Source organism: Streptomyces blastmyceticus (genome assembly GCF_039521185.1).
Taxonomy (GTDB): Bacteria; Actinomycetota; Actinomycetes; order Streptomycetales; family Streptomycetaceae; genus Streptomyces; species Streptomyces blastmyceticus.
This window is the reverse complement of record NZ_BAAABW010000008.1, coordinates 56,412-113,306: the sequence shown is the minus strand read 5'-3', so window position 1 is coordinate 113,306 and position 56,895 is coordinate 56,412. Positions and strand designations below refer to the sequence as shown.

51 protein-coding genes, 1 tRNA gene and 1 riboswitch (1 of these 53 cut by a window edge) are annotated in these 56,895 nt (G+C 71.2%); of the genes, 36 read left to right on the top strand and 16 right to left on the bottom strand.

Features of this window, described 5'->3' with window-relative positions; genetic code table 11:
* From ABD269_RS06780 to ABD269_RS06740, 9 genes are all read left to right on the top strand, one after another.
* Window positions 1-1,156 carry the 3' portion of a cytochrome P450 family protein gene (locus tag ABD269_RS06780; protein ID WP_344116945.1) on the top strand. It extends 98 nt beyond the left edge of the window, so 1,156 of the gene's 1,254 nt are visible here — the last part of the coding sequence; the start codon falls outside the window, past its left edge; the stop codon is at window positions 1,154-1,156.
* A gap of 164 nt (window positions 1,157-1,320) precedes the next feature.
* A complete protein-coding gene (locus ABD269_RS06775; protein WP_344116944.1) occupies window positions 1,321-2,346 on the top strand; it encodes a transglycosylase family protein in 1,026 nt (341 codons plus the stop codon).
* A 260-nt stretch (window positions 2,347-2,606) separates the two neighbouring features.
* Window positions 2,607-2,773: riboswitch (cyclic di-AMP (ydaO/yuaA leader) on the top strand.
* A gap of 3 nt (window positions 2,774-2,776) precedes the next feature.
* A complete protein-coding gene (locus ABD269_RS06770; protein WP_344116943.1) occupies window positions 2,777-3,526 on the top strand; it encodes a transglycosylase family protein in 750 nt (249 codons plus the stop codon).
* A 298-nt stretch (window positions 3,527-3,824) separates the two neighbouring features.
* The gene (gene eno / locus ABD269_RS06765; protein WP_301886967.1) at window positions 3,825-5,105 is read left to right on the top strand and encodes a phosphopyruvate hydratase; all 1,281 of its coding nucleotides are present in this window, start codon (window positions 3,825-3,827) and stop codon (window positions 5,103-5,105) included.
* Between the two features lie 142 nt (window positions 5,106-5,247).
* Entirely contained in the window at window positions 5,248-5,721 is a 474-nt protein-coding gene (locus tag ABD269_RS06760; RefSeq protein WP_301886968.1) for an FtsB family cell division protein, read from the top strand.
* A gap of 52 nt (window positions 5,722-5,773) precedes the next feature.
* On the top strand, window positions 5,774-6,304 hold the full coding sequence (locus ABD269_RS06755) for a DUF501 domain-containing protein (RefSeq protein ID WP_301886969.1): 531 nt from the start codon (window positions 5,774-5,776) through the stop codon (window positions 6,302-6,304).
* Complete coding sequence (locus tag ABD269_RS06750) at window positions 6,301-7,254, top strand: Ppx/GppA phosphatase family protein (RefSeq protein WP_344116942.1); 954 nt, start codon at window positions 6,301-6,303, stop codon at window positions 7,252-7,254. Before ABD269_RS06755 ends, ABD269_RS06750 begins: the two co-directional genes overlap by 4 nt.
* A gap of 410 nt (window positions 7,255-7,664) precedes the next feature.
* Window positions 7,665-9,053 (top strand): NAD(P)/FAD-dependent oxidoreductase, encoded by a 1,389-nt coding sequence (locus ABD269_RS06745; protein ID WP_301886971.1) that lies wholly within the window; start codon window positions 7,665-7,667, stop codon window positions 9,051-9,053.
* A 196-nt stretch (window positions 9,054-9,249) separates the two neighbouring features.
* On the top strand, window positions 9,250-10,572 hold the full coding sequence (locus tag ABD269_RS06740) for a class I SAM-dependent methyltransferase (RefSeq protein WP_344116941.1): 1,323 nt from the start codon (window positions 9,250-9,252) through the stop codon (window positions 10,570-10,572).
* A gap of 66 nt (window positions 10,573-10,638) precedes the next feature.
* On the opposite strand, the gene ABD269_RS06735 is transcribed toward ABD269_RS06740, so the two are convergent.
* Both ABD269_RS06735 and ABD269_RS06730 read right to left on the bottom strand, forming a co-directional pair.
* Window positions 10,639-13,170: an ABC transporter permease gene (locus ABD269_RS06735; protein ID WP_344116940.1), complete on the bottom strand. Its 2,532-nt coding sequence runs from the start codon at window positions 13,168-13,170 to the stop codon at window positions 10,639-10,641.
* 56 nt (window positions 13,171-13,226) lie between these two features.
* Window positions 13,227-14,015: an ABC transporter ATP-binding protein gene (locus ABD269_RS06730; RefSeq protein ID WP_301886974.1), complete on the bottom strand. Its 789-nt coding sequence runs from the start codon at window positions 14,013-14,015 to the stop codon at window positions 13,227-13,229.
* A 411-nt stretch (window positions 14,016-14,426) separates the two neighbouring features.
* On the opposite strand from ABD269_RS06730, the gene ABD269_RS06725 reads away from it, so the two are divergent.
* Both ABD269_RS06725 and ABD269_RS06720 read left to right on the top strand, forming a co-directional pair.
* A tRNA-Leu gene (locus ABD269_RS06725) sits at window positions 14,427-14,509 on the top strand.
* Between the two features lie 167 nt (window positions 14,510-14,676).
* A complete protein-coding gene (locus tag ABD269_RS06720; protein WP_301886975.1) occupies window positions 14,677-15,522 on the top strand; it encodes a Bax inhibitor-1/YccA family protein in 846 nt (281 codons plus the stop codon).
* A gap of 136 nt (window positions 15,523-15,658) precedes the next feature.
* On the opposite strand, the gene ABD269_RS06715 is transcribed toward ABD269_RS06720, so the two are convergent.
* On the bottom strand, window positions 15,659-15,889 hold the full coding sequence (locus ABD269_RS06715) for a DUF4287 domain-containing protein (protein WP_116212146.1): 231 nt from the start codon (window positions 15,887-15,889) through the stop codon (window positions 15,659-15,661).
* 98 nt (window positions 15,890-15,987) lie between these two features.
* Here ABD269_RS06715 and ABD269_RS06710 point away from each other — a divergent pair, with 98 nt between their 5' ends.
* Window positions 15,988-16,326: a hypothetical protein gene (locus ABD269_RS06710; protein WP_301886976.1), complete on the top strand. Its 339-nt coding sequence runs from the start codon at window positions 15,988-15,990 to the stop codon at window positions 16,324-16,326.
* Window positions 16,327-16,339: 13 nt separating this feature from the next.
* Here ABD269_RS06710 and ABD269_RS06705 read toward each other — a convergent pair whose 3' ends face one another.
* From ABD269_RS06705 to ABD269_RS06695, 3 genes are all read right to left on the bottom strand, one after another.
* Window positions 16,340-17,167: a hypothetical protein gene (locus tag ABD269_RS06705; protein ID WP_344116939.1), complete on the bottom strand. Its 828-nt coding sequence runs from the start codon at window positions 17,165-17,167 to the stop codon at window positions 16,340-16,342.
* Between the two features lie 329 nt (window positions 17,168-17,496).
* Window positions 17,497-18,744 carry an acetyl-CoA C-acetyltransferase gene (locus ABD269_RS06700; RefSeq protein ID WP_344116938.1) on the bottom strand — a complete coding sequence of 416 codons (1,248 nt, stop codon included), beginning with the start codon at window positions 18,742-18,744 and terminating at the stop codon, window positions 17,497-17,499.
* A gap of 208 nt (window positions 18,745-18,952) precedes the next feature.
* Window positions 18,953-19,972, bottom strand: a complete 1,020-nt coding sequence (locus tag ABD269_RS06695) for an SGNH/GDSL hydrolase family protein (protein WP_344116937.1) — start codon at window positions 19,970-19,972, stop codon at window positions 18,953-18,955.
* 256 nt (window positions 19,973-20,228) lie between these two features.
* Between ABD269_RS06695 and ABD269_RS06690 the strand changes: the two genes are divergently transcribed.
* Complete coding sequence (locus tag ABD269_RS06690) at window positions 20,229-21,629, top strand: cystathionine beta-synthase (RefSeq protein WP_301886980.1); 1,401 nt, start codon at window positions 20,229-20,231, stop codon at window positions 21,627-21,629.
* A 311-nt stretch (window positions 21,630-21,940) separates the two neighbouring features.
* On the opposite strand, the gene ABD269_RS06685 is transcribed toward ABD269_RS06690, so the two are convergent.
* Window positions 21,941-22,378, bottom strand: a complete 438-nt coding sequence (locus tag ABD269_RS06685; protein WP_344116935.1) for a hypothetical protein — start codon at window positions 22,376-22,378, stop codon at window positions 21,941-21,943.
* 112 nt (window positions 22,379-22,490) lie between these two features.
* Here ABD269_RS06685 and ABD269_RS06680 point away from each other — a divergent pair, with 112 nt between their 5' ends.
* The 3 genes from ABD269_RS06680 to ABD269_RS06670 all read left to right on the top strand — a co-directional run bounded on the left by ABD269_RS06680 (window position 22,491) and on the right by ABD269_RS06670 (window position 25,710).
* Window positions 22,491-23,855 carry an acyl-CoA synthetase gene (locus ABD269_RS06680; RefSeq protein WP_301886982.1) on the top strand — a complete coding sequence of 455 codons (1,365 nt, stop codon included), beginning with the start codon at window positions 22,491-22,493 and terminating at the stop codon, window positions 23,853-23,855.
* Window positions 23,856-24,000: 145 nt separating this feature from the next.
* Entirely contained in the window at window positions 24,001-24,852 is an 852-nt protein-coding gene (locus tag ABD269_RS06675; RefSeq protein ID WP_344116934.1) for a MurR/RpiR family transcriptional regulator, read from the top strand.
* Window positions 24,853-25,095: 243 nt separating this feature from the next.
* Window positions 25,096-25,710, top strand: a complete 615-nt coding sequence (locus ABD269_RS06670; protein ID WP_344116933.1) for a hypothetical protein — start codon at window positions 25,096-25,098, stop codon at window positions 25,708-25,710.
* On the opposite strand, the gene ABD269_RS06665 is transcribed toward ABD269_RS06670, so the two are convergent.
* Window positions 25,694-26,998, bottom strand: coding sequence for a type III PLP-dependent enzyme domain-containing protein (locus tag ABD269_RS06665; RefSeq protein ID WP_344116932.1), 1,305 nt, complete (start codon window positions 26,996-26,998; stop codon window positions 25,694-25,696). The genes ABD269_RS06670 and ABD269_RS06665 overlap by 17 nt on opposite strands.
* A gap of 195 nt (window positions 26,999-27,193) precedes the next feature.
* Here ABD269_RS06665 and hutU point away from each other — a divergent pair, with 195 nt between their 5' ends.
* From hutU to hutI, 4 genes are all read left to right on the top strand, one after another.
* Window positions 27,194-28,858, top strand: coding sequence for a urocanate hydratase (gene hutU / locus ABD269_RS06660; RefSeq protein ID WP_344116931.1), 1,665 nt, complete (start codon window positions 27,194-27,196; stop codon window positions 28,856-28,858).
* An 89-nt stretch (window positions 28,859-28,947) separates the two neighbouring features.
* Window positions 28,948-30,150, top strand: coding sequence for an allantoate amidohydrolase (locus tag ABD269_RS06655; protein ID WP_344117259.1), 1,203 nt, complete (start codon window positions 28,948-28,950; stop codon window positions 30,148-30,150).
* A complete protein-coding gene (locus ABD269_RS06650; RefSeq protein ID WP_301894453.1) occupies window positions 30,147-31,553 on the top strand; it encodes a formimidoylglutamate deiminase in 1,407 nt (468 codons plus the stop codon). The genes ABD269_RS06655 and ABD269_RS06650 overlap by 4 nt, the downstream gene beginning before the upstream one ends.
* An 80-nt stretch (window positions 31,554-31,633) precedes the next feature.
* Window positions 31,634-32,803, top strand: a complete 1,170-nt coding sequence (hutI, locus tag ABD269_RS06645; protein WP_344116930.1) for an imidazolonepropionase — start codon at window positions 31,634-31,636, stop codon at window positions 32,801-32,803.
* Here hutI and ABD269_RS06640 read toward each other — a convergent pair.
* Window positions 32,743-33,717 carry an aldo/keto reductase gene (locus tag ABD269_RS06640; protein WP_344116929.1) on the bottom strand — a complete coding sequence of 325 codons (975 nt, stop codon included), beginning with the start codon at window positions 33,715-33,717 and terminating at the stop codon, window positions 32,743-32,745. The genes hutI and ABD269_RS06640 overlap by 61 nt on opposite strands.
* Before the next feature lie 59 nt (window positions 33,718-33,776).
* On the opposite strand from ABD269_RS06640, the gene ABD269_RS06635 reads away from it, so the two are divergent.
* Together ABD269_RS06635 and ABD269_RS06630 are read left to right on the top strand one after the other, a co-directional pair.
* Window positions 33,777-34,157: a MerR family transcriptional regulator gene (locus ABD269_RS06635; protein WP_344116928.1), complete on the top strand. Its 381-nt coding sequence runs from the start codon at window positions 33,777-33,779 to the stop codon at window positions 34,155-34,157.
* Window positions 34,158-34,316: 159 nt separating this feature from the next.
* Complete coding sequence (locus tag ABD269_RS06630) at window positions 34,317-35,468, top strand: serine hydrolase domain-containing protein (RefSeq protein ID WP_344116927.1); 1,152 nt, start codon at window positions 34,317-34,319, stop codon at window positions 35,466-35,468.
* A 486-nt stretch (window positions 35,469-35,954) separates the two neighbouring features.
* On the opposite strand, the gene ABD269_RS06625 is transcribed toward ABD269_RS06630, so the two are convergent.
* The 4 genes from ABD269_RS06625 to ABD269_RS06610 form a co-directional block, all read right to left on the bottom strand.
* Complete coding sequence (locus ABD269_RS06625; RefSeq protein WP_344116926.1) at window positions 35,955-36,188, bottom strand: hypothetical protein; 234 nt, start codon at window positions 36,186-36,188, stop codon at window positions 35,955-35,957.
* A gap of 79 nt (window positions 36,189-36,267) precedes the next feature.
* The gene (locus ABD269_RS06620; protein WP_344116925.1) at window positions 36,268-37,446 is read right to left on the bottom strand and encodes a helix-turn-helix domain-containing protein; all 1,179 of its coding nucleotides are present in this window, start codon (window positions 37,444-37,446) and stop codon (window positions 36,268-36,270) included.
* 89 nt (window positions 37,447-37,535) lie between these two features.
* A complete protein-coding gene (locus ABD269_RS06615; protein ID WP_344116923.1) occupies window positions 37,536-38,654 on the bottom strand; it encodes a DUF5937 family protein in 1,119 nt (372 codons plus the stop codon).
* Window positions 38,655-39,096: 442 nt separating this feature from the next.
* Window positions 39,097-39,990, bottom strand: coding sequence for an RNA polymerase sigma factor SigF (locus ABD269_RS06610; RefSeq protein ID WP_425572847.1), 894 nt, complete (start codon window positions 39,988-39,990; stop codon window positions 39,097-39,099).
* A 240-nt stretch (window positions 39,991-40,230) separates the two neighbouring features.
* Here ABD269_RS06610 and ABD269_RS06605 point away from each other — a divergent pair, with 240 nt between their 5' ends.
* The 5 genes from ABD269_RS06605 to ABD269_RS06585 all read left to right on the top strand — a co-directional run bounded on the left by ABD269_RS06605 (window position 40,231) and on the right by ABD269_RS06585 (window position 44,108).
* Complete coding sequence (locus tag ABD269_RS06605) at window positions 40,231-40,599, top strand: STAS domain-containing protein (RefSeq protein ID WP_301886991.1); 369 nt, start codon at window positions 40,231-40,233, stop codon at window positions 40,597-40,599.
* Between the two features lie 177 nt (window positions 40,600-40,776).
* A complete protein-coding gene (locus tag ABD269_RS06600; protein WP_301886992.1) occupies window positions 40,777-41,271 on the top strand; it encodes an ATP-binding protein in 495 nt (164 codons plus the stop codon).
* 131 nt (window positions 41,272-41,402) lie between these two features.
* A complete protein-coding gene (locus ABD269_RS06595) occupies window positions 41,403-42,182 on the top strand; it encodes an LPXTG cell wall anchor domain-containing protein (protein ID WP_344116922.1) in 780 nt (259 codons plus the stop codon).
* Between the two features lie 127 nt (window positions 42,183-42,309).
* Window positions 42,310-43,170, top strand: coding sequence for a COG1470 family protein (locus ABD269_RS06590; protein ID WP_344116921.1), 861 nt, complete (start codon window positions 42,310-42,312; stop codon window positions 43,168-43,170).
* Entirely contained in the window at window positions 43,167-44,108 is a 942-nt protein-coding gene (locus ABD269_RS06585; protein WP_425572846.1) for a hypothetical protein, read from the top strand. Before ABD269_RS06590 ends, ABD269_RS06585 begins: the two co-directional genes overlap by 4 nt.
* 496 nt (window positions 44,109-44,604) lie before the next feature.
* Here ABD269_RS06585 and ABD269_RS06580 read toward each other — a convergent pair whose 3' ends face one another.
* A complete protein-coding gene (locus ABD269_RS06580) occupies window positions 44,605-45,960 on the bottom strand; it encodes a helix-turn-helix domain-containing protein (RefSeq protein ID WP_486387797.1) in 1,356 nt (451 codons plus the stop codon).
* A 315-nt stretch (window positions 45,961-46,275) separates the two neighbouring features.
* On the opposite strand from ABD269_RS06580, the gene ABD269_RS06575 reads away from it, so the two are divergent.
* The 4 genes from ABD269_RS06575 (at window position 46,276) to ABD269_RS06560 (ending at window position 48,972) form a co-directional block, all read left to right on the top strand.
* On the top strand, window positions 46,276-46,515 hold the full coding sequence (locus tag ABD269_RS06575) for a hypothetical protein (protein WP_344117257.1): 240 nt from the start codon (window positions 46,276-46,278) through the stop codon (window positions 46,513-46,515).
* Window positions 46,490-47,014 (top strand): DUF6879 family protein, encoded by a 525-nt coding sequence (locus ABD269_RS06570; RefSeq protein WP_344116919.1) that lies wholly within the window; start codon window positions 46,490-46,492, stop codon window positions 47,012-47,014. Before ABD269_RS06575 ends, ABD269_RS06570 begins: the two co-directional genes overlap by 26 nt.
* Window positions 47,015-47,041: 27 nt before the next feature.
* Entirely contained in the window at window positions 47,042-47,890 is an 849-nt protein-coding gene (locus tag ABD269_RS06565; RefSeq protein ID WP_344116918.1) for a helix-turn-helix domain-containing protein, read from the top strand.
* Window positions 47,891-48,207: 317 nt separating this feature from the next.
* Window positions 48,208-48,972 carry a helix-turn-helix domain-containing protein gene (locus ABD269_RS06560; protein ID WP_344116917.1) on the top strand — a complete coding sequence of 255 codons (765 nt, stop codon included), beginning with the start codon at window positions 48,208-48,210 and terminating at the stop codon, window positions 48,970-48,972.
* A 117-nt stretch (window positions 48,973-49,089) separates the two neighbouring features.
* On the opposite strand, the gene ABD269_RS06555 is transcribed toward ABD269_RS06560, so the two are convergent.
* Window positions 49,090-50,622: a peptide MFS transporter gene (locus ABD269_RS06555; protein ID WP_344116916.1), complete on the bottom strand. Its 1,533-nt coding sequence runs from the start codon at window positions 50,620-50,622 to the stop codon at window positions 49,090-49,092.
* A gap of 468 nt (window positions 50,623-51,090) precedes the next feature.
* On the opposite strand from ABD269_RS06555, the gene ABD269_RS06550 reads away from it, so the two are divergent.
* Window positions 51,091-51,771 (top strand): response regulator transcription factor, encoded by a 681-nt coding sequence (locus ABD269_RS06550; protein WP_116212120.1) that lies wholly within the window; start codon window positions 51,091-51,093, stop codon window positions 51,769-51,771.
* A 60-nt stretch (window positions 51,772-51,831) separates the two neighbouring features.
* Window positions 51,832-53,091, top strand: a complete 1,260-nt coding sequence (locus ABD269_RS06545; RefSeq protein ID WP_344116915.1) for an ATP-binding protein — start codon at window positions 51,832-51,834, stop codon at window positions 53,089-53,091.
* A gap of 21 nt (window positions 53,092-53,112) precedes the next feature.
* Here the strand turns inward: ABD269_RS06545 and ABD269_RS06540 are convergent, their stop codons facing one another.
* Window positions 53,113-53,619, bottom strand: a complete 507-nt coding sequence (locus ABD269_RS06540) for a GtrA family protein (RefSeq protein ID WP_344116914.1) — start codon at window positions 53,617-53,619, stop codon at window positions 53,113-53,115.
* A gap of 150 nt (window positions 53,620-53,769) precedes the next feature.
* On the opposite strand from ABD269_RS06540, the gene ABD269_RS06535 reads away from it, so the two are divergent.
* From ABD269_RS06535 to ABD269_RS06525, 3 genes are read left to right on the top strand one after another with little or no spacing between them, the layout of a single operon-like run.
* On the top strand, window positions 53,770-54,975 hold the full coding sequence (locus ABD269_RS06535; protein WP_344116913.1) for a 5-(carboxyamino)imidazole ribonucleotide synthase: 1,206 nt from the start codon (window positions 53,770-53,772) through the stop codon (window positions 54,973-54,975).
* A complete protein-coding gene (gene purE / locus ABD269_RS06530) occupies window positions 54,972-55,502 on the top strand; it encodes a 5-(carboxyamino)imidazole ribonucleotide mutase (protein WP_344116912.1) in 531 nt (176 codons plus the stop codon). The genes ABD269_RS06535 and purE overlap by 4 nt, the downstream gene beginning before the upstream one ends.
* 5 nt (window positions 55,503-55,507) lie before the next feature.
* Window positions 55,508-56,689 (top strand): dipeptidase, encoded by a 1,182-nt coding sequence (locus ABD269_RS06525; RefSeq protein ID WP_425572856.1) that lies wholly within the window; start codon window positions 55,508-55,510, stop codon window positions 56,687-56,689.
* The last annotated feature ends 206 nt before the right edge of the window (window positions 56,690-56,895 follow it).

Genomic DNA, 56,895 nt, shown 5'->3' with positions numbered 1-56,895 from the left:
CCCCGTGCACCGCACCGCCCTCCCCAGCGGCGTGGACGCCTGGCTGGTCACCCGCTACGCCGACGCCCGGCAGGCGCTCGCCGACCAGCGGCTGTCGAAGAACCCCGTGCACCACTCCGAGTCCGCCCACGGCAAGGGCAAGGTCGGCATCCCGGGCGAGCGCAGCGCCAATCTGATGACGCACCTGCTCAACATCGACCCGCCGGACCACACCCGGCTGCGCCGGCTGGTCTCCAAGGCGTTCACGCCGGGGCGCGTCGCCGAGTTCGCCCCGCGGGTCCAGGAGCTGACCGACCGGCTCATCGACGACTTCTGCGAGAAGGGGAGCGCCGACCTCATTCACGAGTTCGCCTTTCCCCTCCCCATCTATGCCATCTGCGACCTGCTCGGCGTGCCGAGCGAAGACCAGGACGACTTCCGAGACTGGGCGGGCATGATGATCCGCCACGGCGGCGGGCCGCGCGGTGGTGTCGCCCGCGCGGTGAAGAAGATGCGCACTTATCTGGCGGAACTGATCCACAGAAAGCGGGAGAACCCCGGCGAGGATCTGATTTCGGGGCTGATCAGGGCAAGCGACCACGGTGAGCACCTCACCGAGAACGAGGCCGCGGCCATGGCCTTCATTCTGCTCTTTGCTGGTTTTGAAACAACTGTGAACCTGATCGGTAACGGTCTCCACGCCCTGCTGCGCAATCCGGAGCAGCGCGAACGGCTCCAACTCGCCCTGGCCGAGGGGGACGAGAGCCTGCTCGCCACGGGGGTGGAGGAACTGCTGCGGTTCGACGGCCCGGTGGAGCTCGCGACCTGGCGGTTCGCCAAGCAGGAGCTGACGATCGGGGGGCAGCGCATCGCCGAGGGAGACCCCGTCCTGGTCGTCCTCGCGGCCGCCGACCGGGACCCCGAGCGGTTCGCGGAACCCGACACCCTGGACCTCTCCCGGGCCGACAATCAGCACCTCGGCTACGGGCACGGGATCCACTACTGCCTGGGCGCTCCGCTGGCCCGGCTGGAGGGCAGGACGGCGCTGGCGACGCTGCTGCGCCGCCTTCCTGACCTGCGGTTGGCCGTGGATCCGGAGGAGTTGCGCTGGCGCGGCGGGCTCATCATGCGCGGACTGCGCACACTGCCGGTCGAGTTCGATCCCCGTACGGGATGACCCTGCGTCAATTGACGTGACCGCCGCGTGACCTCCGCTACACCGGCTTGTGACTACCGTGGCCCGTCGCTATGTTCGACGACCATATTCGCCGCCACACGAGAGGCCATCGCATGCGCTCCGGGAACGGTCGACATCGTCGCCCCCGTCAGGTACCCGCCGTCGTGGTCGCAGCGGGGGTGACGGGGTCGGCCCTCGCCATGCCGCTGCTCGCGGCCACCGGCGCCAACGCCGCCGACGCCCCCACGTGGGACCGCGTCGCCCAGTGCGAGAGCGGCGGCACGTGGAGCACCAACTCCGGCAACGGCGCGTACGGCGGTCTGCAGATGACCCAGGAACTCTGGGAGCAGTACGGCGGCCGGTCGTACGCCCCGCGCCCCGACCTCGCCAGCAGGCAGCAGCAGATCGCCGTCGCCGACAAGGTCCTCAACGCGAACGGCACGGGAAGCTGGCAGGCGTGCGGCACCTCCGCGGGGCTCGCCAAGGACGGCAAGGCGCCGGACGTGAACCCCGGCAGCACCAAGGAACCCTCGTACGACGCTCCCGCGCCGCGCGCGCCGGAACACGCGCCTTCCGCGCCCACGACGGGCGGCTCCGCGCCGTCGGACTCCACCGCCTCCCCGGCTGCCCCGGCCTCGCCGTCCGCAAACCCGGACGCGAAAACCCCGGATGCGAAGAACCCGGACGCGAAGCCTTCCTCCGGGACGCCCTCGCCCTCCACGAGCGGCAAGCCGGACGGCGGCAAGCACCGCAAGGACCCGGGCGGCCCGACGACCGGTCCCTCGACCGGCCCGACGGGCGACCCCACCGAAATCCCCACGCCGGGAACGCCGTCCACGCAGCCGCCGGCCAACCCGCCTTCCGGTACGCGGCCCACGGACCCCGCACAGCCGGATTCGCCGTCCACCGAAGCCCCGGAGTCCGGTTCCGGTGCGGGCTCGGGCAAGCACCGCGCCGAGCCGCCGCGTTCGGACGACGGGGACCGTGCCTCGCGGGGCGGCGATGACGCCCGCGCGGGGAAGCCCGGCGCCGGCGACTACACCGTGCGGCCGGGTGACAATCTGTCAGTCATCGCGGAGGCCCACTCCGTTAATGGCGGATGGCATTCCCTGTATCAGCGCAACGAGAAAGTTGTCGGTTCCGATCCCGATCTGATCCTTCCTGGTCAGCGGCTTGAGGTCGGCAAATAGACCGGCAGTTCGGGGGGAATGTCCGTTCCAGTCGAAAGTGAGACATGGGTCTCGTTGAACTTCCGCGGAACGGACCCCTCCAAAACTTGGCGCACCCGCTTTCACCTGCGGAAATGTCGGGTTTCTCTGGGTAACAAGAGGCAACTGTGGCTGGAAAGAGGGGTTTGAACCCGTCGGCCCAAAGTGCTTACCGTCATGACCGCTCGCCACCGCGAGCACCACGGTCGCCACGCCGAATCCTGCCGGCGACCGGCGGAGTCGTCGCGAAAGCGCCGTAGGCAGGAGCGGGGGAACCAAGGTAGGCGCCGGAACGGCCCGCAAGGACCGGGACGGCTAGGGGTGAAGCCGAGTGTGCTCGCACACGAGGCCGGGCGAACTCACAGCCCGAACCCGACAGCTCACCTCGTAGGCGTCGGTGAGGAAACGACTCATGTCCAAGGGCAAGCACCGTCGTCCGTCCAAGGCCGTCCGCATCGTCACGCTCGCCGGTGTCACCGGCGCCGCGGTCGCGGCCCCGCTGATGATCGCGACCTCCGCGAACGCTGCCTCCGTCTCCACCTGGGACAAGGTCGCCCAGTGCGAGTCCGGTGGCAACTGGTCCATCAACACCGGCAACGGCTACTACGGCGGTCTGCAGTTCTCGCAGTCCTCCTGGAACGCCGCCGGCGGCCAGTCCTACGCCGACCGAGCCGACCATGCCAGCAAGTCCCAGCAGATCGCCGTCGCCGAGAAGCTGCTCGCCATGCAGGGCCCCGGTGCCTGGGGCTGCGCCGGTGCGGGCAACCTGACCTCCGGTGGCGCGAAGGCCGACGTCGACACCTCCGACGACTCGTCCTCCGCCTCCCGTGGCACCTCCACGAAGTCGCACGCCGACCGCAGCGAGCGCCAGGCCGCGCCGAAGAAGACCACCCCGAAGCACGCCGCTCCGCAGGCGCAGACCGCCGACGAGGACGAGTCCGAGGCCGCCCCGGCCCCGAAGCAGACCGCGCCGAAGCACGCTGCCCCGAAGCCCGTGAAGCAGGGTGACGGCGAGTACGAGGTCAAGGCCGGCGACACCCTCTCCAAGATCGCCGACGCCAAGAAGGTCAAGGGCGGCTGGGAGAAGCTGTTCGACCTGAACAAGGACGTCGTGGACAACGCGGACCTGATCTACGAGGGTCAGCACCTGCACCTCAGCTGATCGACAGCTGATCGACGGGTGCGGTGGCTCACGCCGCACCCTCGATGTCCCGCTTGCAGCGGCAGCCCCGCTCCGACGCGTGCCCCGAGCGCGCCGGAGCGGGGTTTCGCCGTTCCCGGGGCCCCGGGAGACGCGGGCCGCGGGCTTCACCGCTGAGCGAACATTGCCGCCGTTCGCCCCGCGATCTGCACGTTTATGCCATTTTTCGCCGCGCACGGCGTCCCGACGGCAGGGTGACCCCCCGCCGCCCGTTAGGCTCGTGCTCGCAGAACTCCAGACACACACGAAGGAGACCCTCGTGCCGTCCATCGACGTCGTCGTAGCTCGCGAGATCCTCGACTCGCGAGGCAACCCCACGGTCGAGGTCGAGGTCGGCCTCGACGACGGCTCCACGGGCCGTGCCGCCGTGCCGTCCGGTGCCTCGACCGGTGCCTTCGAGGCCATCGAGCTCCGTGACGGTGACAAGAACCGTTACCTCGGCAAGGGCGTCGAGAAGGCCGTGCTGGCCGTCATCGAGCAGATCGGCCCGGAGCTCGTCGGCTACGATGCCACCGAGCAGCGCCTGATCGACCAGGCCATGTTCGACCTGGACGCCACCGACAACAAGGGCTCGCTCGGCGCCAACGCCATCCTCGGCGTCTCCCTCGCCGTCGCGCACGCCGCGTCCGAGGCCTCCGACCTGCCGCTGTTCCGCTACCTGGGCGGCCCGAACGCGCACCTGCTGCCCGTTCCGATGATGAACATCCTCAACGGTGGGTCGCACGCCGACTCCAACGTGGACATCCAGGAGTTCATGATCGCCCCGATCGGCGCGGAGTCCTTCTCCGAGGCCCTGCGCTGGGGCGCCGAGGTCTACCACACCCTCAAGTCCGTCCTGAAGACCAAGGGCCTGTCCACCGGCCTCGGCGACGAGGGCGGCTTCGCCCCGAACCTGGGCTCCAACCGCGAGGCCCTCGACCTCATCCTCGAGGCCATCAAGCAGGCCGGCTACACCCCCGGCCAGGACATCGCGCTCGCCCTGGACGTCGCCGCCTCCGAGTTCTACAAGGACGGCTCGTACAACTTCGAGGGCAAGTCCCGCTCGGCCTCCGAGATGACGGACTACTACGCCGAGCTCGTCGCCGCGTACCCGCTGGTCTCCATCGAGGACCCGCTGTTCGAGGACGACTGGGACGGCTGGAAGACCCTCACCGAGCGCCTCGGCGACAAGGTGCAGATCGTCGGCGACGACCTGTTCGTCACCAACCCCGAGCGCCTCGGCCGCGGCATCGAGGAGGGCGCCGCCAACGCCCTGCTGGTCAAGGTCAACCAGATCGGCTCGCTGACCGAGACCCTCGACGCCGTCGAGCTGGCCCAGCGCAACGGCTTCAAGTGCATGATGTCGCACCGCTCCGGCGAGACCGAGGACGTCACCATCGCCGACCTCGCCGTCGCCACCAACTGCGGCCAGATCAAGACCGGCGCCCCGGCCCGCTCCGAGCGCGTCGCGAAGTACAACCAGCTGCTGCGCATCGAGGAGATCCTCGACGACGCCGCGGTGTACGCCGGCCGCAGCGCGTTCCCGCGCTTCAAGGGCTGAGCACCCCGCCTCACGGGCTGACCCCCGCGGGGAAAACCTCCCGGCGACAAACGGCAGCCTCACTACGTCCCCGGCCACGGTCCCGTACCGTGGCCGGGGACGTACGTTCGTAGCGGCTGTCGGGTGACCACGGGGAGGCGAAGTGGCGGGCGACCGGTTCTCGACCGCGGCCAGGCTCAAGGCGCTGGTGCGGGGCCCGCGGGCCCGGGTCTACCGCGCGAGGACCCGCCGCCGCGGCAGGCTCACCGGGCGCGCGGCGCTGCTCGCGCTCGTCGTCTGCTCCCTGGTCGTCGCCCTCGCCTACCCCATGCGCCAATGGGTCACCCAGCGCTCGGACATCGCCGACCAGCGGCACCGCACCGAGCAGGCCCGCAAGCAGGTGCAGCGGCTGCTGGACGAGAAGGCGCGCCTGGAGGACCCGGCGTACGTCGAGCAGCAGGCCCGCGAGCACCTGCACTACCTGCGCCCCGGCGAGACCGGCTACAGCGTGGTCGACGGCAGCGGCGCCGCCCGGCGCCCCAAGGACCAGGGCGCCGCCGACCGGCCCTGGTACAGCAACCTCTGGGACGGCGTGGACCAGGCGGACGCCTCCGGCCCCGCCGCGCCCGGCCGCTGACGGCAGCGCACCCCTACCTCTACTTCCATCGAGATCGAGTACGAGCGAGCACATGGACACCCCTCCTCCGAAGACCGAGCCCACCCAGCCCACCGACGCGGACATCGCGGCGTTCAAGGAGCAGCTGGGCCGCCCGCCGCGGGGCCTGCGCGCCATCGCCCACCGCTGCCCCTGCGGCAACCCGGACGTCGTCGAGACCCAGCCGCGGCTGGAGGACGGCACGCCCTTCCCGACGCTCTTCTACCTGACCTGCCCCCGGGCCGCGTCCGCGATCGGCACGCTGGAGGCGGACGGCGTCATGAAGGAGATGACGGAGCGCCTGAAGACCGACCCGGAGCTCGCCGCCGCGTACGAGAAGGCGCACGAGGACTACATCACGCGCCGTGACGCGATCGAGGTCCTTGAGGGCTTCCCCAGCGCCGGTGGCATGCCGGACCGGGTCAAGTGCCTGCACGTGCTCGTCGGTCACTCGCTGGCCGCGGGCCCGGGCGTCAACCCGCTGGGCGACGAGGCGATCGCCATGCTGCCCGAGTGGTGGGCCAAGGGCCCGTGCGTGAACCCGTGCGGAGGCGAGGAGAAGTGACCCGCGTAGCCGCCGTCGACTGCGGCACGAACTCGATCCGTCTGCTCGTCGCCGATCTCGACCCGGCGACCGGTGACTTCACCGAGCTGGACCGGCGGATGCGGATCGTCCGGCTCGGCCAGGGCGTGGACCGCACCGGCCGGCTGGCGGACGAGGCGCTGGAGCGCACGTTCGCCGCGTGCAGGGAGTACGCGGAGGTGATCCGCGACCTCAAGGCCGAGCGGACCCGCTTCGTGGCGACCTCCGCGTCCCGGGACGCGGAGAACCGCGAGGAGTTCGTGCGCGGGATCGTGGAGATCCTGGGCGTGGAGCCGGAGGTCATCACCGGCGACCAGGAGGCGGAGTTCTCCTTCACCGGCGCGACCAAGGAGCTCACCGGCCGCGACGACATGGCCAGGCCGTATCTGGTCGTGGACATCGGCGGCGGCTCCACGGAGTTCGTCGTCGGCGGCGACCACGTGCAGGCCGCGCGCAGCGTGGACGTCGGCTGTGTCCGCATGACCGAGCGTCACCTCGCGGTGGACGGCGTGGTCGCCGACCCCCCGGCGGCCGGCGGGCTCGCCGGGATGCGGGCCGACATCGAGGCGGCGCTCGACCTGGCGGAGGAGACCGTGCCGATCCGCTCGGCGCACACCCTCGTCGGCCTGGCCGGCTCGGTCACCACGGTCGCGGCGATCGCGCTGGGGCTGCGGGAGTACGACTCCGTGGCGATCCACCACGCGCGGATCTCCCTGGCGCAGGTCCGGGAGATCACCGGGATGCTGCTGACGTCGACGCACGAGCAGCGCGCGGCGATTCCCGCGATACACCCGGGCCGGGTCGACGTGATCGCGGCGGGCGCGCTGGTGCTGCAGTCCGTGATGGAGCGGGCGGGCGCCCAGGAGGTCGTGGTGAGCGAGCACGACATCTTGGACGGCATCGCCTGGAGCGTCGCCCGAGAGGGCCGCTGACGGGCCGCGCAGGGGCTCCTGAGGGCCCCTGCGCGGGCCTTCGGAGGGCCTTGCGGGGCCCTCGCCGAAGAAAGTTCGTGAAATCCTTCACATGAAAAATCGGCGCGTTCGGCAAGCGGAAGCGCCGAACTGCCCCGTTTGGGTCGTTCCAAACCTTCGGCGGCCGGAAAGCGTCTGGTATCGGGCGAGTTAAAGAGACGTTTATGCGAGCTGCCGTACGGCAGTGGTCTACCCGGCGGCGATGCCGCAAGCCCAGTTCAGCAGGGGTGACCAACGCATGCGCCGACGCGGTGGTTCCCTTTCGGGGGTATGGCATCGGTCACGGAGGCGGCGGAGTGTAGCAGACCCCTCCCCACTCCTTGTGAAGGGGCTCACGAGCACCCCCGTCCGGAGTGCTGGATACTCGAAACATGAGCACCACGGAGCGTCCACGGATCCTCGTAGTAGGCGGTGGGTACGTCGGCCTGTACGCGGCGCGCCGCATCCTTAAGAAGATGCGGTACGGCGAGGCGACCGTCACGGTCGTCGACCCGCGCTCGTACATGACGTACCAGCCCTTCCTGCCCGAAGCAGCTGCCGGCAGTATCTCCCCCCGCCACGTCGTGGTGCCGCTGCGACGCGTGCTGCCCAAGGCGGAGGTCCTCACCGGCCGCGTCACGACCATCGACCAGGACCGCAAGGTAGCCACGATCGCGCCGCTCGTCGGCGAGGCCTACGAGCTGCCCTTCGACTACCTGGTCGTCGCGCTCGGCGCCGTCTCCCGTACCTTCCCGATCCCCGGCCTGGCCGAGAACGGCATCGGCATGAAGGGCATCGAGGAGGCCATCGGCCTGCGCAACCACGTCCTCGAGCAGCTCGACAAGGCCGACTCGACCACCGACGAGGAGATCCGCCGCAAGGCGCTCACCTTCGTCTTCATCGGCGGCGGCTTCGCCGGCGCGGAGACGGTCGGCGAGGTCGAGGACATGGCCCGCGACGCCGCGAAGTACTACCCGAACGTCAAGCGCGAGGACATGCGCTTCGTTCTGGTCGACGCCGCCGACAAGATCCTTCCCGAGGTCGGGCCGAAGCTCGGCGCGTACGGCAAGGAGCACCTGGAGAGCCGTGGGGTCGAGATCCACCTCTCCACCTCGATGGACTCCTGCATCGACGGCCACGTCGTGCTGAAGAACGGCCTCGAGGTCGACTCCAACACCATCGTGTGGACCGCGGGCGTCAAGCCCAACCCGGCGCTGGCCCGCTTCGGCCTGCCGCTCGGTCCGCGCGGCCACGTCGACACCTCCGAGACCCTCCAGGTCCAGGGCACCGACTACATCTGGGCCGCGGGCGACAACGCCCAGGTCCCGGACATGGTCGGCCGCAAGGCGGGCAACGAGAACGCCTGGTGCCCGCCGAACGCCCAGCACGCGCTGCGCCAGGCCAAGGTCCTCGGCGACAACGTGGTCTCGGGCATGCGGGGCTTCCCGCAGAAGACGTACGAGCACGCCAACAAGGGTGCGGTGGCCGGCCTCGGCCTCCACAAGGGCGTCGCGATGATCGTCATGGGCAAGATGAAGATCAAGGTCAAGGGCCGGCTCGCCTGGTACATGCACCGCGGCTACCACGGCATGGCCATGCCGACCTGGAACCGCAAGATCCGCGTCTTCGCGGACTGGACCCTGGGCATGTTCCTCAAGCGCGAGGTCGTCTCGCTCGGCGCCATGGAGAACCCCCGCGAGGAGTTCTACGAGGCCGCCAAGCCCGCCCCGCAGATGAAGAAGGACGCCCCCGCCGACAGCACGAAGGCGAAGGCTTCCTGACCTCGGGTCACCGCCGCGGCGTCACCGCGGTCAACTTGCCGGAAGGCGTCCACCAATCCGTGGGGTGGACGCCTTCCGGCGTATCCGGTCACGCACCGCCGATCTAATCTGACGGAACGGGACTACCGGACCCGCTCTTGGTGTTTAGGTGTCAGTTGAACGTTTCTCCTGACCTTGCATCATGGAGGTGTGCGACATGGCCGACGCCGCTCGACGGCTCACCACGCTCGTGGAAGACGTACTGGGAACTCCGCTCCCGGTCCGGATCCGCGCCTGGGACCGCAGCGAGTACGGCCCTCCGGGTACCCCCATCCTCGTCATCCGTCACCGCCGCGCCCTGCGCCGACTGCTGTGGAAGCCCGGTGAGCTGGGCCTCGCCCGCGCCTGGGTCGCGGGCGACATCGACGTCGAGGGCGACCTCTACCACGCGCTCGACCTGCTCGCCGGCACCCTCTGGGAGCGCGGCGAGGACCCCGACCGGCGCAGTGGCCTCGCCGCCCTGCTGGCCGCCGCACGCGACCCGCGCCTGCGGTCCGCGGCCGCCGAACTGGCCCGGCTGGGCGGCCCCGGCCTCCCGCCGCGCCCCCCGCGCGAGGAGGCCCGCAGGACCGGCGGCCGCCTGCACACCCCGCGCCGCGACAAAGAGGCCATCAGCCACCACTACGACGTCGGCAACGCCTTCTACGAGCGGGTCCTCGGCCCCTCCATGGTCTACTCCTGCGCCTACTGGGAGAGCCCCGACGGCACCCTCGAGGACGCCCAGCGCGCCAAGCTCGACCTGGTCTGCCGCAAGCTGGACCTCCGGCCCGGGCAGCGGCTGCTGGACGTGGGCTGCGGCTGGGGCTCCATGGTCCTGCACGCGGCCCGGGAGTACGGCGTCAGTGCGGTCGGCATCACGCTCTCCGAGGAGCAGGCCGCGTACGCCCGGAAGCGCGTCGCCGAGGCCGGTCTGACGGACCGTATCGAGATCCGGGTGCAGGACTACCGCGAGATCTCCGACGGCCCCTTCGACGCCATCTCCTCGATCGGCATGGCCGAGCACGTCGGCTCCGCGCGCTACGCGGAGTACGCCGCCGACCTCTTCGCCCTCCTCGTGCCGGGCGGCAGGCTGCTCAACCACCAGATCGCGCGGCGGCCGCTGATGGACGAAGAGGCGTACGAGACGGACGAGTTCATAGACCGTTACGTCTTCCCGGACGGCGAGCTGGCGCCGGTCGGCCGGACGGTGGCGCAGCTGGAGGAGGCCGGGTTCGAGGTCCGGGACGTGGAGGCGATCCGCGAGCACTACGCGCTGACGCTGCGTCAGTGGGTGGCGAACCTGGAGACCCACTGGGACGAGGCCGTGCGCCTGACGTCCCCCGGCCGGGCGCGGGTCTGGCGCCTGTACATGGCGGCCTCCGCGCTGTCCTTCGAGCGCAACCGCATCGGCGTGAACCAGGTGCTGGCCGTGCGCACACCGGAGTCCGGTGTGTCCGGTGTGCCGTTGCGGGCGCGGGACTGGCGCGGCCGAACGGCGTAGAACGCGGAACGGGCCGGAATCGGCTGAGCTCAGCCGATTCCGGCCCGTCCGGGCGGTGGTGCGGAACTACTCCGCCTTGATCGCCGACAGCATGTTCAGCTTCGCGGCCCGGCGGGCGGGCCACAGGGCGGCCAGGACGCCCACGAGGGCGGCCAGCAGCAGGAACACGGCCATCCGGCCCCACGGGAGGACCAGCTCGTACGTGGCCAGGCTCTTGCCGATCAGCTCACCGGCCGCCCAGCCGAAGAACACGCCGAGGCCGATGCCGAGCACGCCGCCGAAGAGCGCGATGACCAGCGACTCCAGCCGCACCATGCGCTTGATGCCCTTGCGGTCCAGGCCGATGGCGCGCAGCATGCCGATCTCCTGCGACCGCTCGAAGACGGACATCGCCAGGGTGTTGACGACGCCGAGGACGGCGACGATCACGGCCATCGCGAGCAGCCCGTAGAGCATGTTCAGCATCAGGCTGATCGCCTTGGCGATGTCGTTGGAGATGTCCTTCTTGTCCTGGATCTGGATGGCGGGGTTGTCGCCGAGGGCCTTGCGCAGGGAGTCCTTGGCCGACTCGCTCGCGCCCGCCTTCGTCTTGACCATGACCTGCGAGTCGTTGACCAGGCTCTGGTGCGGGGCGATGGTCGTGGTGTCGACCATGATGCCGCGTATCAGCTCGTTGCCCTTGTAGATGCCCGAGACGGTGAGCCTGCCCTGCTTGCCGTCCTCGAACGTGGCGTCGACCGTCGAGCCGAGCTTCCAGCCGTGGGTCTTCGCGGTGCTCTCGTCGACGACCGCCTTGCCGGCGGAGAGATCCGCGAAGGAGCCCGCGGTGAAGTCGAGCTTGGTGAGGTCGCCGATGTTCTTGCCGTTGACGCCGGTCAGGAACTCGTGGTCGCCGTCGATCCGGGACGGGGACTGGCGCAGCGGGCTGCTGGCGGTGACCTCGGGGAGGTTCTCCAGCTTCTTGGCGACGTCCGGGGAGAGCGGGGTGCGTCCCGCCATGGAGACGACGTAGTCGGCCTTGACGGCGTCCGTGGCCATCTTGTCGACGGCCTGCTGCACGCTGCCCGCGATGACCGTCAGGCCGGTGATCAGGGTGAGGCCGATCATCAGCGCGGAGGCGGTCGCGGCGGTGCGGCGCGGGTTGCGGACCGCGTTCTGCCGGGCGAGCTTGCCGGAGATCCCGAAGAGGCGCAGGACGGGCGCCGCGGCCGCGATCAGCGGGCGGGACAGCAGCGGGGTGAGCACGAAGATGCCGATGACCAGCAGGCCGGCGCCGAACGCCATGACGGTCTTGCCGTCGTTCATGCCGGTCGAGGCGAGGACGGCGGCGATGCCGGCGCCGGAGAAGATCGCGCCGATGGTGTTGCGCACGACCAGGGAGCGGGTGGTGGCGACGGCGTGCACGCTGCTCATCGCGGCGACCGGCGGGATCTTCGCGGCACGGCGGCCGGGCAGCCACGCGGCCAGCATGGTCACGACGATGCCGACGACCAGGGAGGTGACGACGGTGCCGGGGGAGATGACGAGCGGGCCGTCGGGGACGGTGGCCCCGGCGCCGTTCATCAGGGAGCGCAGACCGGCTCCGATGCCGATGCCCGCCAGCAGACCGGTGACTGCCGCGACCGCGCCGACGACGAACGCCTCGATGAGCACCGAGCGGGTGACCTGGCCGCGGCTCGCGCCGACCGCGCGCATCAGGGCCAGCTCCTTGGTGCGCTGGGCGACCAGCATGGTGAAGGTGTTGGCGATGATGAAGATGCCGACGAAGAGCGAGATGCCCGCGAAGGCCAGCATGCCGGTCTTCATGCCGTCCATGCCCTGGGCGATCGCCTTGGCCTGCTCGTCGGCGAGCTCCTTGCCGGTGGTGGCCTCGGCGTCGCGCGGCAGGACCTTCTCGATCGCGGCCTTCAGGGCGCTCTGGGAGGTGCCGGGGGCGGCCTTGACGTCGATCTCGCCGAACTCGCCGGGCTTGGCGTAGAGCTTCTGCGCGGTGGCGGTGTCGAAGAGGGCGAGGCTGCCGCCCGCGGAGACATTGCCGTCGTCCGTGGTGAAGACGCCGGTCAGCTTCTTCTCCAGCACCGGGCCGTCGACCGAGAGCCGGACCGTGTCGCCGACCTTGTAGCCGCCGCGGTCCGCGGTCTTGGCGTCGAGGGCGATCTCGCCGGTGGCCCGGGGCGCGCGGCCGTCCTTGAGCGGGTAGCGGGAGTCCTTGCCGTCGGCGCCGGGGTAGTAGTTGGCGCCGGAGGAGTTGAAGCCCTCGCCGACGAGCTTGCCGTGCTTGTCGGCCACCGCGGCGAAGCCGCCGACCGAGCCGGTCGCGGAGGCGGCGCCGGGCACCTTGCCCGCCTGGTCGAGCAGGTGCTGGGTGAGCTTGGGAGCCTCACCCGGCTTGCCCTTGTCGCGGTCCGCCGTGTGCGGCTGTATCGCGACGTCGACGTGGTCGAAGCCCTTCTGGGAGCTCTTCTGATAGGCGTCGGAGATCGTGTTGGTGAAGACCAGGGTGCCGGAGACGAAGGCCACGCCGAGCAGCACGGCGAGTACGGTCATCAGCAGCCTGGCCTTGTGCGCGAGCACATTGCGCAAGGCGGTACGGAACATGGGCGGTCAGTCCTGGGGGAGTGGGCTGGCGTGAGCTGGCGGTGCGGGCTGCGTGATCAGCTCGTACGGCCCTTGGCGTCGAAGCGCTTCATGCGGTCGAGGACGGCGTCGGCGGTGGGGCCGTGCAGCTCGTCGACGATGCGGCCGTCGGCGAGGAAGACGACGCGGTCGGCGTAGGAGGCGGCGACGGGGTCGTGGGTGACCATGACGACGGTCTGGCCCAGCTCGCGGACGGAGTTGCGCAGGAAGCCGAGGACCTCGGCGCCGGAGCGGGAGTCGAGGTTTCCGGTCGGCTCGTCGGCGAACATGATCTCGGGCTTGCCGGCCAGGGCGCGGGCCACGGCCACGCGCTGCTGCTGGCCGCCGGAGAGCTGGTTCGGCCGGTGCTTCAGGCGCCCGGAGAGGCCGACGGTGTCGACGACCATGTCCAGCCACTGCTGGTCGGGCCTGCGGCCGGCGATGTCCATGGGGAGCGTGATGTTCTCCAGGGCGGTCAGGGTCGGCAGCAGGTTGAACGCCTGGAAGATGAAGCCGATCTTGTCGCGCCGGAGGCGGGTGAGCTTCTTGTCGTTGAGTGTGGTCAGCTCGGTGTCACCGATGCGGGCGGATCCGCGGGAGACGGTGTCGAGGCCGGCCATGCAGTGCATCAGCGTGGACTTGCCGGAGCCCGAGGGGCCCATGATCGCGGTGAACTCGGCCTGCCGGAACTCCACGGAGACCGAGTCCAGCGCGACCACCTGGGTCTCGCCGTGTCCGTAGACCTTGGTGAGATCCGTGGCGTGGGCCGCCACCGCGGTCGGGCGGGCGGCGGTCTGGACGCCGAGGGGGGAGCTGGAGGGGTGCACGGTGGAGCGCTCCGATCGGGACGGGGTGCGGGGGACTTACACCATCGTCCGTGGTGGAACGCCCCGGGGGATCAGCCCCAGCTACCGTTCCCGGGGCAGACCACGGAGGTATCCGGGAGGGGCCGCCTCCTCCTTGGGTATGACGGGGACCCCGACCCCGCGGGGTCGTAGGGGCGTCGAGATTGCGACAATTCCGGTCGGCGCCGGGGGCGGGGCACGGAGCAGGCGGTATCGGCCCGTGGCATGTGCCTTTGACGCGGTTCTTGCGCTGATGCACCCTCAGTTGCCAATAAAATAAGACAACCTCGGGTCCTCGTTCCGCTGTTTGGGGGGCGCTCCCGGGCTAGGCTCGTCCTGCTCTCCTTGTAAGACAGGCTCGCGCGCCCACCCGCTCGCACGCCCGAGAGCCCTGCCCGGATGGTGGAATGCAGACACGGCGAGCTTAAACCTCGCTGGCCCTTCGGGCCGTGCCGGTTCAAGTCCGGCTCCGGGCACTCTTCTGCTTCATGGCGCCCACTCTCCGTAGGGAACCGACTGCCCCCGGTTCTCGTTCTCCCCCAGAGGCAGGGGAGAAAAGATCGTCCCCCGGTACGAGCCCGTTCCTTTGCCCAGCCATTACCCTGGTTCGCAAGGCCGCGCACGGTGGCCATGGAGGAGTGAGATGAGGAGCAGCAACCCGGTCTTCTCGCGAGGGTGGCGCGACAGCAACGGCCACGCGGGCTTCAACGCCGGGCCGCAGGCCGGGACCGCGGCCCAGGGCAACCCGTACGCGGGCAACCCCTACGCGCAGCCCACCAACCCGTACGCACAGGGCGGGCCGGACCTCCGGCAGGGCGCCCCCGCCCAGCCGGGCCGGATGACGATGGACGACGTCGTCATGCGTACGGCGATGACGCTGGGCCTGGTCATCGTCGGTGCCGCCTTCGGCTGGGCCACCGACCTGCCTCCGATGCTCGGCTTCGGCGCCGCCATCGTCGCGGCGGTGCTCGCCATCGTCCAGACGTTCAAGGCGACGCCCTCCCCGGCGCTGATCCTCGGCTACGCCCTCTTCGAGGGTGTCTTCCTCGGCGTCGTCAGCAAGGCGTACAACCACTACGCGGACGGCGCCCCCGTGCAGGCGGTGCTGGGCACGATGGCGGTCGCCGTCGGCACCCTCATCGCCTACAAGACCGGTCTGATCCGGGTCAACAACCGCTTCTACCGCGTGGTGACGGCCGCCGCCATCGGCTTCTTCCTGCTGATGATGGTCAACCTGCTGTTCGCCGCCTTCGGCGGCGGTGACGGCCTCGGCCTGCGCAGCGGCGCGCTCGGCATCGGCGTCGGCGTCATCGGCGTGCTGCTCGGTGCGGCGTATCTGGCGATGGACTTCAAGGAGATCGAGGACGGCGTGCGCTACGGCGCCCCCCGCCCCGCCTCCTGGAAGGCCGCCTTCGGCCTCACCATGTCGCTGGTGTGGATCTACCTGGAGATGCTGCGCCTGGTCTCCATCCTCAACGGCGACGACTGACCCCACGGGGCGGTCGGCGACAGCTGACGAAGGGCCCGGGAGCCACCTGACAGGTGGCTCCCGGGCCCTTCGCCGTGGGTGCCCCGTTGCGCGCCGTCGTGTCTGTGTCGGGGGTGACCTGGAGTGCGTACGTCCGCTACCGCAGCTTGCGTGCCGCCCGCCGGAGGTCGTACTCGTGGACTATGGCCTTGGCGTGGCCATATGCGAGGTCGTGCTCTCCGCGCAGCCAGCTGACCTTCTCCTCGAAGCGGAGGAGGGAGGGGCCTTCTTCGACCGTGCGCAGCCAGTCGGCGACTTCACGGCCGGTGCAGTGGGGGATTCGGGAGAGCAGGTTCCGGTGGGTCTCGTCGGAGAAGACGTGGGACATCGGCGCCTCCGGACGCGTCGGATGATGGTCCTTCCTGTCACCGTGCCTGAGTGTTCAGACGTTGGCAACAGTCCGTCCACAGCGCATAGGCTCACGTCGTGGATGATGTGACGCCTCTTCTGGCCGCCGTGGACGGTTTCGCCGACCGGCTGCGTGCCCTGCCGCAGTCCCGCCTGAGCAGGGGGGCCGCCGCGGAAGCGCTGGCACTCGCTCGCGAGTTGGCGGCGTGGACCCAGCGGATCGAGGAACCGGAGGTCACCGAACCGAGGGAAATGCCGGAAGCGGGCATGTTCGCGGTCGCCGACCAAGTGGCCGTCGCCGGTCACGATTTGGCCGAAGCGCTCACCGCGCGCGGCGGAAAGCCGCTGCCCGACGGGGTCGGCGCGGCCGAGGCGACCGCGCTGATCGAGGCCGCGGCGCAGCGCTGCGGGCTGTGACCGGGGCCGCCCGCTACAGCGAGGCGATGACGCGGTCGGCGAGGACGTAGATCCGCTCCGCCGCGCAGCCGAACGTCAGGGAGTACGCGCCGGACACACCGGAACCGCCCAGCAGCACCGGTGCGTCCCCGGCGCGCAGCGCGTCCGCGAGGCGCTCGGCGGTCTCGCGGTGGCCGGGGGTCATGCAGATCGTGGTGCCGTCGGCGAAGACGTAGACATCGAGGGTGCCGAGCGGGCCGGGGCGCACGTCGGTGAGCGGAATACGGGCGTCCGCGAGCTCGGTGAGCCGCTCGACGGTGCTCTCGTGGTCGCCCACGAGCGGCACGGGGGTGAAGTCGGGGTGCGAGGGGTGGCGGCGGCGCGCGGCGGCCAGCTCCGGGGACTCCGCCGCCTCGGCCTCGGCCGCCGGGTCGAGCGGCTCCAGCCCGACGAAGTCGGCCTGCCGGGGCAGATACGGACCGCCGTACGGGCCCTCGGGGGCCGTCAGGTCGTCGCCGAACCCGGGCAGCCCGCCCAGCAGCGACGGGGCGTCGGCGGCGGTGCTGAGGTCCCGGCTCTCCTGGGCCGCCCAGAAGGCGCGGGCCTCGGCCAGCTCCCGCTCCCGCTCCTCGGCGAGGGCGTCGGCGACGGCCGCCCGTATCTCGGAGAGCTCCGCGGCGGGCGCGGTGCGCGCGGCGGGCACCGGGGCGGGGGCGCGCCGGTCGGCACCGGCGGCGGCCGCGAGGTCGGCACGCAGGGCGCTGATCTGCCGGCGGAGGCCGCGGGTGCTGTGCAGGGCGGCGGCTCCCGCGGCCGTCGCCGTGGCAGCGGCCAGCAGCAGGGCAAGGTTCATGGCGCTCACTGACGTACTCCCGGTTGCTATGGATCCCCCAGATTCCTACCTCAGCTTCGCGGCCCGCGCCGTACGGCCACAGTGCAAAACGTCATGAAATGGACGGGACTTAAGGCCCGGACGTTGTCCCTTCAACATCCCTGACCTGGGGAAACGAATCGCCCTCACGACGTTGGTCACATCATGGGGGCGATTCGGTCACGTTCACATACGGAATGCCGCGTGACTGTTCGTGATCAGCTCAGTCGCGCGTATTTTTCGGCCGCGTCTTCGCTTCGCTTCCGCTGCGGGCAGGTGCCGCCCTCGTGCCTCGGGCGACCCCTACCCTCCGCTGCAGCTCAGCTCAGCCGCTCGATGACCATCGCCATGCCCTGGCCGCCCCCGACGCACATCGTCTCCAGGCCGAACTGCTTGTCGTGCCACTGGAGCGAGTTGATGAGCGTGCCCGTGATGCGGGCGCCGGTCATGCCGAAGGGGTGGCCGACCGCGATCGCGCCGCCGTTGACGTTGACCTTGTCCAGGTCGGCGCCCAGCGCGCGGTAGGAGGGGATGACCTGCGCCGCGAACGCCTCGTTGATCTCGATCAGGTCGATGTCGCCGATGCCGAGCCCGGCCCGCCGCAGCGCCTGCTCGCTCGCCGCGACCGGGCCGAAGCCCATGATCTCGGGGGAGAGGGCGGAGACGCCGGTGGAGACGATCCGGGCGAGGGGGGTGAGGCCCAGCTCGCGCGCCTTGGTGTCGGACATGATCACCAGGGCGGCGGCGCCGTCGTTCAGCGGGCAGCAGTTGCCCGGGGTGATCAGGCCGTCGGGGCGGAAGGACGGCTTCAGGCCCTGGACGCCCTCCATGGTCACGCCCGCGCGCGGGCCGTCGTCCTTGGATACGACCGTGCCGTCGGGGGTGGTGACCGGGGTGATCTCGCGCTCCCAGAAGCCCTTCTTGATGGCTTCCTCGGCGAGGTTCTGCGAGCGGACGCCGAACTCGTCCATCTCCTGGCGGGTGATCCCCTTCAGGCGGGCCAGGTTCTCCGCGGTCTGGCCCATCGCGATGTACGCGTCCGGAACCAGGCCGTCCTCGCGCGGGTCGTGCCACTCTCCCCCAGCTACCGCTGGGGGTGCCCCCATTCCCCCCTGCTCGGCGCGGGCCGCCGTGCGGGCCTCGGCCTCGGCGAAGAAGGGGTTGTGGCTGCCCGGCATGCCGTCGGAGGAGCCGTTGACGCTCCGGGAGACCGTCTCGACGCCCGCCGAGATGAAGACGTCGCCCTCGCCGGCCTTGATGGCGTGCAGCGCCATCCGCGAGGTCTGCAGCGACGAGGAGCAGTAGCGGGTGATCGTGCAGCCGGGCAGGTGGTCCATGCCCATCTGCACGGCCACGATCCGGCCCAGGTTGTGGCCCTGCTCGCCACCGGGCAGGCCGCAGCCGAGCATCAGGTCGTCGATGTCGCGCGGGTCGAGCTCGGGGACCTTGGCGAGGGCGGCCCCGATGATCGTCGCGGTCAGGTCGTCGGCCCGCATGTCCTTCAGCGAGCCCTTGAAGGCGCGACCGATCGGGGAACGGGCGGTTGAGACGATCACGGCTTCGGGCATCACGGCTCCAGGGGCGTGAGAAGGCTGGACTCTCATGGAAGTTACCCGCGCGTAGGTCCGTGGTCACGAGCACGTCACTGTGATGCGGACCTCTTTTCTAAGCGTACGCTTTCCGCTGGGTGCGGTTTGGGCGTGTGGCTCTGGGCGCGGGTCCGTTGCCGCCTGCGGCGGGAGCGCCCTGCGGGGTCTGGGGCGGAGCCCCAGGGAGCTAGCCGCGCGTCGCGCGGGACCAGACGTGGTGCGGGGTCGCCTCCGTGTGAGACGGCAGGCGACGCCGCTTGCGGTGCTTCAGCAGTGCCCAGCGCCCACGCGCCGCCGTCACCTCCGTACCACCTTCCGCGGCCGCCTCCGCCGCCGCACGGGCCACCGGCAGGATGCCCTCGCGGCGCGCCGCGTCCGGCCGTTCCTCGTCCTCCGGCCACAGGCCGAGCGCCGCGCAGAGCGTGGGGAGGACGGCCATGGCCGCCGTCGCATAGCCCTCGGCGGAGGGGTGGTAGTTGTCCGGACCGAACAGCTCCCGGGGGTTCTGCTCGAACTCGGGCCCCAGCAGGGCGCCCAGCGAGACCGTACGGCCCCCGGCCTCCAGCACCCCTATGGTCTGCGCCGCCGCCAGCTGCCGGCTCTGCCGCCGGGCCACCCACCGCAGCGGCTGGTAGACCGGCTCGATCGTGCCCAGGTCCGGGCAGGTGCCCACCACGACCTCGCAGCCGGCCTCGCGCAGCCTGCGGACGGCGTCGGACAGCAGGCGTACGGAGCGGGCCGCGGGCATCCCGTGGGTGACGTCATTGGCGCCGATCATGATCACGCATACGTCGGGGGCGCGCTCGCCCTCCTCGACCAGCAGGGTCACCTGGCGGTCCAGGTCGTGCGACTGGGCGCCGGACAGCGCCACGTTGCGCAGCTGCACCGGCCGTTCGGCGACTGCCGCGAGCCCCGAGGCCAGCAGCGCCCCGGGCGTCTGGCGGGGCCGGTGCACGCCCTGGCCCGCGGCCGTGGAGTCGCCGAGGACGCCCAGCAGCAGCGGCTCCCGGCCCAGCCGGTGGACGAAGGCGGAGCCGTAGCGGCCGTCCGCGTGCGGCGGCGGCTCGTGCCGCCCGCCGACGATCCGCCGGGCCAGGCGCGCCTCCGTGAGCAGGATCCCGAACGCGGTGGCGCCCAGCAGCCCGATTCCGCCGCCGCCGTACGCGGCGGCCGCCGCGATCCGCCGTGCCGCGCTGGCCCTCGACATGGTCCCGTCACCTCCTGTGCTGGTTCTTTCCCCGCCCCGCCCCTTCCCGTAACCGGGGCTCCGCCCCGGACCCCGAAGCACGCTTCGCGCGCTGTCCTCAAACGCCGGACGGGCTGATTTCAGCCCGTCCGGCGTTTGAGGACAGCACCCGGCAACGAAGATCCACCCCGTACCCGCCCAGCGGCCACCGCACCCGCATAGGCTGGAGATATGGGCACGCGACCGACCGCTAGTGCCCCCGACCGCGGAGATCACCGTGCAGTATCACGATTCGATGATTGAGCTCATTGGCAATACCCCGCTGGTGAAGCTCAACAGCGTGACCGAAGGCATTCAGGCCACTGTCCTTGCCAAGGTCGAGTACCTCAACCCCGGTGGTTCGGTGAAGGACCGCATCGCCGTGCGGATGATCGAAGCCGCGGAGAAGTCCGGGGAGCTCAAGCCGGGCGGGACGATCGTGGAGCCGACCTCCGGCAACACGGGCGTGGGTCTTGCGATCGTGGCCCAGCAGAAGGGCTACAAGTGCATCTTCGTCTGCCCGGACAAGGTGTCCATGGACAAGATCAATGTGCTGCGTGCCTACGGTGCGGAGGTCGTGGTCTGCCCGACCGCCGTCGACCCCGAGCACCCCGACTCGTACTACAACGTCTCGGACCGTCTCGTCCGTGAGACGCCCAACGCCTGGAAGCCCGACCAGTACAGCAACCCCAACAACCCGCTGTCCCACTACGAGACCACCGGTCCGGAGATCTGGGAGCAGACGGAGGGGAAGATCACCCACTTCGTCACGGGCGTCGGCACCGGCGGCACCATCAGCGGCACCGGCCGCTATCTGAAGGACGCCAGCGGCGGCAAGGTCAAGGTCATCGGCTCCGACCCGGAGGGCTCGGTCTACAGCGGCGGTTCGGGCCGTCCGTATCTGATCGAGGGCGTCGGCGAGGACTTCTGGCCGACCGCCTACGACCAGTCCGTCGCGGACGAGATCGTTCCGGTTTCCGACAAGGACGCCTTCCAGATGACGCGCCGCCTCGCCAAGGAGGAGGGCCTGCTGGTCGGCGGCTCCTGCGGGATGGCCGTCGTCTCCGCGCTGCGCGTCGCCGAGCGGCTCGGCCCGGACGATGTCGTGGTCGTGCTGCTGCCCGACAGCGGCCGCGGTTACCTCAGCAAGATCTTCAACGACGAGTGGATGGCCAACTACGGCTTCCTGGACGAGGGCGGCGCCACCGCCCGCGTCGCCGACGTGCTCAAGCGCAAGGACGGCGAGCTCCCGTCGCTGGTGCACATGCACCCCGAGGAGACCGTCGGCGAGGCCATCGAGGTGCTCCGCGAGTACGGCGTCTCGCAGATGCCCATCGTCAAGCCGGGCGCGGGCCACCCCGACGTGATGGCCGCCGAGGTCGTCGGCTCGGTCGTCGAACGGGAGCTGCTGGACGCGCTGTTCACCAAGCGCGCCTCGCTCTCCGACCCGCTGGAGAAGCACATGTGCGCCCCGCTGCCGCAGGTCGGTTCCGGCGAGCCGGTCGCGGACCTGATGGCCGTGCTCGGCACCGCGGACGCGGCGGTCGTGCTGGTCGAGGGCAAGCCCAAGGGCGTGGTGAGCCGTCAGGACCTGCTCGCCTTCCTCGCCGAGGACGCGAGCGCCGCCGCGGCCAAGTAGGCCCGCACCGCCGCCGCGTGGGCCGCCGCCGTCAGGTGAACGGCAAGAGGCGCAGGCGATCCGTAAAGGGTACGTATGCGTCACGCGCCCGCAGCACGGACTTAACAACGGTCCGGCATATTGAGGGGTGTCGGCAGGGAGAACGCTCCCGGTCGGCGCCCCGAATGCGGCGGCAGGACCTCCGGAGCGGCTCCCGGACTCCACAGCCGTCCGGATACGGAGGACCGGCCCAGGCCGGGGCCCGTGTCCTCGCGGGGACCGCCGTCGTCCCGACCCCGGCCTCGGCCGGGGTGCGGCGGTTCCCGCGCTTCTCACTTCCAGTCGGAGTCCTGGTCCCGCTTCTGCCGGCCCGGCCAGGGGAACGCCCCCGACACGTTCAGGGCGTTGATGCCCACGATGCCCGCCCAGCACACCAGCAGGCCCGGCAGGTGCGCGTTGAGCACGGCGATGGCGGACAGCGGGATCGCCAGCACCAGCGAGATCGCGGCGAAGCCGAAGCGCTCGCCGAAGCTGCCGATGCCCGGGTCGCCCGCCCCGGTGCGGACGCCGCGGGCGACGCTCATCTGCTGTTCCGCGAGGTGCCTGCGCACGCGCCGGTCGATCGCGTCGCCGAGCTTGGCGTCGACCTTCTCCAGGAAGCTGTCGACCAGCTCCTGCTCGTACTCCGGGCCCAGCTCCTTGCGGGTCTGGAGCGTCGTGTCGAGTTCCTTGCGCAGTTCGGTCCTGAGGTCAGGGTCATGGGCCGTCATGGCTATGACGATACGGTCGGAGCGGCCCCGCGTCGCTGGGGCCAGCACCCGTATCCGCAGTGGGGGATGTCCCCGGGCCTCCCCCGGACCGCCCCCGTGGAAGGAGCAGTACGTGCACGGACCGACCGTACCCCTGCTTGCGTCCCTGACCGCCGGGGCCGACTCCGCCGACGCCCTCACCGTCGCGGGGCGCCCCTGCTCGCGCGAGGAACTGCTGGGCGCCGCCCGCGCGGTGGCCGCCCGCGTCGCCGGCGCGCCCTGTGTGGCCGTGCAGGCGGAGGCGACGCTGGAGACCGTGGCGGCCGTCGTGGGCGGCCTGCTCGCCGGTGTGCCCGTGGTGCCCCTGCCGCCTGACGCCGGGCCCGCCGAACGCGACCACATCCTGCGGGACTCCGGCGCCGCGCTGGTGCTGGGCCCCGGGGGAGACGTTCCCGTCGACATACGGGAGCGGGCCGACTGGACCGGCCCCGAGGCGGACCCCGCGGCCACCGCCCTGATCCTCTACACCTCCGGCACCACCGGGTCCCCCAAGGGCGTCGAGATCCCGCGCGCGGCCGTCGCCGCGGGCCTGGACGGGCTGGCCGAGGCCTGGCAGTGGAGCGCCGATGACACCCTCGTGCACGGCCTGCCGCTCTTCCACGTGCACGGCCTCGTCCTCGGCGTGCTGGGCGCGCTGCGCACCGGCAGCCGTCTGGTGCACACCGGCCGCCCGACCCCCGAGGCGTACGCGGCGGCGGGCGGCAGCCTCTACTTCGGCGTGCCGACCGTGTGGTCCCGCGTCGTCCGCGACCCGGCCGCCGCCCGCGCGCTGGGCACGGCGCGGCTGCTGGTGTCGGGCAGCGCCGCGCTGCCCGCGCCCGTCTTCCGCGACCTGGAGAAGCTCACCGGGCAGCGGCCCGTCGAGCGCTACGGCATGACCGAGACCCTCATCACCCTCTCGACCCGCGCCGACGGCGAGCGCCGCCCGGGCTCGGTGGGCCTGCCGCTGCCGGGCGTGCGGACGCGGCTCGCGGAGACCGAGAACGGCATCGGCGAGCTGGAGCTGTGCGGGCCGACGCTCTTCACCGGCTACCTGGGCCGCCCGGAGGCGACCGCGGCGGCGCACACGGCCGACGGCTGGTTCCGCACGGGCGACATCGCCACCGTCGAGCCGGACGGCATGCACCGCATCGTGGGCCGCGCCTCCACCGACCTCATCAAGTCCGGCGGCTACCGCATCGGCGCGGGCGAGGTCGAGAACGCGCTGCTCGACCACCCGGCCGTGAGCGAGGCCGCCGTCGTGGGCGTCCCGCACGACGACCTCGGCCAGGAGATCGTCGCCTATGTCGTGGCCGAAGGGGTGAGCGAGCGGACGCTGATCGACTTCGTGGCGGGACACCTGTCCGTGCACAAGCGGCCGCGGCGCGTCCGCTTCCTGGAGGCGTTGCCGCGCAACGCGATGGGCAAGCCGCAGAAGAAGCTGCTTCCTCCTATGTGATCCGCCCATGTGATCGCTGTGTGAGTCCGCCCGTGCGAGACGCGCGCCCGTCCCGGGCCCTGCATAATTCCATGCAGAGCCCGGGATCGGTGAATGGCCGATGTGGTCCGGGACCGCGCACCGCCGACGACCGATGGAGGGCCCGATGAGCGACAACGGAGGCGAACCCGAAGCCACCGCACGGCTGCAGAAGCTCTTCGAGGGCCACCGGCTGACCCCCACCCAGCGGCGCATTGCCCACTGCATGGTGCGGCGCTCCGCCGACGCGCCCTTCCTCTCCAGCGTCGAGCTCGCCGAGCTCGCCGGCGTCAGCCAGCCGTCCGTGACCCGCTTCGCCGTCGCCCTCGGCTTCGACGGCTATCCCGCGCTCCGCCGCCACCTGCGCGACGTCGTCCCCGCCGCCGCACCGACCGGCGACAGCTCGTACAACGAGTACCAGCAGGCCGTCCAGGCCGAGATCGACAACCTCCGCCACCTCTCCTCGCTGCTCGCCGACCCCGGGCCCGTCGCCCGCGCCGGACAGCTGCTCGCCCGGTCCCGCCCGCTGCCCGTGCTCGGGCTGCGCGCCGCCACCGCGCAGGCCGCCGGGTTCGCCTACTTCGCGCGCAAGGTCCACCCCGACGTGCGGCTCCTGGACGAGGGCGGCACGCTGCTCGCCGACCGCATCGACGCGGCCGTGCGCGCCGGGGCGAGCACCCTGCTGTGCTTCGCGCTGCCCCGCCACCCGCGCGAGGTCGTCGAGGCGCTGGAGTACGCGCGGGGCGAGGGGCTGGCGGTCGTCACCGTCGCGGACTCCACCTTCGCCCCCGTCGCCCGCCACAGCGACCTCCTACTCCCCGCCGCCGTCGGCACGGGCCTCGCCTTCGACACCGCGTGCGCGCCGATGCTCCTGGGGCGGGTGCTCCTGGAGTCCATGTGCGACGCGCTGCCGGACGCGCAGGCGCGGCTGGAAGAGTTCGACGCGAAGGCGGCGGCGCGGGGGCTGTTCGTCGAATGAGGGCTTCCGTACGGTCCATTGACGCCTGATCAGTTACGCGGCATCTCGCCCGCGGACTGCCCGGCCCTCCCCGCCCCTTCCCGAAACCGGGGGCAAGCCCCCAGACCCTCCGGGGTCCGGGGCGGAGCCCCGGTTGCGGGGAGGGGCGGGGCTGGGGAACAAAACCGCCGATTCTCAGCCCGCGCTCAGAAACATTCGCTAGCGTGACGAGACCTGGAACCCGGCGAAAGGGAGGAAACGACGATGGGGCGCGGCTCATACGCACTGGCACGAGTAGCAGTGATCGTCAGAGCACCCGCCGCCTGGCTGTGGTGGCCGGGGCTGCTGAGCGCGGCCGTCGGGGCGCTGATCCCCGGGCTCACCGGGCGCCGGATCGGGCTGCTCGCCGGAGCGGCCCTCTTCCTGATCGTGGCCGGTGCGGTCTTCCTGGCCCGGCGCGGCCGCTACCGGGAGCTCGCGCGCGGCGCCTCCCGCGCGGGTAGGTCGGTCTTCCTCCAGGACCGCCGGGTGACCGTGCGCAACTGGCGGCGCGCGCGCCGCTGGTGGCTGCTGATCGCCTTCCTCGCCGCCGTCGGTTCGTCCTTCGCCGTGCCCGCCGCGGCCGGTCTGGCACTCGCCGGTGCGGGCGCGGGCCTGTGGGCGAAGGCGCTCTGGTTCGGCGGGCTGGAGCGGAACAGCGAGTCGCTGCTCTGGGTGCGTACGGAGTGGGCGCAGGGCAGCCCCGTCGCCAAGCCCGTGAGCGGCTATCTCGCCACCGGGCTCGCCGCGGGTGACGCGCTGCCCGGCGGCGCCCGCCGCCGGGGCCGCGGGCCGGGCCGTGCCGCGGGCGGCGACGCGGCGGTCAGCGCAGCGCGCTGAGTTCGGTGGCGTGGTCGGCGCCGCTCTCGGCGACCAGCTCGTCCAGGCTCTGCGGGGCGCGCACGGTGACGAATCGCGTGTGACCTTCTGTCGACGCGTAGCCGTAAACCCCCGGGCGGGGCAGTGAGTTGTACGCGAAGTGGTTCGAGAAGTAGTACGCGCCGGTGTCCAGCAGCGCCACATGGTCGCCCGGCTCCAGCGGCGGCAGCGGGCGGTCCACGGCGATCAGGTCGCCCGCGAAGCAGCACGGTCCCGCGACGGTCTGCGGCACCGGCTCACCTCGTTTGGGCCGCCCCTGCGCGTCGTACGCGAGAACCCGCAGTGGCCAGGACTCCGGCGCGAAGACCGTACGCGTGGCCACCTGCGCGCCCGCGTGTGTCACCGCGATCAGGCGGCCGCCCGCCGACTTGGTGTACTCCACCCTAGCCAGCACCATGCCGCTCTTCGCCAGCAGCGACCGGCCGAATTCGGTCACCACGCCGTAGCGGCCGTCGAACAGGCCCGGCACCGTGGCCGCCAGGAGCCGCGCGTACTCCTCGAACGTGGGCGTGACCTCGTCCGACGCGAAGTTCACCGGGAGGCCGCCGCCGATGTCCAGGGTCCGCACCTGCTGTCGGCCCACCGTCCGGTTGATCTCCTCGGCCAGTTCGTACACGGCCCGTACGCCCTCCGCCATCAGCGGCGGCGGGCAGCCCTGCGAACCGACGTGCGCGTGCAGCCGGGTCAGCCACGGCCGCTCCGTGAACGCCCCCACCAGCCACTCCCGCGCCCCCTCGTCCCGCAGGGCCACCCCGAACTTCGAGGTCTCCGTGGCCGTGCTCAGGGCCGCGATGCTGCCGGTGCCGATCTGCGGGTTGACCCGGATCCCGATGGGGGAGGTCGTGGGGGCTTCCCCGGTGAGCCGGTCCAGGCGGGCGAGCTCCTGTCTGTTGTCCGCGTTGACCGCGATGCCGTGCGCCAGCGCCTCGCGCAGTTCGTCCGTGGTCTTGGCGGGGGAGTCCAGGACGATGCGGTCCGGCGGGACACCGGCCCTGCGGGCCAGGGCCAGCTCGCCGGGGCTGGCGACCTCGCAGCCGATGCCCGCTCCGGCGAGCAGGTGGAGCACGGGGATCAGTGGCGCGGCTTTGACGGCGAAGGTGTGGAGGGTGCCGGGGCCGGGGAAGGCGGTGTGGAGGGCGGCGGCGGTGCGGCGGATGTGCGCCGCGTCCAGGAGGCCGGCGAGGTGGTTGCGGGGGCCGACGACGCCCTGCGCGACGGCTTCGCGGACGGCCTGGTCTCTGGTGGTCATGGGGCTCCCTTTCGGTGGCTCCGTACTGATTGCCCCGAAGTCGCGCGGCGAATACCCGGCAGGGCCCACTTCCATTTCCGGCGGGCCGACCTGTTGACTGGTGGTATTCACTGCCACAAGATGTGAAGTGTTCTATTCAATGGATCTCTTCAGACCGCCGGTTCCCACCGGAGCAGCGCCAGGGAGGCAGGGCCCATGTCCGGACCGCGACCCGTCCGAGCACCGCGAGGCACGCAGCTGAGCACCCTGGGGTGGCAGCAGGAAGCCGCCCTGCGCATGCTCCAGAACAACCTCGACCCCGAGGTCGCCGAGCACCCGGACAAGCTCGTCGTCTACGGCGGCACCGGCAAGGCCGCCCGCGACTGGCGCTCCTTCGACGCCATGGTCCGCACGCTGCAGACGCTGAAGCAGGACGAGACGATGCTCGTCCAGTCCGGCCGCCCGGTCGGTGTGATGCAGACCCACGAGTGGGCCCCGCGCGTCCTCATCGCCAACTCCAACCTCGTCGGCGACTGGGCCAACTGGGAGGAGTTCCGGCGCCTGGAGGCCCTCGGCCTCACCATGTACGGCCAGATGACGGCCGGTTCGTGGATCTACATCGGCACGCAGGGCATCCTCCAGGGCACGTACGAGACCTTCGCCGCCGTCGCCGCCAAGAAGTTCGGCGGCACGCTCGCCGGGACGATCACCCTGACCGCCGGGCTCGGCGGCATGGGCGGCGCCCAGCCGCTCGCCGTCACCATGAACGACGGCGTCGCCCTCTGTATCGACTGCGACCCGCGCGCCATCGAGCGCCGCATCGAGCACCGCTACCTCGACGTCAAGGCCGACTCCCTCGACCACGCCCTCCAGCTGGCGGTCGAGGCGCGCGACGCCCGCCGTCCGCTGTCGATCGGCGTCCTCGGCAACGCGGCGGAGCTCGTGCCGCAGCTGCTCGCCATGGGCGCGCCCATCGACATCGTCACGGACCAGACCTCCGCCCACGACCCGCTCGCCTATCTGCCGGTCGGCGTCGACTTCGACGAGATGGCCTCGTACGCGGCCGAGAAGCCCGCCGACTTCACCCAGCGCGCCCGGGAGTCGATGGCCCGTCACGTGGAGGCCATGGTCGGCTTCATGGACGCCGGGGCCGAGGTCTTCGACTACGGCAACTCCATCCGCGGCGAGGCGCAGCTCGCGGGCTACGACCGGGCCTTCGCGTTCCCCGGCTTCGTGCCCGCCTACATCCGCCCCCTGTTCTGCGAGGGCAAGGGCCCCTTCCGGTGGGCGGCGCTGTCCGGCGACCCCAAGGACATCCACGCCACCGACAAGGCCATCCTCGACCTCTTCCCGGAGAACGAGTCGCTCGCGCGCTGGATCAAGATGGCCCAGGAGCGCGTCCACTTCCAGGGCCTCCCCGCCCGCATCTGCTGGCTCGGCTACGGCGAGCGGGACCGCGCGGGCGAGCGCTTCAACGACATGGTGGCCTCGGGCGAGCTGTCCGCGCCGATCGTCATCGGCCGCGACCACCTCGACTGCGGCTCGGTGGCCTCCCCGTACCGCGAGACCGAGGCCATGCTGGACGGCTCCGACGCGATCGCCGACTGGCCGCTGCTGAACGCCATGGTCAACGTGGCCTCCGGCGCGTCCTGGGTCTCCCTCCACCACGGCGGCGGCGTCGGCATGGGCCGCTCCATCCACGCGGGCCAGGTGACGGTCGCCGACGGCACGCCGCTGGCGGGCGAGAAGATCCGCCGCGTCCTCACCAACGACCCGGGCATGGGCGTCATCCGCCACGTCGACGCGGGCTACGACATCGCGGAGTCGGTGGCGGAGGACCGCGGCGTCCGCGTCCCGATGCGCGAGGGTGACACGGCGTGACGGCCCCCCGAAACCGGGGCTCCGCCCCGGACCCCGGGCACGAACCCGACCACCGGGGCGCACCTGCCCACGTACCCTCGTTCCACGAGATGTGGCAGGACCTGCGCCCCCTCGGGCGGAACCCCGAGACCAACGGCTACCGCCGCTACGCCTGGACCGCAGCCGACACCGACTGCCGCGCCTGGTTCCAGGCACAGGCGGAGTCCCGGGGCCTCGCCTACGAGACGGACCGCAACGGCAACCAATGGGCCTGGCTCGGCGACCCCACCGCGGGCGGCGCCGTCGTCACCGGCTCCCACCTGGACTCCGTCCCCGACGGAGGCGCCTTCGACGGCCCCCTCGGCGTCGTGTCGTCCTTCGCCGCGCTCGACAGGCTCCGCGCCCGCGGCGCGCGGCCGACCCGCCCCCTCGCCATCGTCAACTTCGGTGACGAGGAAGGCGCCCGCTTCGGCCTCGCCTGCGTGGGCTCGCGCCTGACCGCCGGGCAGCTCACCGTCGAGGCGGCCCACGCGCTGCGCGACGCGGACGGGGTGTCCCTGCCGCAGGCCATGGAGCGCGCCGGACACGACCCGGAGGCCATCGGCGCCGACCCCGAGCGGCTCTCCCGCATCGGCGCGTTCATCGAGCTGCACGTCGAACAGGGCCGGGCCCTCGCCGGCACGGAGCACCCCGTCGGCATCGCCTCCGCCATCTGGCCGCACGGCCGCTGGCGGTTCGACTTCCACGGCGAGGCCAACCACGCGGGCACCACCCGCATCGAGGACCGCCGCGACCCGATGCTCACCTACGCCAACACCGTCCTTGCCGCCCGGAAGAAGGCCCGCCTCGCCGGTGCCCTCGCCACCTTCGGCAAGGTCAGCGTCGAGCCGAACGGCGTCAACGCCATCCCCTCCCTCGTCCGCGGCTGGCTCGACTCCCGCGCCGCCGACCAGGACACGCTCGACCTGGTCGTCGCCGAGATCGAGAAGGCGGCCCTGGAGCGCGGCGAGCGCGACGGCATCGATGTGGCGGTCACCCGCGAGTCCTTCACCCCCGTCGTCGAATTCGAGCACGCCCTGCGCGACGAGCTCGGCCGGATCCTGGGCAAGGCGGGCCGCGCGGACCTCCCCGTCCTCGGCACGGGCGCGGGACACGACGCCGGAATCCTCTCCGGAGCCATCCCGACCGCCATGCTGTTCGTACGCAACCCCACGGGTGTCTCCCACTCACCCGCCGAAACGGCGGCCGAGGACGACTGCCTGGCCGGGGTGACCGCACTCGCCGACGTACTGGAGGGCCTGGCGTGTCGCTGACGAGGCAGACCTACTGGGCGGAGCACGCCCTCCTCGACACCGGGGTCGAACCCGGCGTGGTCGTGGAGACAGGCGACGACGGCCGGATCTCCGCCGTGCGCCGGGGCGTCACGGCCCCGCCGCCCGGCGCGGTGACGCTGCGCGGACTCACGCTCCCCGGGCTCGCGAACGCCCACTCCCACGCCTTCCACCGCGCCCTGCGCGGCGTCGTCCAGGCGGGCCACGCCACGGCCGCGCCCGCGCGGCCGCACGGCGGGCGGGCCGCGGCGGAGGCCGCAGAGCGGGCGCCCGGCAACTTCTGGACCTGGCGCGAGGTCATGTACGGCGTCGCCGACCGCCTCACCCCCGAGTCCTATTTCGCGCTCGCCCGGGCGACCTACGCCGAGATGGCCCTCGCCGGCATCACCGCCGTGGGGGAGTTCCACTACCTCCACCACGCCCCCGGCGGCGGGCACTACGGCAACCCCAACGCCATGGGCGAGGCCCTGATCGCGGCCGCCGCGGAAGCGGGCATCCGCATCACCCTCCTCGACACCTGCTACCTCTCCTCCGGCTTCGGCGCGGAGCCCAATCAGCACCAGCTCCGCTTCAGCGACGGCACCGCCGAGGCGTGGGCCGAGCGCGCCGCCGAGCTCAAGGGCGACGGCAACACCCGCATCGGCGCGGCCGTCCACTCCGTGCGCGCCGTGCCCGTCGACCAGCTGGGCACCGTCGCCGCCTGGGCGCAGGAGCGCGACGCCCCGCTGCACGTCCACCTCTCCGAGCAGACCGTCGAGAACGACGCCTGCGTCGAGGCCCACGGCTTCACCCCGACCGCGCTGCTGTCCGACCACGGCGTGCTGGGGCCGCGCACCACGGCCGTCCACGCCACCCACCTCACCCCGGGCGACATCCGCCTCCTCGGTCACTCGCACACCGGCATCTGCATGTGCCCCACCACGGAGCGGGACCTGGCCGACGGCATCGGCCCCGCCCACAAGCTCCAGAGCGCGGGCTCCCCCCTCTCGCTGGGCAGCGACAGCCACGCCGTCATCGACATCCTCGAAGAGGCGCGCGCGATGGAGCTGGACGAGCGGCTGCACTCCCACACCCGCGGCCACTGGACGGCGGCTCAGCTGCTGCGCGCCGCCACCGCCGACGGCCACGCGGCCCTCGGCTGGGACGACGCGGGCCGCATCGAGCAGGGCGCGCTCGCCGACCTCACCACTATCGCCCTGGACTCGGTGCGCACCGCGGGCCCGCCGCCACGGCTGGCCGCCGAGACGGCCGTATTCGCGGCGACCAACGCGGATGTGCGGGACACGGTGGTCGGCGGCCGCCACGTCGTACGCGAGGGAGCCCACCAGCTCGTGCCGGACGTGGCGGGCGCGCTGGCCGAGTCCATCGCGGCCCTCCACGACTGACACCCCGGGCCGCACGGGCGCCCCGCCCGGCGCCTCCCACCGACCGAACCCGGCAGAACCCGAAGGAGTGCCGCGCCGCCATGGCGACCACGGTGATCACCAACATCAGCAGTCTCGTCACCAACGACCCCTCCCTCGGTGCAGGCCCCCTCGGCCCGGTCCAGGACGCGGCCGTCGTCATCGACGGCGACCGTGTCGCCTGGGTCGGTGCTTCCAGCAAAGCACCCGCCACTGACAATCGCGTCGACGCCGGCGGGCGGGCCGTGCTTCCCGGCTTCGTCGACTCGCACTCCCACCTGGTCTTCGCGGGCGACCGCACCGCGGAGTTCAACGCCCGCATGTCCGGGCAGAGCTACAGCGCGGGCGGCATCCGCACCACGGTGGCCGCCACCCGCGCCGCGAGCGACGAGGAGCTGGAGGCCAACCTCGTCCGTCATCTGCGCGAGGCGCTGCGCCAGGGCACCACCACCCTGGAGACCAAGTCCGGCTACGGCCTCACCGTCGAGGACGAGGCCCGCGCCCTGCGGATCGCCGCTGCCCACACCGACGAGGTCACCTACCTCGGCGCCCACATCGTCTCCCCCGACTACGCCGACGACCCCGCCGCGTACGTCGACCTCGTCACCGGCCCGATGCTCGACGCCTGCGCCCCGCACGCCCGTTGGGTCGACGTGTTCTGCGAGAAGGGCGCCTTCGACGGCGACCAGGCCCGTACGATCCTCACCGCCGGAGCCGCCCGCGGACTGATCCCCCGCGTCCACGCCAACCAGCTCTCGTACGGCCCCGGCGTCCAGCTGGCCGTCGAGCTGGACGCGGCCTCCGCCGACCACTGCACCCACCTCACCGAGGCGGACGTCGACGCCCTCGCGAACGGGAACACCGTGGCCACGCTGCTGCCCGGCGCGGAGTTCTCCACGCGCGCCCCGTGGCCCGACGCGCGCCGCCTGCTCGACGCGGGCGCCACCGTCGCCCTGTCCACGGACTGCAACCCCGGCTCGTCCTATACGAGTTCGGTGCCCTTCTGCATCGCCCTGGCCGTGCGCGATATGGGCATGACCCCCGACGAGGCCGTCTGGTCGGCGACGGCGGGCGGCGCGGCGGCCCTGCGCCGTACGGACATCGGCCGCATCGCCCCCGGGACCCGGGCCGACCTCACCCTCCTCGAAGCCCCCTCGCACGTCCACCTCGCCTACCGCCCCGGGGTCCCCCTGGTCTCGGCGGTCTGGCGCTCGGGCGTACGCGAAGTCTGACCGGCGTCCGTCGTTCCGGACAGCCGGTCGAGACGGTCGTACTGCTCGTCGGACAACTGGATGTCCAGCGCGCCCATGTTCTCCGCCAGGTGGCCGATCGACCGCGTCCCCGGGATCGGCACCATCGTCGGCGACCGCCGCAGCAGCCAGGCGAGCGCGGTCTGCGCCGGGGTCGCGCCCAGCTCCCGCGCCACCGCCGCGACCGGGCCGTCGGGTCCGGCGTGCGCGCCCATCGCCACCGGGAAGTACGGCATGAAGGCGATGCCGTGCTCCGCGGTGTAGTCCACGACGTCGTCGTGGCCGCGCTCCGCGAGGTTGTAGACGTTCTGCACCGACACGACGGGCACGATCTCCCGCGCCGCGCGCAGCTCGTCCACGGTCACCTCGGAGAGGCCGATGTGCCGCACCTTGCCCTCGTCCTGCAACTGCCTCAGCGCCCCGAGCTGGTCGGCGAGCGGGTACTCGGGGTCGATGCGGTGCAGCTGGAGCAGGTCCAGCCGCTCCACGCGCAGCCGCCGCAGGCTCAACTCCGCCTGCTGGCGCAGGTAGGCGGGGTGGCCGTGCGTCACCCACTCGTAGGGACCCGGCCGCACGACACCCGCCTTGGTGGCGACCGTCACCTTTCCGGCGTAGGGGTGCAGGGCCTCGGCGATGAGCTCCTCGCTCTGCCCGAGCGAGTAGGCGTCCGCCGTGTCGATCAGCTCGACCCCGAGCTCGACGGCCTGCCGCAGCAGGGCGATCGCGCCCTCCCGGTCGGCCGGTGCCCGCCAGATGGTCGCCCTGAGCGGATCCGTCAGCGCCTCCTCCGGGGTCTCGGCCAGGCGCATCGCGCCGTAGGCGATGCGGCGTACGGGCAGGTCGCCGCCGAAGGAGTGGACGGGGGAATGGGGCGCGGTGTGCGCGGCGTTCGTCATGATCAGCACGCTAAAAGCTCACATCCGTGTGAGGTTCAACCCCTTGTGAGGGAGGCCACATGCAGACAGCCGAGGTGGACCACATGAAGATCGGCGACCTGGCCCGGGAGACCGGAGTCGGCCCCCGCCTCCTGCGCTACTACGAGGAGCAGGGCCTGCTCGCCTCCCACCGCCTCCCCAGCGGCCACCGCCGCTACGATCCGGATGCCCCGGAGACGGTCCGCCGCATCCGCGTCCTCCTCGCGGCCGGCCTCCCCACGCGCACCATCCGCGGCATCCTCCCGTGCATCAGCGGCGCGTCCGCCGCCGACTTCGACCCCTGCGTCGCCATCCACCTGCGCGACCACTTGGAGGGTCTGGACCAGCGCATCGCCGAACTCCGCACGACGCGGGCGTCCTTGGCGGACCTGCTGGGCGGGATCGGGCGGGTGGCGGCGTGAGTCGGCGCGCAGCGCCCCGGGGTCGACCCCCGAGCCGCGTTCAGGGTGACCTCTAAGGGGCCGCCCCCGCGCAGTCATTCCTGGTCATGATCACGCCGAGGCGGGGTGCGGCATAGCTTGATGACGCATCAGCCAGTCGCCACCGAGAGGCATCCGATCATGCGCCGCCGAACCGCCGCCGTTTCCGTAGTGCTCGCCGCAGCGGCCCTCGCCCCCGCCGCCGGGCCGGCCTTCGCCGCCGCGCCCGCCGCTCACGGCGCGGACCGGGCCGCCCTCCAGCGCGCGCTGGACGGAGTGATAGCCGAGGGCGTCCCCGGCGCGGTCGTCGAGGTGCGTGACGGCGGCGGCGTCTGGCGCAGCGGCAGTGGTGTCGCCGACCTCGCGGACGGGCGGAAGGCGCAGCCGGGGGACCGGTTCCGGGCCGGGAGCGTGACCAAGAGCTTCGTGGCCACGGTCGTCCTCCAGCTCGTCGCCGAGGGCAGGGCCGGGCTGGACGACCCCATCGGGCGCCACCTCCCCGGTCTGGTCCCGGACACGGCGAAGGGCGCGCCCGTCACCGTACGGCAGCTGCTCGATCACACCAGCGGACTCGCCAACTACACCGACGTCCTCCTGCGGGAGAAGGATCCGGTGCACACCGTCCAGCACTCCCGCCTCACGCCCCGCGAGCTCGTGGACATGGCGCTCAAGGAGCCGCGCACGTTCGAGCCCGGCGAGGCGGGCAAGTGGGCGTATTCCAACACCAATTACGTCGTCCTCGGCATGCTCGTCGAGAAGCTCACGGGCACCACCCTCGACAAGGCGATCACCCGGCGCATCGTGCGCCCACTCCACCTCACCGGCACGTCCGTCCCCACCTCCGAGCGGCTGTCCGGCCCCCACCTGCACGGCTACGAGCAGTTCCCCGGCGAGAGCGCCCCCACCGACTTCGCCGACTTCAGCCCCACGGTCTTCTGGGGCCCCGGCAACATCGTCTCCACCACCGCCGACCTCAACCGCTTCTACCGCGCGCTCGCCGGCGGCAAGCTGCTCCCCTCGCACCTGTGGCGCGAGATGAACACCCTGCACGACACGGACCGCGGCGAGAGCCGCAAATACGGCCTGGGCCTGGAGAGCAACTCCGGCTTCTGCCCCGGCGAGAAGCCGGTCCGGGGCCACACCGGCAGCGTCCCCGGCTACAACACCTTCAGCTTCACCTCGGCCGACGGCGAGCGCCAGATCACCCTCGCCCTCTCGAAGGACATGACCAAGACCCCGCAGGCCGACACCGCGGCCCTGAAGGTGTTGTCCACAGCGCTGTGCACGAAGTAGCCCGTCACACGGGCGGGACGACATCCGGGCCGATCGCCGGGGTGTCGTCCTCGTGCTCGTCCTCGCACGGAGGGAACCGCCTGCAGAAGAACCCGCGCCCCTTGCACGCCGTGCACGTGTGGGCCGCGGACATCTCCCCGGCCTGGCACGACTGACTCACATAGAGCGTGAGCGCTTGGTAGTACCCGCTTCCCCGACACCCCTTGCAGAAGTGATGCGGGCCGGGACAGCACTCTTCGCTCATGCCGCCGATGATCCTCCGAGACACCGCTACGCAGGGATGCTTCGTCCTCGTCTCCTCCTTTCTGCGTACGCGGGCCGGTATGCGGCGGGCCGTCAGGAGTGTGCTGTGCGCCGATGCTGTCCGAGTTCCCGGCTCAGGGTCTCGACAGCGTCGAAGCGGCCCCTCCCGGACCTCTCTGGCACGCGCCAGCAGGATCTTCGAACACGCGATGCACCATCGGGCGGGCCGTGGCGTGGTGGTCGTCACGCGCGCCCCCTGCTGCGGGCGTTGGCTGCGGCCACGTCTGCGCGGAGCGTGTCCTTCCGGGTGACCCCCCGGACGTTCTCCCGATCGGTCTCCCATTCGCGGCCCCCACGTCGGGGGCGGAGGAAGACTCGGGTCGGCGTGGTCGCCATGACCACGCCGATGCGGTCGCGTTGCATGTCCCATGCCATCATCCCGACTTCGGGCGTTGCCGCCTGTTCGTTCGTCGCCATGGCACATGACGCTAGGGACCTGGCCTTTCGCCGGGCAATGGCACTCTCGCAGGGTGCCGCCGGGTAGTGCCACGCAGCGTCACATGGGCACCCCGATTGCGTCGGCGAGTGTTCTCATCTCAGGGGTGAGCGTCCTCCTCCGGTCGATCACCCGGCCGAGGATGTCGCGCGCGTAGCGCTGGTTGGGGAGCCACTGGGGTGCTGCGCGCCGGATCGTCTGCAGGACGTCGACAGCCTCCGCGTACTGGCGCGAGCGCACGTGCGCCTCCGCGACGTCGAGGAGGTGGCGGTTGTGGTTGTTCGACGTGGGCCGTAACCCTCCCGCGGGTACGCGCTCCGCGAGCTGGAGCACCACGTCCGGCCGGTCGGCGATCATCGCGTTCTCCGCACGCTTCAGCGTCACGGTCACGGGCCCGAACGCGCGGAGGAAGTCCTTGTCCGGGGCGAACTCCCGCCCCATCGCCACCGCCGCGGAATGCGCGAGACGCAGTGCGTGCTCGGCTTCGTCGGACCTGTTGTCCCTGACGCAGGCGGCGGAGAGGCGCAGCAGAAGCCAGCCCCACGCACTCAGTTCCGCCGGCGTGGCCCGGGACATGCGGGGTTCCACTTCATCCGCCCACCGGGCGGCGAGCTCTTGTGCCTCGGCGAGCCGCCCTTGCCGCAGAAGCAGCCAGCACTGCGTACTGACGGTGGCCGCGCCGTGGAGACGGTCCGGTGCGCAGTCCAGAGAGCGGCCGAGCGCGTCATGCGCCGCCGCGAACTGCCGCGTCTGGGTCAGCAGCCATCCAGTCAGCTGCATGACACGCGCGCGTACGGCCCTCCCGTCGGCACCGGACGCGGCCAGCCTGTCGGCGTCGCGGATCAGCGCGGGCAGTATCGGGCCCAACTCGGCATACCTGTCACTGGAGAAGAGCGGCAGCGCGGAATCGAGGACACCGAGGACACCGGACACGGTGGGCGGCTCGTCAGGCTCCGGTGACAGGGCGTCCGGCGTGAGAGCACGCCGAACAGGCGCCCACTGGTCCGGGGGCGGAAAGTCGCCCTCACGGTCGTCCGGCTCCGCGAGCAGCTGGGTCGTCGGTACTCCGAGCGCGACAGCGAGCCGCCTGGCTGTCTCCAGGCGGGTGTCGTTCCGCTCACCCTGTTCGAGCTTACGGATCAGCGAGAGCGATACGCCGGACGCGGTGGCAAGCTCCCGCTGGCTCAGCCCCCGACGCTTGCGTACGTCGTGAAGTCGCCGTCCGATAGTGGCACTCATGAGCCGAGAGTACGCCCGGTTACCCGCCCGCCCATGGGGCCATCGTGGGCTCCCCAGGGGCCGACGGGGCAGTCACCGCACCCGGAGGATCAGCGGAGGATGCCCTCCAGGAATTCGCCGCTGAGGCGGGCCACGGCCATGACGTCCAGCTGGTAGTTGACGTACCGGCCGCGCCGCCGTGTCGTGATCAGGCCCGCCTTCTTCAGCACGGCCAGATGGCGCGAGACCTCGGGCGCGCTGATGCCGAGGACCCCGGCCAGCTCCCCCGTGGTGTGCGGGGCGCGGGCCGTGCTGCGGCACAGTCTGATGCGTACGGGGTGGGCCAGCGCCTCCAGGCGCAGCTGGAGGAGTTCGACCGAGGCGGGCGGGGGCAGATCGGGGGAGCCGACCGGGTAGTGGACGACCGGGCGCCAGCCGGGCCGGTGCAGGACCATCAGGTGCGGCCAGCCGAAGCGCGACGGTACGAACGTCAGGCCCGCCCTCATGGCGGGGTCCACCGCCGTGGTGTGCCCCTCGGCCAGCTTGTCGATCCGGATGAGCGTGCCGCCGTCCTCCAGGGAGATCGCGGGGGAGACCGCGGCCAGCGCCTCGTCGAGCCCCTTGCGGCGCAGGAGTTCCGTCTTGTGCCGGGCGTCGGCGGCCAGCGTGGGCTCGGCCTCCCGCCAGATGTCGGCGAAGAAGGCGTCGTCGCAGTCCTCCAGCAGGCGGCGCACCCAGGCGCGGACGGCGGCGGGGTCCTTCAGGAGCCGCCCGGCGAAGTCCAGCTGCCGGGGGCCGCGGGCGGCGGCCAGCTCCAGTGCCCTGGCGCGGGTGGCCGGGTCGGAGACCGGTGAGGGGCCTCCCGTGCTGTACGAGGAGAGGCAGGCGAACTCCAGGGCCGTGGTGACGAACTGTTCGTCGTCCAGCCGGTCCAGCTGGTCCAGTTCCTCGGCGAGCGTCCGCCCCGTCCTGCCGTCGCCGCCGCGCAGCCCGGCGAAGGGCATGAAGAGGTCGGAGAACGTGTGCCGCCACAGGAAGTCCGCCTCGCGCAGCCGCTCGGCGAGGTCCTGCCGGAGCGTGGAGGTCGTGGCCGTGGCCCAGCCGGCGAGCCCCGGGTGGTGGCCGGGCTCGGACAGGACGTGCAGCGCGAGGCACAGCTCGGCCAGCGGCGACGCTTCGAAGACGATGCGCTCGGGCGGCAGGCGGGTGATGTCTATGCTCACGCTCATGGCGCCATCTTGCACTTTCCGCTGTATGCGGGTGCGATGGATTGACGGCCGTTGCGAATCGGGGCCCGCTTGTCTTCGGGCACGGTGAGGCCCTCGTACGGGTGAGGCCCTCGTCCGGCGCGGCCGTGCGCGGGCCGCGGCGCGGGACCATGCCCGGGTGAACGTCAATCAGAGCAGGCCGCCCCTGGTCAGGTGCAGGCGCTGCGGCAGTCCGATGTGGTGGGACGTCACCTACCCGTACGCGCCCGTCTGGTACTGCTCGACCTGCGATCACCCCCCGGAGCGCCGCCGCAGCGCGCATGCCGCGCCGCCACGTTGCCCCGAGGGGTGTGCGAGTGCCGTGATCCAGACCGGTGACGACGGCAGCCGACAGTTCGTCTGCCATCGCAAATGACCCGTTGCAATTGACCCGTCGGGAACGACCGGATCGCGAACGTCCGGATCATTCCTCGATCATCAGCCCCCGACGCAGCCGCACCAGCGTGCGCGACAGCAGCCGCGAGACGTGCATCTGGGAGATGCCCAGCTCCTCGCCTATCTCCGACTGCGTCATGTTCGCGACGAAGCGCAGGGAGAGGATCTTCCGGTCCCGGGGCCGGAGTTCGGCGATCAGCGGCTTGAGGGACTCCACGTACTCGATGCCTTCGAGGCCGTGGTCCTCGTAGCCGATGCGGGCCGAGAGCGCGCCCTCGGCGTCGTCGTCCTCGGCGGGCTGGGCGTCGAGCGAGCTCGCGGTGTACGCGTTGCTCGCGGCCATGCCCTCGATGACGTCTTCCTCGGCGATGCCGAGCCGCTCGGCGAGCTCACCGACCGTGGGGGCGCGGTCGAGCTGCTGCGCCATCTCGTCGCGGGTCCTGGCGAGTTCGAGGCGGAGCTCCTGGAGCCGCCTGGGTACGCGCACGGACCAGCTCGTGTCGCGGAAGAACCGCTTGATCTCGCCGATGATCGTCGGCATCGCGAAGGTGGGGAACTCGACGCCCCTGCTGAGCTCGAAGCGGTCGATCGCCTTGATCAGGCCGATCGTGCCGACCTGGACGATGTCCTCCATCGGCTCGCTGCGGGTGCGGAACCGCGAGGCGGCGAACTTCACCAGGGCCAGGTTGAGTTCGACCAGCGTGTTGCGGACGTAGGAGTATTCGTGGGTGCCCTCTTCCAGCTCCGCGAGGCGGGCGAAAAGGGTCTTGGACAGGGCCCGCGCGTCGTCCGGCCCCACCTCGTCGTACGGCGGGATCACGGGGAGCCCGGAATTCTCGGGCTCGATCTGTTCGGGCGGGGTTGTCGACGACGCGGTCTCCCGAAGGGTTCCGGTGCGCGATGCGTCGAGCCGGGGTGACATGGTGTCCTCCATCATTCTCGGCATATGGCCGCCGATGCCTTGACTTCTTGCTGCGGTTTGCGGCGCCTCCAAAGCCGTCCGTGGTGGATGTCCTCTACTAGCCCTATCGGTCTTCACCACTCCATGGCAAGTCCGTGTTATCCCACTATGTCCGTAAATAACGGATGTTCGGCTACCGGACGCCGTATCGAAGGCGTAGTGTTCTGACCTGTCCACGCAAGCAACCGGGAAGGGATGCGCATGGACCGCGAAATGGTCGGCAGTGCGAACAGGGGCCGGCTGAATGTGGAGGTCCGGCGCCACGGAGCCAGCGCGATCGTGACGCCGAGGGGTGAGCTCGATCACCACACGGCGGAGCTGCTGCGCGAGCCCCTCGAAGCCTGCGTCGACGAGATCAGCGCGCGCGTGGTCGTGGACTGCTCGAAGCTGGAGTTCTGCGACTCCACCGGGCTCAATGTCCTGCTGGGCGCCAGACTGACCGCCGAGGCCGCGGGTGGCGGAATCCACCTCGCCGCCATGCAGCCGGTCGTCGCCAGGGTCTTCGAGATCACGGGCGCCGAAGCCGTCTTCACCGTGCATGACACACTCGATGCGGCCATCGCCGAGTGACTGGCATCACCTCTCTCGCCTGTGTGTAACCCCAGGGTTACCCGTGTCACAGGAGTCGCACCGAAGAAGTGGGTGTTCCCGCGGATCGGTCGGGCAGAAGTCTGCGTGAATCTGTTCAATGTGCCTGGTATCCAACAAATTCTTTCTGAGTCGGTGAATCGGTGAGGTGAAGCGCTGATGAGCACCACGCGGCCGTACCCGCCGCCGGGCGAGCCCGGTCCGGACGCGGGCGGCGCTTCCCCCGATCACCTCCCGCCACCGGGGGGACAGGTCCGTCGGCTCCACCTCGTCGGGGCCAGTGGCGCCGTGCCCCGGGCCCGTGACTTCACCCGCCAGGCGCTCCACGACTGGGGCTGGCTGCCCGCCGCCACCGCCGACCACCGCGCGGCCGCCGAGGACGTCCTGCTGGTCGTCTCCGAGCTGGTCACCAACGCCTGCCTGCATGCCGACGGCCCGGAGGAGCTGCGGGTGAGCTTCGCGGGCAAGGTGCTGCGGCTGGAGGTCGTCGACCTCGGCGCCGGGACCCCCGCACCCCGCACCCCGCACCGCGCGGGCCGCCCGGGTGGTCACGGCATGTTTATCGTGCAGCGGCTCTGCCTGGACTGGGGAGTCGTGCGGAACGAGAGCGGCGCCGGCAAGACGGTCTGGGCGGAGCTCGCCGCACCCGCGTGAACCCCCGGCGGCCGTGAGCGCGGCGCGTTCCGTGTCTTCCCTCCGCAAGGTCCCCGGCGTACTGTCGGCGCCCGATCTGATGTGCCGTCAGTGATGCACGGCTACGGCACCGGACGAGAGGGGAACCCGAGGTGTACCGCATCCAACGCCGTCCCACTCGCCGCACGGGCGCGCTCGCGCTCGCCGCGACCGTGGCCGGAGGGACGATCCTGCTGGTCGCACCCGCCGCGCACGCCGACACGGTCGACGTCGACTACCAGTGCAAGACCCCCATCGGCGACAAGAGCGCGGTGTCGCCCATCGACATCAAGGGGGTCGCGAGCGGCGACTCCTACAAGCTCACCATGTCCTTCCAGAAGGGCGTCTCCTCCAGTCCCATCCCGCTCGGCAAGGGCGCGATGAAGCCGAGCGCGGTCATCAAGCTCGGCGGTGCGGAGAGCGGCACGGTGGCCGTGGACGGCCCCGCCAACTCCGAGGAGATCCCCGCCAACACCCCCATCAAGATCAGCGACTTGTCGGGTACCTACACCCCGAAGAAGAGCGGCACCGTCACCTTCACCGCCTCCACCCTCACGATCTCGGCCCTCGGCACGACGACGACCTGCACGCCCTCCAACAACCCCAAGCCGTCACTGACGCTGGACGTGAAGGGACCGGGGGGTTCGTCGACGGGCGGCTCAGGCAGCTCGGGTGGCTCGGGCAGCACGGGCGGTTCCGGTGGTACGGGTGGTACGGGCGGTACGAGCGGGTCGACGACGACCGGCGGCACCACGGGTGGTGGCGGTCAACTGCCCCAGACCGGACCGGCGGACTCCGCGGTGGCTCTGGGCACGCTGGGCGGAACGGTCCTGCTGACGGGCGTAGCGGGAGCCCTGTGGCTGACGAGGCGCCGACGGCCGACGGCGCGCTGATTTTCAGCCCGTCCGGCGTTTGAGGACGCGCCCGCAGGGCGCTGGGGGTCCGGGGTCTCCCCGGTTTCGGGAAGGGGCGGGGCTGGGGAACAAAACCGCCGTCCGCAGACGCACAGGGGAGCCGCCCATGACCCCGCGCCGAGCCGCCCGGCTTGTGGCCGCGACGAGCATCGCCGCGACATTGATCGCCCTGCCTGCCACCTCAATCGCATTCGCCGAAGCAAAGCCCTGGACCGCCACCCCCGCCCCCGCAGGCAAGAGCACGCCCCGCCCCGACGACCGCTCGTCCTTCTACCTGGAGGGCGAGCCCGGCACCGTGTTCGAGGACAAGCTCTCCCTCGTCAACCCCGGTGACACCGCGCGCTCGCTCGACGTACGCGGCGACGGCCCGTGGATCGTCCTCGCCGCGCGCAGCGTGCGGATCCCGGCCCGTACCCGCGCGGACGTCCCCTTCACCGTGGCCGTGCCGAGCGCCGCGGAGCCGGGCGATCACTCGGGGGCGCTCGTCGTCAGCGGGGAGGGGCGGCAGGTGCGCGTACGGCTGGGGCTGCGGGTGACCGGCGCCCCCGCGCTGCGCGCGCTCGCCGTGGAACACGTACGGGTCAGCCGCGAGGGCGGCGGCGCGGTCATCCGCTACGCGCTGGTCAACCGCGGCAACACCGCGCTCTCCCCGCGCCTGGCGATCCGCGCGGACGGCCTGTTCGGCACGGTCCTGCGCCGTACGGCCGCGGGCGTGCCCGCGGAGCTGGCGCCCGGCCGGAGCGTACGGCTGACGGAGAGGTGGCCGGACGCGCCGCGCCTGGACTCCGTACGGGTCCACCTGACGGCCACCGCGCCCGGCGCCGCCCGCGCGACGGCCTCCACTTCGTACACGCCCCTCGTGTGGGTGATCCCGGCACTCGGCGGGTTCGCGCTGGCCCTCGCCGCGGCCACGGTCCTGCTCGTACGGCGCTTCCGCCGCGCCCGCCGTACGGGAGCGGCGGCGTGAACGCCCGCCGGGCGGGCGGCATCGCGGTCCTGCTGGCGCTGGTGTTCATGCTGCTGCCCGCCGGGCGGGCGTCCGCGGACGGGCCCGCCCTCCGGCTGGACCGGACCGAGGCGGGCAAGGGCGGCAACATCACGGTGAGCGGCGCCGGTTGGCGCCCGCGCACCCTGCTCACGCTGCTCATCTGCGGCCAGAACATGATCGGCGGCACCAACACCTGCGCCAACGCCGACGGCCGCACGGTGACCACCGGCGCCGACGGCCGCTTCAGCAGACAGCTCCCGGTCGCCGAGCCGCCCAGACCGTGCCCCTGCGTGGTGCACGTGGCGACGGTCTCGGGCGACCCGACGGCCGTGGACGCGGCCTTCAAAGTGGCCGGGCACCCCGTCGCGTCCCTGCCGCAACAGACCGGCGGCGAGCGGCTCGGCGTCCTGGACGCACGGTTGGAGGGTTCGAGCGGCCTGCTCACGTGGTTCGGTGCACCCCCGCACCGACGGCTGGTCGTCACCCTCGGCAACCTGGGCTCCGAGCCCGCCAAGGACCCCGTCTTCCAACTCGGCACCGCGCACGGCGTGCTCGCCCCCGAGTGGGAGAAACAGCGCTGGCACGGCACGATCGCCGCGGGCGCGCGGGCGCGGGTCCCCCTGGACGTCGAGCTCTCGTCGGGCGCGTACGGCGACTACCTGCTCTCCCTCAAATACGGGGACAAGGTGCTGGTCGAACAACCATGGGACGTGAGCCGCCCGTGGGGCGTGACCCTCTTCTGGATCCTGCTGTGCGTGGTGATCCCGGCGGGGGTGTTCCGCCTGGGCATGCTGCTGGTGAACCACGCCCGCCCACGCCCTCCCGCTCCGCCATCGACCCGCAGGGCCCCGGCCCCACTGCCGTGGTTCACACCGGAGAGCGGCCCGGAGGGGCGCGAGGGCCCGCCGAGTCCTTGAGCGGACGGCCCAGTTGGCGTCGCCCGCGCGCTCCAGAAGTTCTCAGAACGCCGATCAGCACGGCGAGTTGGGCAGTAGAGTGACCTCGCGCACTGCGGTGCGCCTCCCCTCATGGATCGTCTCCGGACCCCGGCCCTCGGGGCCCGGCCCGAACCTGAGGATGGTTGCCGACCGGGATTTCGGCAGCCGGTCTGAGGGGAGGCGCCCATGGGGCGTCGCGGGAAGCCGAAGCCATCCGTACGGCAGCGCGTCGAGGACCTTCTGGTCCGTGCCGCGTGGAAGCTGGGGAGGTGGCTCAAGGGTTGATCTGAGCCCCAAAGAACGAGGCTCAGATCGATAAACCCTCGGTTTTCAGCGTTGGGTCCCCGCCTTACGGATTCTCGGTCCTGGGTGGGGGCCCTTCACGTTTCACGGTACCGGATCCCCGCCCCGTTGCGACATGGGCTCAGCGAAGCCGGCCGCAGTCGGTGCCCGGGGCTCCAACGCACCGACTCCGTCAGTCGCACTCCTTGAACGCCGTCACCAGCCGCTTTCCCTCCGCCGCGCCCCGGCGCAGCAGCAGAGCCGCGGTTGTGTGCAGCTCGTTCCACGCGTGCGGGCGGCCGATCTCGGCGGCGTCCGGGATGCTCTCCAGAGCTACGGCCAGAGCTTGTTGCGGCTCGTCCGCGCCCGCGAGTGCGTGGGCCAGGCAGGTGCGATACCACGTCTTGTCCCGGCGGTAGTCGTCGGGCAGGGCGGTGAGTCCGGTGGTGAGCTGCTCGATCGCCCGGGGCCATGCACGCAGGTGCAGTTCGGCCATGCCGCGCTGGAGGGTGAACCACGTCTCGTCGTAGAAGTACATCCACGGCGGCTGGTCCTCGGGGCGCTCGGCGGCGAGCGCCATGAGCTTCTGCCCTTCGTCCAGCAGCCGGCGCGCTTCGTCGGCCTCCTGGTTCAGCGCGTGGCCGCGCGCGGCCATCTGTACGGCCATGCCTTGTACGCCCAGTGAGCTGCCGGGTGCGGACCATCGCGATGCTTCCGCCAGTCGTACGCACCGGGTGGCGCGTCCGTTGGACCACGCCATGTGCGCCTTCATGTTGAGCGTCGTGGCCGCCATGTCCGCGTCCCCGGCCTCCAGCGCCCACTCGTGCGAACGGTCGTACCAGGCCAGCGCGGTGGCGGTGTCGTCCTGGTCCTGCGCCATCCACGCGAGGAACTGCGCGTGCTCCGAAGCGAGCCGCACCACACGATCCGCCACCGCGCCCCGTGCGCTCGCGTGCAGCTCCATCACCGTGCGGAGCTGTCCGCGCATGATGTCGACCAACGGGCGTGAACCGATGACGTCCTCCGCCCGGCGGTGCTCGGCGAGGAGCCGGTCGAGCCAGTCCAGGGTGGCGGTGTCCACCCGCGTGGTGCCGTCGACAGCGCTCGTCACCCGTGCGAGGAGATCCGCGTCAGGTGCTACCCCTACGAGCCCGAGGCTCGGGACGACGCTTGCCTCGTCACGCAACTCCGGTGGTACGCCGAGGCCCGAGACGATGCGCTGACGCACCTCCATGGAGGTGACGCGGCGCCGACCGCGCTCGATGGCGGACACGTCCGGCTGCACGAGCCCGATCAGCTCGCCGAGCTTCATCTGACTCATGCCGGTGAGCCGCCGGTACGTCCGCAGGAGCGCGCCCCAGTCCTCGCTCGTCACGGCTGCCACCAGCTGAGGATGAGTCCACAGGTCCACGACTTGATCCCTCACCATCCGAATATAGGGGCGCCCTATAGGCACTTGGGATGGGTTTCCACTCCAGGATGCGTGACGGTGCCGCCATGACTGATTCGCGGAGCTCCGCGCAGGAGCGATCGATGCCCATGTCCCCACCCGCACGTGGCGATGGCGTCAGGACCGTCACGGGCTCAACCCGTTGCCTGGAGTGCTCGAAGATCATCCTGGCGCGGGCGACCGCGCGGCGCGAAGGCCGGATCAGGACGGCGGAATCCCTTGACCAGGCGCTCAGACGGCACGTGAAGTCGGCGCACTCCTGACGCCCTGCCGGGGGAGAGAGGGACCGGGCTACCCGGCGTCGCTCTCGTCCCCCGGCATTCTGCAATTCCGTGCACGCCTCCTTGACCGGGTCGGCACGGAAGGCCGATGGTCATGCAACCGACCGCAACGGTCTCGACACGGGAGGCAGTTATGGCGCTACGGTTCATCGCGAAAGATCCCCACACCGACGGCAAGGACTGCCCGACAGCATGGGTGGACGACGAGGCCGGAGAGATCCTCTTCCAAGGCTGGAAGGCCAGGGAGGAGACATTGGCCAAATGCCGGGAGACGGGCCCGATCCCGGAAACCGAGGCGGTGGTGAGGATTCCGTTCCGGATGATCCCCGCCATCAGGGAGGCTTGTGATGTCGCTGAACGTGTTCGACTTTGACGAGCTGATCAACTCGTCGGAGCACTCGGCGGTGCACCTGGAGATGCGGGACGCCTATGGCGTGGCCGAGGAGAACGCCGACTTCGCAGCGTGGAAGGCCGGTGACCACAGCAGTCGGCGTGACCGCATGGGACGTCGGCGCGAATGGCTGGAGCTCGTGGCTCGCACCGCCGCACGTGGCGTGGTCATGCGCCGTGCGCGGATCGTCTCCGAGCCGGTGAGTGACTACATCCGGTTCGAGCACGAGGGAACGCAGCTCAACATCGAGGCCGGAGAGCAGGTCCGCTGGCTGCCGCGCCGGCAAGCATCCGACATTGCGCTTCCGGGTAACGACTTCTGGTTGTTCGACGACCGAGTTGTTCGGTTCGGCCACTTCTCCGGAAACGGTCAGTACATCGGGGAGGACTTCACCGACACCCCCGCCGTGGCGAAGCTGTGCGCCTCCGCGTTCGAGGCGGTGTGGGAGCGCGGTACCCCGCACGAGAGGTTCAAGGTCTGACGGCGGGCGCCAACGGACTGCCGGCTCATGACCGCCTCCCCGTCCTCCAGCGTTCAGGAGGCCCGCAAGTCCATCGCGGAACGCTTGCGGGAGATCCGTCTTGACGCCGGGCTGACCGGACGTGAGTTGGCTCTCCGGTGCGGGTGGCATCCGGCCAAGTCGTCACGGATCGAGAACGTGAAGACTCTGCCGTCGGATGCCGACCTCCGGGCCTGGTGCCTCGCCTGCGGAGTCGAGGACCAGGCCGCCGACCTCATCGCCGCTTCGCGTACGGCCAGTTCCATGTACATGGAGTGGCGCCGGTTGCAGCGCACGGGACTTCGCAGGCTCCAGGAGTCGTACGTCCCTCTCTACGAACGGACCAAGCTCTTCCGGGTCTACTGCTCCCACGTCGTTCCGGGTCTGCTCCAGACACCCGCATACGCCACGGTGCTGCTGTCCGCCATCACGGACTTCCGCCGTATCCCCAACGACGTCGAGGATGCCGTCAGCGCCAGGGTGGCCCGCTCGCATGTCATCCGCGAGGGCGACCACCGGTTCGCCGTCCTGCTGGAGGAGGGCGTCCTACGGCATCGAATCGGGGACGCCGAGACGATGGCCGGGCAGCTCGGACATCTCCTCGCGATCATGTCCCTGCCTCGTGTGTCCCTCGGCATCATCCCGTTCACGGCAGAGCGCCGGATGTGGGTGATCGAGCCGTTCACGATCTTCGACGACGCACAGGCCGGGGTCGAGCTGCTGTCCGCGGACGTGAAGCTCACGGCACCCAACGACACTCATCTGTACACCCGGGCGTTCTCCGAGCTGCAACGACTGGCTGTGTACGGAGCTCGGGCCAGGCCACTTATCGCTGCCGCGATCAACGCTCTCGGGTAACTCGCCTGCAACGACAGCCCTGTGGCCGGGCCCGCATCGACGTTTCCAGGACCCGGTTCGCCGTCAACCGGCAATCCCCGACGTCCCGTTAAAGAAATGGGGGAAAGAACCGAACCCCTCCATACCGCACACGTCACCCCATCGGGTGACAAGGTGGCAGGCATGGGCACCGGCGCGGTACGTTCGCGCCACAACTCCCATACAGACGACGGCCCCCGCCGGGACTGGCATCCCGAACGAGGGCCTGATCATCCAGGAAGCTGAAGCCCTTCCCAATGACTGAAGCGCAGTTTAGCGCGCATACATCTGCGCGCGGCGTGGTCCACGTCCGGCACCGCCACGACGCCAACTTCACCGTCGTCGGCAACCACCTCGCCCAGCACCCCCACCTCTCCGCCGTGGCGATCGGTATCGGGGTGTACATCCAGTCCCTCCCCGACGGGGCGGCCGTCGGCATCAAGGACCTGACCCGCCGCTTCCGCGAAGGCGAGATCGTGCTGGCACGCGCGCTGCGGGAGCTGGAGGCGGCCGGGTATCTGGAGCGGCGGCGGGTGCGGTGCGAGGGTGGGCGGATGGTGACGCGTACCAGTTGGTACGAGCATCCCGGCTGCCGTGACGGCAGTGTGCCGCAGCCCCGGCCGCGCCGCCGGGCGGTCGACCTGATCAAGCGACGGCGGCGGGACGACGCACCCCTCCCTCCCGCCGATGAGCCCGTCGATCAGCCCGCCGCCGACCTCCTCGCCGGCCTGCGCCGCCGCGACCCGCGGCTGATCCTCTCCGAGCGGGATGTGAGGACGCTCGCCCCGGACGTACGGGCGTGGCTCGACCGGGGCGTGGGCCCCGCGCAGCTCGCCCGTACGCTCAGCGGCGAGCTCCCCATGGGGGTGATCGCCCGCCCGGCCCGCCTCCTCGGCTACCGCCTGAAGGCGTGGCTGCCGCCCGTACTCCCCGCGCAGCCGCCGGAGCCCCCGGAGCGGCGCGACCGGCCTCGGCCCCTGCCCCTGCGGACCTGTGACGGCTGTGAACGGGCCTTCCGTGCCGCGGCCCCCGGCAGGTGCCGGGACTGCCGTACGGCGGCCTAGATGAGGCCTGGATGCCCTCAAGGGGCGCGAAGGCGCCCACTCCGCATCGGGCGCAACGCAAAGCGCCCCCGGCGCGTCATCGCGCCGGGGGCACCGAGTGTCACGAGGAGTGACGGGTCAGCGGACGTCGCCCATCAGACCGATGATCTTCTTGCGGTTCAGCCAGATACCGATACCCGCCAGGATCGCGGCCGCGGCCTGGCCCAGCATCACGCCGATGCCGTTGAGGTCGGCACCCGCCGTGATCAGCAGGGTCATGACGCAGTCGCCCGCGGTGACCGCGAGGAACCACACGCCCATCATCTGGCTGGCGTACTTCGCCGGCGCCATCTTGGTGGTCAGGGACAGACCCACCGGGGACAGGCACAGCTCGCCCACGGTCTGGATGCCGTAGATCGCGATCAGCCACATCGGGCTGACCTTCGTGCCATCGGATGCCATCGACATCGGAAGGGCGAAGACGACGAACGACAGGCCGACGAGGACCATCGCCCCGGCGAACTTCACCGTGGTGCTCGGCTCGCGGTTGCGGCGGGCGAGCGCCAGCCAGACCGCGGCGAAGACCGGAGCCAGGGCCACGACCCACAGCGAGTTCACTGACTGGAACCAGGTGGACGGGAAGTCGAAGCCGAAGACGTTGTCCGCGGTCTTCTTCTCGGCGAAGGTCGACATCGTCGACCCGCCCTGGTCGAAGATCATCCAGAACACGGCGGCCGCGATGAAGAACCAGATGTAGCCGCTGACCTTGGTCTGCTCGGTCTCCGTCAGCTCCTTGTCGCGCTTGATGCGCGCCAGCACGAAGATCGGGATGAACAGGCCGAGCAGCGCGATCGGGACCAGCGCCCAGTTGATCGTGTAGACGCCCGTGCCGATCACGATGCCGTAGAAGACGGCGGCGATCGCGAGCCAGATCAGGCCCTTCTTCAGCCAGGAGTTCCGCTCGGCGACCGTCAGCGGGGTCGGGACCTGGCTGCTCTTCGCGTTCAGGTGGCGGGTGCCCAGCAGGAAGATGATCAGGCCGATGCCCATGCCGATGGCGGCGATCGCGAAGCCCAGGTGCCAGTTGTACTTCTGGCCGACGGTGCCGATGACCAGCGGGGCGGCGAAGGCACCGACGTTGATGCCGATGTAGAAGAGCGTGAAGCCACCGTCGCGGCGCGGGTCCTTGGGACCGTCGTAGAGGTGGCCGACCATCGTGGAGATGTTGGCCTTCAGCAGACCGGAGCCCATCGCCACCAGCGCGAGGCCGACGAAGAAGGTCGGCTTCCCGGGGATGGCCAGGACCAGGTGGCCGGCCATGATGACGCTTGCCGCGATGGCGACCGTCTTGCGCGGACCCCAGACGCGGTCACCGAACCAGCCGCCGGGCATGGCGAGCAGGTACACCATCGCCACGTAGACCGAGTAGATGGCAACGGACGTGGCCTCGGGCATCGCCAGACCGCCGCCCTGGCTGCCGGGCTTGGCGTCCGGGCCGCCTGCGATCAGATAGACGACGAGAAGGGCCCTCATGCCGTAGTAGGAGAACCGCTCCCACATCTCGGTCATGAAGAGAATGGCCAACCCGCTGGGGTGGCCAAGGAAGGTCTTGCCGCTGGAAGCAGGAGTGGTCTCCTGAGGAGCAGCACCCTTCGTCAGGCTGGACGCCATGGTCGATCCTTGTGTGCTCGGGACGCGCGGTGGAGCTGCTGCGCGCCCGGGTGGGGGTTGGCCGGCACCGGCTACTGCACTGCCCGCCCCCACGCCCTAGGGGTTCGGTCCCTCTGCGAGGGACCGGCAGGACAGCCGTACACCGGGATCCACGCCCCCGCGCACCTTCGCGCGGCGGACCCGGCCGACAGGTCATTCACTGTGTAACAAGGCTGAGGGAACAGCCTCGCGCACAACAGAGACCTCCGGCGAGATGTGGTCGTGCCGAAGGTCCCCCGATGGTGCTACAGACGTCTGGTCACCATACGTCACACCCCGCCCGGATAAGGAAGGAGTTGAGACATGGATCACAGGTGACACTGGAACCATTCGCATACGTTCGAAGGTGAGTTTGTTCTTGGAGAAGTGTTGCCGTCGGTAGCTCTGAGTGCACCTCTGACGTGCGCCCGAGCGGACTACCATCAGTCCATGACCCGAGTACTGCTCGCCGAGGATGACGCGTCCATCTCGGAACCGCTCGCACGCGCCCTGCGCCGCGAGGGTTATGAGGTGGAGGTGCGCGAAGACGGTCCCACGGCGCTCGACGCCGGCCTCAAGGGAGGGGTGGACCTGCTCGTCCTCGACCTCGGGCTGCCCGGCATGGACGGCCTGGAAGTCTGTCGCAGGCTGCGCACCGAAGGCCACGGTTTCCCCGTGCTGGTCCTGACGGCCCGCGCCGACGAGGTGGACACCGTGGTCGGCCTGGACGCCGGCGCCGACGACTACGTCACCAAGCCCTTCCGGCTCGCCGAGCTGCTGGCGCGCGTACGGGCCCTGCTGCGCCGCGGCACGGTCGAGTCCCACCAGCAGCCGCCCGCCACCCACGGCGTGCGGATCGACGTCGAGTCGCACCGCGCCTGGATGGGCGACGAGGAACTCCAGCTCACCGCCAAGGAATTCGACCTGCTCCGGGTGCTGGTGCGGGATGCCGGCCGGGTCGTCACCCGTGACCAGCTGATGCGCGAGGTCTGGGACACCACCTGGTGGTCCTCCACCAAGACCCTCGACATGCACATCTCCTGGCTCCGCAAGAAGCTCGGGGACGACGCCGCCAACCCGCGTTACATCGCCACGGTCCGCGGCGTGGGATTCCGCTTCGAGAAGAGCTGAGCCGACCGGCCCAGGGCCCCACTGCCGGGCTGCTTACGTACCACCCGCCCGGAGGGCACAGTGCGCCGCCGACTGATCAATTCCACGCTCGCCGTCGTGCTCGTCGTGATCGCCGTCTTCGGCATCTCGCTCGTCATCGTCGAGACCCGCACGATCGAGAACAGCGCGCAGGAGAGCGTGCAGTCCGAGGCGGTGCGCCTGGAGAGCATCGTCGACAGCCGGCTGGTCGGCGGCGAGCGGGTGGAGTCGGGGATCCTCAGTGAACAGATCACGCCCGAGCGCTACGCCCGGATCGAGATCCCCGGCCGGCCGGTCATCGAGATCGGCACCCGGCCCAAGGGCGGCATCATCTCCGCGCAGCTCAAGGGCGGGCAGGGCGAGAGCGTACGGGTCGAGGCGTCCCGCTCCACGGTCAGCCGCGAGGTCGGCCGCACCCTGCTGGTGATCCTCGCGGTGGCCCTGCTGGCCGTGGTGGCCGCCGTCTTCCTGGCCGTACGGCAGGCGAACCGGCTCACCGCGCCGCTGATCGACCTCGCCGAGACCGCCGAGCGCCTCGGCTCCGGCGACCCCCGCCCCCGGCACCGCCGCTACGGCGTGCCCGAGCTGGACCGGGTGGCGGACGTCCTGGACTCCAGCGCCGAGCGGATCGCCCGGATGCTCACCGCCGAGCGCAGGCTCGCCGCCGACGCCTCGCACCAGCTCCGCACGCCGCTGACGGCGCTGTCGATGCGGCTGGAGGAGATCACGCTCACCGACGACCCGGACACGGTCAAGGAGGAGGCGACGATCGCCCTCACCCAGGTGGAGCGGCTCACCGACGTCGTCCAGCGGCTGCTCACCAACTCCCGCGACCCCAAGTCCAGCTCGGCCGTCACCTTCGACCTGGACGAGGTCGTCAAGCAGCAGATCGAGGAGTGGCGCCCGGCCTCGCGCAGCGAGGGGCGGGCCATCGTGCGCTCCGGCAAGCAGGGGCTGCGGGCCGTCGGCACCCCGGGCGCGGTGTCCCAGGTGCTCGCGACGCTCATCGAGAACTCGCTGATGCACGGGGACGGCACGGTCGCCCTGCGCACCCGCGTCACCGGCAACCAGGCGGTCGTGGAGGTCACCGACGAGGGGCCGGGCGTTCCGCCGGACCTGGGCGCGCGGGTCTTCGAGCGGACGGTCAGCGGCCGCAACTCCACGGGTCTGGGACTGGCGGTCGCCCGCGACCTGGCGGAGGCGGACGGCGGCCGCCTGGAGCTCCTCCAGGCGAACCCGCCGGTCTTCGCGCTGTTCCTCGGTCGGGAGGCCGATCAGACGGAGAGCGGCGGCGCGGCCTGAGCCGCTGCTGATCGACAGCCGCTACTTCGCGTCGATCCGCGCCGGAGCCGTGTCGGTCAGGAAGGACTCCGCCGTCTGAACCGCCTCGCGGGCGGGGAGGGCGCGGAAGACCCAGGTGCGGTAGGACCAGAAGCGGAAGACCGTGCCGATGCCGAGGCCGACGACATTCTTGGCGATGTTGTCCGCGAGCGGGGTGGTCAGGCCGAAGCCGTAGTGGGAGAGCGCCAGGATGCCGTTCTCGATCACCAGGCCGATGCCGCTGAACAGCAGGAACAGGGACAGCTCACGACTGCGCCGGCTGGTGTCGGCGTCGCGGTACGTCCAGTAGCGGTTGCCGACGTAGTTCGTCGCGATGGCGACGGCCGTCGCGATCACGCCCGAGCGCACCACGGCGAGGTGGAACCCGTGGACGCAGATGTTGAAGACGATGAGATTGACCACGAACCCGATGGCCCCGACCGCGCCGAACTTCGCTATCTCGCGGGCCAGCCTCTGCAGCCGGGAACGCATGGTGTGCCGTTGACTCATAAAGATCGTCAGGCTCCGTCGTGTGGGGCTGTCCGGGACATGGGGCAGCTTTCATGCTATCCAGCGCCTCCGTGTGCCGAGAGACGGAGTCGGTGAACGTGCGGCGAACGCACGCCATATCGGCCATCACGCTAGACACTCGCTCTTCAGATGATCCTCCAAGCGGGTTCGGGAGTGGTTCGCGCGTACGGATACCCTGGGGGCGTGACGTTCCCGGTAGTCGGCATGGTCGGCGGCGGTCAGCTCGCCCGAATGACCCACGAGGCGGGCATCCCCCTCGGCATCAAGTTCAAGCTGCTCAGTGACACCCCGCAGGACTCGGCGGCCCAGGCGGTCAGCGACGTCGTCATCGGCGACTACCGCGACCTGGAAACCCTTCGTGCTTTCGCACAAGGCTGCGATGTGATCACCTTCGATCACGAGCATGTACCGACCGAGCACCTCCGGGCCCTGGAGGCCGACGGGATCCCCGTCCGCCCAGGGCCCGACGCGTTGGTGCACGCCCAGGACAAGGGCGTGATGCGGGCGAAGCTCGACGCGATCGGGGTGCCCTGCCCCCGGCACCGCATCGTCGAGGACCCCGCGGACGTCGAGCGCTTCGCCGCGGAGGGCGACGGCTTCCCCGTCGTCCTCAAGACGGTCCGCGGCGGTTACGACGGAAAGGGGGTTTGGATCGTCCGCAACGCAGAAGAGGCGGGTGAACCCTTCCGCGCCGGAGTGCCCGTGCTCGCCGAGGAGAAGGTCCCCTTCGTCCGCGAGCTCGCCGCCAACGTCGTCCGCTCCCCGCACGGCCAGGCCGTCTCCTACCCCGTCGTCGAGTCCATCCAGGTCGACGGCGTCTGCGACACCGTCATCGCCCCCGCGCCCGGCCTCTCCGAGCAGCTCTCCGCGCACGCGCAGCAGCTCGCCCTGAAGGTGGCCAAGGAACTGGACGTCGTCGGCCACCTCGCCGTCGAGCTCTTCGAGGTCCGGGACGAGGACGGCAACCCCGCGGTCCTCGTCAACGAGCTGGCCATGCGCCCGCACAACTCCGGCCACTGGACCCAGGACGGCGCGATCACCTCGCAGTTCGCCAACCACGTGCGCGCCGTGCTCGACCTCCCGCTCGGCGACCCGCGCCCGCGGGCCAGGTGGACCGTCATGGCCAACGTCCTCGGCGGCGACTACCCCGACATGTACTCCGCCTACCTCCATTGCATGGCGCGGGACCCGGGCCTGAAGATCCATATGTACGGCAAGGACGTGAAGCCCGGCCGCAAGGTCGGACACGTCAACACCTACGGCGACGACCTGGCCGATGTGCGCGAGCGCGCCGCCCACGCCGCCGGATACCTGCGAGGAACGATCACCGAATGAGCAACGGCTCCCCCCTGGTCGGCATCGTCATGGGCTCCGACTCCGACTGGCCCGTCATGGAGGCCGCCGCCAAGGCCCTCGACGAATTCGACGTCCCCTACGAGGTCGACGTCGTCTCCGCGCACCGGATGCCGCGCGAGATGATCGCCTACGGGGAGCAGGCCGCCGGCCGCGGACTCAAGGCCGTCATCGCCGGCGCCGGGGGAGCGGCCCACCTCCCCGGAATGCTGGCCTCCGTCACCCCGCTGCCGGTCATCGGCGTGCCCGTGCCGCTGAAGTACCTCGACGGCATGGACTCCCTGCTCTCCATCGTGCAGATGCCCGCCGGGGTCCCCGTCGCCACCGTCTCCGTCGCGGGCGCCCGCAACGCCGGGCTGCTCGCCGTCCGCATGCTCGCCGCCCACGACGACGAACTGCTGGCCCGCATGCGCCGGTTCCAGGACGAGCTCAACGAGCAGGCGACCGAGAAGGGCCGGCGGCTGCGGGCCAAGGCCACGGGCAACGACGGCTTCGGCTTCGGGAAGTGACCACCGTGAACGACCACCTCGCCCGCGCCCGGGAACTGCTCGCCGCGCACCCCGTCGTCGACGGCCACAACGACCTCCCCTGGGCGCTGCGCCAGCAGGTCCGCTACGACCTCGACCGGCGCGACATCGCCACCGACCAGAGCGCCGACCTCCACACCGACCTGCCCCGGCTGCGGGCGGGCGGCGTCGGGGCGCAGTTCTGGTCCGTCTACGTACGCACCGACATGGCCGGTGACGACGCCGTCAGCGCCACGCTCGAACAGATCGACGTCGTGCGCCAGTTGGCCGCCCGCCACCCTGCGGACCTGCGCCTCGCCTTCACCGCGGACGACATGGAGGCGGCGCGCGCGGATGGCCGGATCGCGTCCCTCATGGGCGCCGAGGGCGGCCACAGCATCAACAACTCCCTCGCCACGCTCCGCGCCCTGCACCGGCTCGGCGTGCGCTACATGACGCTGACCCACAACGACAATGTCCCGTGGGCCGACTCCGCCACCGACTCGCCCGTCGCGGGCGGGCTGACCCGCTTCGGCGAGGAGGTCGTGCGGGAGATGAACCGCATCGGCATGCTCGTCGACCTCTCGCACGTCTCCGCCGACACGATGCGGTGCGCCCTGCGGGTCAGCACCGCGCCGGTGATCTTCTCGCACTCCTCGGCGCGGGCGGTGTGCGACCACCCGCGCAACGTCCCCGACGACGTGCTGGCCTCGCTCGCCGCGAACGGCGGCGTGGCCATGGCCACCTTCGTCCCGAAGTTCATCCTGCCGGAGGCCGTCGCCTGGACCCGGGCCGCCGACGAGAACATGCGCGCCCACGGCCTGCACCACCTCGACACCACGGCCGAGGCGATGGCCGTCCACCGCGCCTTCGAGGCCACCAACCCGCGCCCCCTCGCGACGGCGTCCACGGTCGCCGACCACCTCGACCACATGCGCGAGGTCGCGGGCATCGACCACATCGGCATCGGCGGCGACTTCGACGGCACGGCGTTCACGCCGTCGGATCTGGCGGATGTCGCGGGCTATCCGAACCTGATCGCGGAGTTGCTGCGGCGGGGTTGGTCGGAGGGCGACTTGGCGAAGCTGACGTGGGGGAACGCGGTGCGGGTGCTTCGCGCGGCGGAATCGGTGGCCGCGGCCACGACGCGGGGCCCGTCGAACGCGACGCGCGAGTCCTTGGACGGCTAGTTCTTCCCCACCCCGCCCCTTCCCGCAGCGTCTGATGCTCGGCTCCGCCGAGGCCGGGGCTCCGCCCCGGACCCCCGGTCGGGTGCGGCCCGGTGGGCTTGTTTCCCCCACCCCGCCCCTTCCCGAAACTGGGGCTCCGCCCCAGACCCCGGAGCACGCTTCGCGCGCTGTCCTCAAACGCCGGACGGGCTGATTTCCGCGGACCG

Coding starts and splice junctions, on each gene's coding strand:
- ABD269_RS06770 (WP_344116943.1), top strand. CDS start 2,777: ATGTCCAAGGGCAAGCACCGTCGTCCGTCCAAGGCCGTCCGCATCGTC.
- ABD269_RS06755 (WP_301886969.1), top strand. CDS start 5,774: ATGGACACCCCTCCTCCGAAGACCGAGCCCACCCAGCCCACCGACGCG.
- ABD269_RS06745 (WP_301886971.1), top strand. CDS start 7,665: ATGAGCACCACGGAGCGTCCACGGATCCTCGTAGTAGGCGGTGGGTAC.
- ABD269_RS06740 (WP_344116941.1), top strand. CDS start 9,250: ATGGCCGACGCCGCTCGACGGCTCACCACGCTCGTGGAAGACGTACTG.
- ABD269_RS06735 (WP_344116940.1), bottom strand. CDS start 13,170: ATGTTCCGTACCGCCTTGCGCAATGTGCTCGCGCACAAGGCCAGGCTG.
- ABD269_RS06720 (WP_301886975.1), top strand. CDS start 14,677: ATGAGGAGCAGCAACCCGGTCTTCTCGCGAGGGTGGCGCGACAGCAAC.
- ABD269_RS06715 (WP_116212146.1), bottom strand. CDS start 15,889: ATGTCCCACGTCTTCTCCGACGAGACCCACCGGAACCTGCTCTCCCGA.
- ABD269_RS06700 (WP_344116938.1), bottom strand. CDS start 18,744: ATGCCCGAAGCCGTGATCGTCTCAACCGCCCGTTCCCCGATCGGTCGC.
- ABD269_RS06695 (WP_344116937.1), bottom strand. CDS start 19,972: ATGTCGAGGGCCAGCGCGGCACGGCGGATCGCGGCGGCCGCCGCGTAC.
- ABD269_RS06685 (WP_344116935.1), bottom strand. CDS start 22,378: ATGACGGCCCATGACCCTGACCTCAGGACCGAACTGCGCAAGGAACTC.
- ABD269_RS06675 (WP_344116934.1), top strand. CDS start 24,001: ATGAGCGACAACGGAGGCGAACCCGAAGCCACCGCACGGCTGCAGAAG.
- ABD269_RS06670 (WP_344116933.1), top strand. CDS start 25,096: ATGGGGCGCGGCTCATACGCACTGGCACGAGTAGCAGTGATCGTCAGA.
- ABD269_RS06665 (WP_344116932.1), bottom strand. CDS start 26,998: ATGACCACCAGAGACCAGGCCGTCCGCGAAGCCGTCGCGCAGGGCGTC.
- hutU (WP_344116931.1), top strand. CDS start 27,194: ATGTCCGGACCGCGACCCGTCCGAGCACCGCGAGGCACGCAGCTGAGC.
- ABD269_RS06655 (WP_344117259.1), top strand. CDS start 28,948: ATGTGGCAGGACCTGCGCCCCCTCGGGCGGAACCCCGAGACCAACGGC.
- hutI (WP_344116930.1), top strand. CDS start 31,634: ATGGCGACCACGGTGATCACCAACATCAGCAGTCTCGTCACCAACGAC.
- ABD269_RS06640 (WP_344116929.1), bottom strand. CDS start 33,717: ATGACGAACGCCGCGCACACCGCGCCCCATTCCCCCGTCCACTCCTTC.
- ABD269_RS06635 (WP_344116928.1), top strand. CDS start 33,777: ATGCAGACAGCCGAGGTGGACCACATGAAGATCGGCGACCTGGCCCGG.
- ABD269_RS06630 (WP_344116927.1), top strand. CDS start 34,317: ATGCGCCGCCGAACCGCCGCCGTTTCCGTAGTGCTCGCCGCAGCGGCC.
- ABD269_RS06625 (WP_344116926.1), bottom strand. CDS start 36,188: ATGGCGACGAACGAACAGGCGGCAACGCCCGAAGTCGGGATGATGGCA.
- ABD269_RS06620 (WP_344116925.1), bottom strand. CDS start 37,446: ATGAGTGCCACTATCGGACGGCGACTTCACGACGTACGCAAGCGTCGG.
- ABD269_RS06615 (WP_344116923.1), bottom strand. CDS start 38,654: ATGAGCGTGAGCATAGACATCACCCGCCTGCCGCCCGAGCGCATCGTC.
- ABD269_RS06610 (WP_425572847.1), bottom strand. CDS start 39,990: ATGTCACCCCGGCTCGACGCATCGCGCACCGGAACCCTTCGGGAGACC.
- ABD269_RS06605 (WP_301886991.1), top strand. CDS start 40,231: ATGGACCGCGAAATGGTCGGCAGTGCGAACAGGGGCCGGCTGAATGTG.
- ABD269_RS06600 (WP_301886992.1), top strand. CDS start 40,777: ATGAGCACCACGCGGCCGTACCCGCCGCCGGGCGAGCCCGGTCCGGAC.
- ABD269_RS06590 (WP_344116921.1), top strand. CDS start 42,310: ATGACCCCGCGCCGAGCCGCCCGGCTTGTGGCCGCGACGAGCATCGCC.
- ABD269_RS06575 (WP_344117257.1), top strand. CDS start 46,276: ATGGCGCTACGGTTCATCGCGAAAGATCCCCACACCGACGGCAAGGAC.
- ABD269_RS06570 (WP_344116919.1), top strand. CDS start 46,490: ATGTCGCTGAACGTGTTCGACTTTGACGAGCTGATCAACTCGTCGGAG.
- ABD269_RS06565 (WP_344116918.1), top strand. CDS start 47,042: ATGACCGCCTCCCCGTCCTCCAGCGTTCAGGAGGCCCGCAAGTCCATC.
- ABD269_RS06555 (WP_344116916.1), bottom strand. CDS start 50,622: ATGGCGTCCAGCCTGACGAAGGGTGCTGCTCCTCAGGAGACCACTCCT.
- ABD269_RS06550 (WP_116212120.1), top strand. CDS start 51,091: ATGACCCGAGTACTGCTCGCCGAGGATGACGCGTCCATCTCGGAACCG.
- ABD269_RS06540 (WP_344116914.1), bottom strand. CDS start 53,619: ATGAGTCAACGGCACACCATGCGTTCCCGGCTGCAGAGGCTGGCCCGC.
- ABD269_RS06535 (WP_344116913.1), top strand. CDS start 53,770: ATGATCCTCCAAGCGGGTTCGGGAGTGGTTCGCGCGTACGGATACCCT.
- purE (WP_344116912.1), top strand. CDS start 54,972: ATGAGCAACGGCTCCCCCCTGGTCGGCATCGTCATGGGCTCCGACTCC.